This is a genomic window from Intrasporangium sp. Soil_C_50 (genome assembly GCF_057656595.1).
On the sequence record NZ_JBDGKB010000006.1, the window covers coordinates 1 to 57,671 of the forward strand.

Below are 57,671 nucleotides of genomic sequence, written 5' to 3' on the forward strand. Positions count from 1 at the left end.
CACCCCAGCCGAAGCCCTGGCCAAGCTACTCTCGGCCCCGAACGAGCCAAGCGTTGCAACGACCCCTTGAACTCGCCAGGGGACGGACTGCTCTTTCGATCGGGTCTCAGAGGAGGCGGCGGCCCATGGCCCAGGCGGTGAGCTCGTGCCGCGAGGACAGCTGGAGCTTGCGCAGCACCGACGACACGTGGGTCTCGACGGTCTTGACGGAGATGAACAGCTCCTTGGCGACCTCCTTGTACTGGTAGCCACGGGCGATGAGGCGCATGACCTCGCGCTCGCGGGCCGAGAGCCGGTCGAGCTCCTCGTCGATCTCGGCGACCTCGCCCGCGGCGGCGCCGAACGCGTCGAGGACGAAGCCGGCGAGGCGGGGGCTGAACACGGCGTCACCCTCGGCCACGCGGCCGATCGCCGTGAGCAGCTCCTCGGCGCTGATCGTCTTCGTGACGTAGCCGCGGGCGCCGGCGCGGATGACGGCGATGACGTCCTCGGCGGCGTCGGAGACCGACAGGGCCAGGAACCGCACCGGCACGTCGGGGGCGGCCTGGACCGTGGCGCAGGCGCGGATGACGTCGGCGCCGCCGTGGCCGTCGCCCCCGGGCAGGTGCACGTCGAGCAGCACGACGTCGGGCTTCTCGCGGGCGATGACCTCGGTGGCCGACTCGACGGCCCCGGCCTCGCCGACGATCTCGAGCCGGAAGGGCGCCCGCGCGGCGAGCGTCGTCAGCTCGGAGCGCACGCCGGTGCGGAACATGTGGTGGTCATCGACGATGACGATGCGGATGCTCCGCGCGTCGGTGGCGCCGGTCGGGTTGGTCACGGGTGCTGCTCCTGTTTCGTCGGGCCGTTCGTCGGCGCCGCCGGCGGCGCGGCCGTGCGGTCGCCGTCACCGGCGGGCGCCGGCGCGGGGTCTGGGGTGCCGGATGCCGGGTTCGGGGCGGGGGACGCGGGGGCCGTGGTCGTGACCGGCAGGCGCAGCTCGATCTCGGTGCCGTCGGCGCGGCGGCGGATGCGGGCCGACCCGCCGTGGCGCTCCATGCGTCCGATGATCGACTCGCGGACGCCGGCGCGGTCGTCGGGCACGTCGTCGAGCTCGAAGCCGCCGCCGTGGTCGCGGACGAACGCCTCGACGGCGTCGGGCCCGACCTCGACGTAGGCGCTGACCGGGGGCTCGGCGTGCCGCACCGCGTTCCAGGCGGCCTCGCGGACGGCCTTGACGAGGGCATCGAGGTGCTCGTCCATCGGCCGGTCGCCGGTGACGACGAGCTGGACCGGGACGCCGTGGAGGTCCTCGACCTCGCCGAGCGCGGCGGTCAGGGCGGCACCGAGGGAGCCGGCGCGGGCGTCCTCGTCGTAGAGATAGCTGCGCAGCTGCCGCTCCTGGGCCCGGGCCAGGCGCGCCACGGTGGCCGAGTCGCCGGCCTGCCGCTGGATGAGGGCGAGGGTCTGGAGGACGGAGTCGTGCAGGTGGGCCGCGATGTCGGCGCGCTCGGTGGCGCGGATGCGGGCGGCCTGCTCGAGGCGCAGGTTGCTCCAGAGGCGCAGCACCCACGGCGCCGACAGGACGGCGACGCCGACGAGGGCGGCGAGCACCGCGCCGGCCACCTGCCACAGCTCTGACACGTTGGTGCCTCGGGCCAACAGCGCGACGAGCCCGAGGACCGTCAGCGTCAGGCCGACGACGAGCCAGATCCACCGGACCGGGCGCCGCGCGCCGAGGACGTCGGTCTCGTCGAGCTGGGACCAGAAGAAGATCGCGCCGATGCCGATGGCGACGACCGGCAGGATGACCTCGGCGTGCACGTTGAGCCCGGCGCTGCCGAGCCACAACGCGCCCGCGACGGCGAGCACCGCGACGCCGACGATGGCGATGACGACGGCCTGGTTGCCGCTGCGCAGCCACGTCCGCAGCGAGGCGAGGTCGAGCGGGAAGGACGCATGGGAGCGGCCGGCGGTGGTGGGGGTGGTGGCAGATGCGCCGGCGCCCGGGGTGGCCGGGTGTCCCGGCGCAGCTGGTGCACCCGGCGTCGCGGCGCCGGATGCCGCGGGGGACCCAGGCGTGATCGGGGCCGCGCCCGGCGTCGGGGGTGGCAGGACGGCGGTCGTGCCGGCGGCGGGCGCGAGGTCGTCGTGCCCCTCCCGCATCGTGGCCCACAGGAAGACGTAGACGACGAGGCCGGCGCCGAAGGGGATGCTCGTCGCGACGAGCGCGATGCGGACCGGCAGGACCGGGATGCCGAGGTGGGCGGCGAGGCCCGCAGCGACGCCGGCGATGACGCGGCCCTGGCGGCGTCGCTCGAGCGGCGGACGTGGGCGCGACCGCCACGGCTGCGCGGGTGCGGCAGGGGCGGGGGGGATCGTCGTGGTGGGGACCGCGGGTGCGGGCGTGTGCGAGGACGCGGGAGCAGGCGTCGCCGGGGGCGTCGGTTCGGTGGTCGCCACCGGCGTCGCCTGCCCCGAGACCTGTACCGGCACCTGCCCCGACGCGGGATCGGACGCGGGGTCGCCGGCGGTGCTCACCGGGGCCCTGCTCTCGTCTGCCGTCTGCACCGTTCCATCCTGACCCACGGGTGGGGGTGCGGGCGACCACCGAGGCACCCTTTGGGGGTCGCGTCAGGGTCCGGTCAGGGTCGACCCTCATGGCTGCGTCGCGGGCGGGGCGCGAGTCTGGTGACATGACGAAGAGCAAGAACGCCCCGACGCAGGGGCACGGGCTGGACGGGTTCTACGCCGCACTGCGCCGGCCCGGCATCACGCGGGTCGCCGACGGTGGCTGGTTCGCGGGGGTGTCGACGGGCCTGGGCCGCTGGCTCGGCGTCGACGCGCTCGTCGTGCGGGCCGGCTTCATCCTCCTGTCGATCTTCTTCGGGATGGGGGTGGCTGTGTACCTCGCGCTCTGGCTGGTCATGCCGGACGAGCGCGGCGAGATCCACCTCGAGCGCGCGCTGAAGCACGGTGAGGGCCGCTCGATCTTCCTGCTCGTCGTCACCGCCGTGTCGCTCTTCGGCGGCGGTCCCTGGTGGGGCGGTGACACCCACGGCCTGCGGTTCGGGGCGTTCGTCCTCCTCGCCGTCGGCGCGTGGTGGTTCCTCACCCGCACCGACCAGGGACGCCGGCTCAGTGGCTGGCCGTGGACCGACCCCGGCTCCGCATCCTCCGGCTCGTCGACCACGGCGTCGGCCACCGCTGCTCCCTCGGCCCCCCCGGCCCCCTCGACGGGCAACGCCGCCGCCAACGCCGGCGCCGCCATGGCCGGCGGTGCGACCGCCGCGCCGCCGCGACCGGCCCCGGTGCCGCGCGTCCCGCGTCCGCGCACCCGCACCATCGGGTTCGCGCCCGGGCTGCTCGTCCTCGGGCTCGCCGTCCTCGCCGGCGCGGTCGTGGCCGAGATCGCCCACAGCGCGGGCGTGCTGGGCAACCCGATCGCCGTCGGCATCGCGACCGGCGTCGGGGTGCTCGGGCTCGGCATCGTCGTGGCAGGTCTCGCCGGACGCCGTGCCGGCGCGCTGGCCTTCTTCACCGTGCTCGGCATGATCGCCGCGGTCTTCGCCACCGCCGCCCCGCGGGGCCTGACCCAGCCGTGGCAGGTCGGCGAGCAGACGCACGTCGTGTCCTCGGTCTCCGACAACCGTGACTTCCAGCTCGGTATGGGTGAGATGCGCGTCGACCTCACCGGCCTGACACCGACCACCCTCAAGGGCCAGACCAACCTGCCGGTGAACGCCACCGTCGGCATGGGGCAGATCGACCTCGTCGTGCCCCAGGGCGTGGCCGTCCAGGTCAACGCGAAGGCGCGGGCCGGCGCCCTGTCGGCGGTCGGCGCCAACGGCGGCAACCTCGCCGTCAACACGAACGACGGCAACGACACGGGCGCGGGTATGCCGATGCGGATGCGCAGTGGCAACGGCATCAGCATCGACCAGAAGGTCACCTACGGGCCGGCGGGCACCCCCTCGATCGTCGTCAACGCCGAGGTCGGCGTCGGCGAGATCCGCGTCACCACGGGGAGCGCGTCATGACCGGACAGCCCGACCGGCGCGGCGCCGACGCGACCGACACCCCCGATGCACCCGAGATGCCGACGCCCACGCCCGCAGCACCCGCCGACCACGAGACCCGTGACGACCTGGAGACGACGATGACCACCGAGCAGCCCGACGACGCGAACATCGAGACGAGCACCGACGCGACGAGCACCGACGCGACGAGCGACAGCACCGACGCGACGAGCGACAGCACCGAACGGCCCGACCCGACGCTCTCCGCACGTCTCGGCTGGCCGGACATGACGACCCCGGTGCCGAGGGCGTCGACGCCCGACACGACGGCCCTGCCGGTGGAGAGCACCACGACACTGCCGCAGGCGGCCGCGCCGGCCGGTGTGCCCTTCCGCGTCGAGCCGAGCGCGCCGGTGCCCGACGACGTCATCCCGGCCTCCGACCTGACCCAGCTTCCGCCCCCGGCCTGGCCGCCCGTCGGCGAGCCTGTCGCCCAGACCTACGAGGGTCCACAGGGGCCCGGCGTCACGGTGCGCCGCGGGCCACGGCCCGGAACGGTGATGTTCGGGCTGCTCGCGATGATCGTCGCGGCCTACGTGCTCGTCGCCAACCTGACGAACGCCGACCTCAGCATCCGCCTCGTGGGGCCTCCGCTCATCGGTGCCTTCGGCGGGATGCTCCTGCTCGTCGGGATCGCCGGGGTCCTCGCCGGACGCCTGCGCCGCTGACCGACCTCTCTCCGGGACCGGCCGGCCGACGCCGACGCGTCGACCGGTCGGTGCCGCGCCGGGCGGCTCGCGTGGTTACGCTGCGCACGGGACGCGGCCCGCCCGCGTCGACACCCGACCGCACGACACACGGAGGCACGACGTGACGCTGAAGTCCGGCATCGACCTCGGCGCGATGGACCGCGCCACCCGCCCCCAGGACGACCTCTTCCGGTTCGTCAACGGCACGTGGCTCGACACGACGGACATCCCCGGGGACCGAGCTCGCTTCGGCACCTTCGACGTCCTGCGTGAGCAGTCCACCGCGCGGGTGCACGACCTCATCGAGGGCGCTGCCGCCGATCGCGACGCGGCGCCCGGGTCGCCGACCCGCCAGGTGGGTGACCTCTACGCGAGCTTCATGGACACCGAGCGGATCGAGGCACTCGGCCTCGCGCCGCTCGAGCCGTTCCTGTCCGACGTCGCGACCGTGCACGACGTCGAGTCGCTCGGCGCGACGCTGGGGCGCCTCGAGCGCGTCGGCGTCCACGGCGTGCTCCACTCCTGGGTCGGTCCGGACGAGCGCTCGCCCGAGGAGTACGTCGTGTACCTCGAGCAGGGCGGTCTCGGGCTGCCCGACGAGTCGTTCTACCGCGAGGACAAGTACGCCGCGATCCGCGAGGCCTACGTCGCGCACATCGGCCGGCTCCTGACGCTCGCGGGCATCCCGGACCCCGAGGACAAGGCCGTTCGCGTCATGGCCCTCGAGACGCGCCTGGCCGCGGGCCACTGGGACAACGTCGCCACGCGCGACGCCGTCAAGACGTACAACGCCTACAGCCTCGACGAGGCGCGCCAGCTCGCACCGCAGTTCCCCTGGGACGCCTGGCTGCTCGGCATGAGGGCCCCCGAGGGCGCGTTCGCCAAGGTCATCGTCCGCGAGCCGAGCTTCCTCACGGCGCTCGGCGAGGCGCTCGCCGAGGTCGAGGTCGCCGACTGGCAGGCCTGGCTCACCTGGCACGTGCTCAGCGAGTTCGCCTCGCTGCTGCCGCAGGCCCTCGTCGACGAGGACTTCGACTTCTTCGGCCGAACCCTGTCGGGCCAGCCGGAGAACCGCGAGCGGTGGAAGCGCGCCGTGTCGGCGGTGGAGAACGGCGTCGGCGAGTCCGTGGGCCGGCTCTACGCCGAGAAGTGGTTCCCGCCGGAGGCGAAGGAGCGCATGCAGCAGCTCGTCGCCAACCTCGTCGAGGCGTTCCGGCGCTCTTTCGGCTCGCTCGCCTGGATGGGCGCCGAGACCCGTGCCGAGGCGATCGCCAAGCTCGAGGCGTTCACGCCGAAGATCGGCTACCCCGACACGTGGCGCGACTACTCCTCGATCAGCATCGACCCGGGCGACCTGATCGGGAACGTCTCTCGCGCAACGGAGTTCGAGGTCGACCGCAACCTCGCCAAGATCGGTCAGCCCGTCGACCACGGCGAGTGGTTCATGCTGCCGCAGCACGTCAACGCGTACTACATGCCCTCGATGAACGAGATCGTCTTCCCGGCCGCGATCCTCCAGCCGCCGTTCTTCGACCTCGAGGCCGACGACGCCGTCAACTACGGCGGCATCGGTGCCGTCATCGGGCACGAGGTCGGCCACGGCTTCGACGACCAGGGCTCGCGCTACGACGGCACGGGTGCCCTGCGCGACTGGTGGACCGAGGGCGACCGGGAGCGTTTCGACGCCCTGTCGCAGCGGCTCATCGAGCAGTTCAACGCTTACACCCCGGCCGGACTCGACGACTCGCACACGGTCAACGGCGCGCTGACCGTCGGCGAGAACATCGGCGACCTCGGCGGCCTGCAGATCGGCTACGCGGCCTACCGCATCGCGACGGAGGAGTCGGGGATGGCCGAGCTGGACGGCTTCACCGGGCCGCAGCGGTTCTTCATCGGCTGGGCGCGGGTGTGGCAGGGCAAGGCTCGCGAGGCCGAGGCGATCCGCCTGCTCGCCATCGACCCGCACTCGCCGCAGGAGGTGCGCGGCAACGCCGTGCGCAACGTCAGCCAGTTCCACGAGGCGTTCGGGGTCACGCCGGAGGACGCCATGTGGCGCCCGGAGGAGGAGCGGGTCCAGATCTTCTGAGCGGCAGCGGGGTCGCCCGTCGGGTCAGAGGGCCTTCTTGAACCCGACGTGCGACTTCTCGAAGCCGAGCCGCTCGTAGAAGCGGTGCGCGTCGAGGCGCGTCGCGTCGGGTCGTAGGTCAGCTGTACCAGTGCGCAGCCGAGGCGTCGCGGTCACCGGTCGGCGGAGTCGGCGGAGCCTGCCGAGTCAGCGGACTCCGCGGACTCGGCGGCGGCCTTGAGCTGGGCGAGGCCCTTCTCGAAGTCGGGGCCGATGAGCTTCTCCATCGACCAGAACCTGCTCATGAGGCGCATGACGGCGTTCTGCGGGCCGGTCATGGCCCACTCGACGGCCGTCGAGTCCCCGTGCGGCGTCAGGGTGAAGTCGACGCGGTTGGTGGCGCGCACCGGGGCCGAGAAGACGAGGTCGACGCCCACGTGGTGGGGCTGGGACTCCACGATCTCCATGCGCCCCTGGCCGGCCTTGCTGTTGCCACGCCACGCGTACGTCGCCCCGACGCCGGACTGCGGGCCGGCGTAGGTGCGCTCGAGGTGGGGGTCGAGCCCCTCCCACGGGGACCACTTCTGCCACTCGTGCAGGTCGTTGACGAGGGCGTGGACCCGCTCGGTCGAGGCGGCGACGAGGGTCGAGCGACTGATGTGGAAGTCCTTGGCCATGGCGCGATCCTGCCATCGCCGCCCCGCAGGTGCCCGGCATTCCCGGCATGCCCCATCTGCACCATCGGTCACCTTCGCACCACTTCTCAACTATTTCGCAGCATTCGCCGGACAGGTGTGGTCTGCGTCACTACGTTCGGCCGCAGGTAGCGCGCTTGGTCGAGGCTCGCGGACACCGTTCGGGCACAGGCGCGCCCCACATGGGGAGAATCATGGTGCGCAAGTCCGTCAGTCGTGCCCTCGGAGCCGGGCTGGCCTCGCTCCTCGTCGCCGTCGGCGCTCTCGCCGGGCCCTCACCGGCCTTCGCGGCCGACCCGGATCCCGGGGTGGACAAGGTCGTGGCGCTGCTCGGTGGTGCCGGCGGCACGAACAACCTCGCCACGTGGACCGGTGGGCTGGCGACGATCGGCGCGCTCGGCAGGCAGCTGCCCTTCGTCGCTGCGAGCCCCGGCGGCCTCGCCGGCCTCGACGACCTCGTCAAGGAGGGCGTCACCGGCGCGCTCGCCGGCACGACGACGTGGGCCGACCTGGCGACGTCGGGGGAGTCGGTCAGCCTTCCCGGCGGCCGCACCGGCACGCTCGACATCACCGTGGACGACGCCGGCGAGGGCAAGCGCGTCCACGTCAACCTCGTCGTCACGCGCACGGCGACGCAGCAGGCGCTCGCCGTCAGCTCGGCGAGCCCGCGGGTCGAGCTCTCCTCGCCGAAGGGCGTCACGGCCACGATCGAGGCGACGCTGTCGCTCTGGGTCGTCTGGACCGGCCCGACCACGAACAAGGTCTACCTCGCGAGCGATGCCGCGCACGCCGCCCGTCTCGACGTCGACGTGACCGCGCACCTGTCCGCGGCGGCGAGGGCCGCCGTCGGCATCCTCGGCGTGACCCTGAGCAGCACCGACTTCGCCGTGACGACGCACGCCTACGCGACGATCGCCGACCCGAACAACGACGGCGTCCTCGCCTTCGACGCGGCGGGCACCGGTGACGGCGAGCTGGCCGCCGACGGTTCGCTCGCCGGACTCGTGTCGGCCGCGCTCGACCCGACCGGGTCGCCGACCCAGCCGGGCACAGCGGGTTCGGTGTCCGGCACCCTGCACGTCGCCGCCGACACGAGTGGCCTTGCCGGAGTGGCCTTCCCGACGAACGTCGCCGCCGACGTCACGGTCGCCTGGCCGAACATCGCCACCGGTTCGCCCACCGTCACGGCCCCGACGCTCGCCGACCTCGTCGGCAAGTTCCAGAACATGAGCCTGCGCGACCTCGCCGACGGCCTCGCCCAGGTGGCCACCGCGCTGACCGGCATCCAGGCCGCGAAGTTCGACCCCGACGGTGCCGGCCCGCTGCCCTCGACCGGCAACCTCGACCTGCCGTTCCTGCGCGGCACGGTGTCCGACGCCGTCAAGGCCAACCAGGTGCTCGTCGACTTCCTCGAGGCCAACGTCGTGCAGGCGCCCGACCCGAACCAGCCGTCACCGCCGGGCTTCGACGCGTCGACCGTGGGCAACCCGACGTTCGACTCGCTCCAGGACCTCGTCGCCAAGCTCAAGACAGCCGGGATCGGCCTCGACAACCTGTCGTGGGACGCGGCGACGAGCAAGCTCGTGTTCCGGATGCGCATGGTGAAGACGGCGCCGTCCGCCGGCGTCGCCATGGACGCGGGCGCCGCTCGCACGTCCCGCCCGTCGGCGACGTACTCGGCGAACGGCCTCGCGCTCGACGACGGCACCCAGCCGTGGACGGCGAACCAGTGGGTCGGCATGCGCGTCATGGCCGGGACCTCGGCCGGCGAGATCACGGCCAACACGAAGAGCTCGCTGACCGTTGCCGGCACGTGGATCGGCGGGCAGCCCTCCGCGAGCACGCCGTTCGTCATCGTCGGCCCCGAGGCGCAGCTCGGCGCCGTCACCTTCGGCGACCAGCTCACCGACCAGCCCGGTGGCACGGGCCCACGACGCGGCATCCTCCGGGCGAACTCCGCCCAGACCTTCGCGACGGTCAAGCCGTCCTTCGCCGCCGACCTCACCCTCGTGCTCGACCTGCAGGACCCGAGGACCGGCGCCGACTGCATCGGCTTCGAGGGCAACACGCAGGCCTGCCCGTTCGTGCAGAAGACGGGCGCCTTCTCGACGAACGTCACCTCGCTCCCGCTCGGACCCGACCGCATCATGGTGCGCACCGGCAGCCCGCTGCTCACCGCGGACTTCCCGATCGACACCGCCGTCGACTTCACGGCCAACGCCGGCTTCTTCCAGGTGCGGCTCAAGGGCTCGCTGTCGGTGTGCAACAGCTCGGCCCCCGCCGACTGCTCGGCCGCCGGCACCGGCCACATGCTCTCGATCGGCCTCAAGCAGGCCGGCGACGCCCAGCACGACCTCCGGCTCCGCGACCTCTTCGCCACCCTCGTCACCGACACCCCGACGGGAACGAGCCAGGCCGGCGACCTGCTCGACGTCGACGTCAACGTGCGTGCCACCGCCGACCTCAAGGTCTCGGTGCCCGACGCCGCCGGGTTCCTCCCCGCCGGCTCCGACGTCGGCGTCTCGGCGCACTGGAACGACCTGACCCGGGTGAGCGGCGCCGACGGCCCGCAGCTGGACCTCAGCCGCCTGAGCAGGATCTTCGCCCTCGACATCAAGCCCGGCTCGCAGGCCGAGCTGTTCGCCATCGTCCTCAAGACCCTCCAGACGCTCGCCGCGCAGCTCGCCGAGGCGCAGCCCGGTGGCGCGTCCGGCATCTACAGCCGCGAGATCCCCGGCACGGGCACGTCGCTGCGCGACCTCATGCGCCGCGACGCGTCGGGTGTCGGCTCGGATGTCAACTACGGCACGAACACCCTTCAGCACGTGGGCCGCACGTTCGACGCGTCGTTCGTCGGACGCACGGTCGTCGTCGGGACGCAGGTGGCCGTCGTGGCCTCGGCGTCGGGCGACACGGTCACGCTGACCGAGCCGTGGACGACGAAGCCCGCCGACGACACGGCGTACTCGTTCCGCTCGCCGCTCGACGACGCCATCGACGTGATCTCGCTACACCCGCCGCAGAACATGCAGGACCTCGTGAAGGTCCTCGACGACCGCCTCGGCACCGGTGCCCTGCACTTCCGCTACCTCGACACCGGCGGCACCCCGAACGTCGTGCTCGACCTCGACTGGAAGCGCGACTACCGCACGAGCACGCCCGTGCGGCTCGACCTCGGCGGCGACAAGTCCCTCGTCACGGCGGCCGCGACCGGCCAGGGCGCCGCGCACGTCACCGGCGGCGTCAAGGTCGGCCTCGTCGTGCCGCTCGCGCCGGGCACCGGGCCCGACGACGCGGCGTCGCTCAAGGTGCTCGCCGACTCCAAGGTCGGCATCGCCGCCGACGCCGGCTTCGACGGCCGCGCCGCCGGCACCATCGGCCCGCTGACGGTGTCGGCGGGCGACCCCGGCGGCGACCCGGCCAAGCGGGCGAAGCTGCGGGCGAACCTCAGCCTCGAGCTGTCCGACGCCGGCGCCGCTGCGGACACTCCGGTCAGCTTCTCCACCTTCCTGTCCGGGCTCGACGTGAGCTTCAACGCCTCGAACACCCCGGTCGACTGCGGTGAGGGCCTGACCACCTCGCTCATGGTCTGCGGCGTCATCCCGCTCTACGCGACGGTGTCGGGCGGGCCGACCACGTCGCTCGGCTCGGTCGCCCTGCGCCTGCCGGACTCCACCGACCCGGCCACCCTGCTCGACCTCTCCGGGAACCTCCCGGCCCCCGACGACGCGAAGAAGCGGTTCGAGCTGCCCGACCTCTCGGCCGCCTTCGCGAACGCCTTCGCCGACTTCACCCAGATCGGCCCGGGCCTCGACGGCTACCTCGAGAAGATCGAGCAGTCGATGCGGCTCGCGACCTTCGACGGCAAGCTGCCCTTCGTCGGCAAGGACCTCCAGCAGGGCGCCGACTCGATCGGACGCCTGCGCGCCGAGATCAAGGCCAAGCTCGGCAACGTGCCGGCGAGCCCCGAGGAGGCCAAGGACTACGTCAACACCAAGATCGCCGAGGCGATCGCCGCGGCCGGGCTCCAGAAGACGAGCCTGACCGTCGACTACGAGTGCAAGGCGAAGCTCGAGCCGACCGACGCACCCACGCTGGCGGCGACGCCGTCGACGACCGGTGCGACGAAGTGGCGCTACGAGATCGTCGCGAGCCAGGGCTCCGGCTCGGGCACCGACGGCGACACCGTCGCCTCGTCCCCGAGTACGGAGACGACGACCTCGTGGACCGCGCTCGGCGGCGGCAACTCGATCAAGGTGTCGTGGACGAAGTCCGAGGGCGCGACGAAGTACAAGGTGCTGCGCAGCAAGGACGGCGGCGCCTTCCAGCTCGTCAAGGTCGTCGATGCCGTGTCCGGCAGCGCGCAGACCTTCACCGACGACGGCAGTGCGGCCGCCGCTGCGTACACGCCCGTGACGACGAAGCCGATGCTCATCGACTGCCCGACGACGAGCATCAACGGCGTCAACCTCGCGTTCGACGTCAAGGCCGGCACCGTGACGCCCGACGCCGGCTGCGTGCCCGGCTCCGGCTGCCTCGGCGACGGCAAGAAGCTGCCGCTCGACATCGGCATCCCGGGCCTCGCCCTCAAGGCAGGCGACGACGACGCCATCACCTACGGCCTCGGCCTGCAGCTGCACGTCAAGGCCGGCATCAACACCGACGACGGCTTCGTCATCTACACCCACGACAGCTGGCAGGACGGCGCCCCCGCACCGGAGTTCGGCCTCGGGGCGCGCTTCGACATGCCCGCGACGATGAAGGCCAAGCTCGCCTTCCTCGACATCGACGTCAAGAAGAACGGCACCGCGCCGCTGTTCGCCGGCGCGTTCCTCGTCGACCTCAAGTCACGCGACGCGACGGAGACGGCCGACAGCGTCCTGACGATCTCCGACATCGCCCGCGGCGACGCGTCCTCGCTCTTCGGGATCTCCCTCACCGCCAAGATCAGGGCGGACTGGCTCGTCAAGGCGTCCGTCGACTCGGTGCTCCCGGGGGTCCAGGCGAACTTCCTTCTCGGGTGGGAGTTCTCGAACAAGAACCTCAAGAGCCTCGGGGCCCCGACGATCGAGTTCAAGGACGTCGCCATCGATGCGGGCGGGTTCCTGTCGAACCTGCTCGGGCCGGTCCTCAAGAAGGTCAAGTCGGTCACCGGGCCGCTCCAGCCGGTCATCGACACGCTCTACGCGCCGATCCCGGTGCTGTCGGACCTGAGCAAGATGGCCGGTGGGGGCGACGTCAGCCTCATCACCCTGGCCAAGACGTTCAACACGCTGGCCGGCGGCCCGAAGCTCGACTTCGTCGACAAGATCGCGGCCCTCACCACCCTGATCAACAACCTGCCCGACTGCGGTGGCGGCCCGGGCGACCCGACGTGCCTCATCCCGATCGGCAAGTTCGCGGTCGACGGCGACAAGGCGCTGGCCACGAGCGTCTCGCCGACGAGCAGCCTCGCACCGGGCTCGGCCACCTCGCTCATCACCAGCCCCCAGCCCGCGAGCTCGGCCGACGTGAAGAACGCCCTCAACAGCAAGGGCGGCAAGGGCAACGTGTTCGGCTCGGGCGGCACCGCCGGCAGCGCGAACAAGTCGGGCTTCACCTTCCCGATCCTCGACGACCCGGCGTCGGTCTTCAGCCTGCTCATGGGCAGCGACGTCTCGCTCGTCGAGTTCGACAGCGGGCCGCTGACCCTCGGCTTCACGTGGCGCCAGTCGTTCGGTCCGGTCTACGCGCCGCCGCCGGTCATGGTGACGCTGTCCGGCTCGGCGTCGGTGACGCTGCGGTTCATGGCCGGGCTCGACACCGCCGGCATCCGCTACGCGGTCGAGGCGGCGCAGTCCGGCACGAAGGTCGACGCCGTCAAGCTCCTCGACGGCCTCTACTTCAAGACGACCGACGCCAACGGGGTGCCGGTGCCCGTCGTGCGGCTCGACGGCGAGATCGCCGCTGGCGCAGCGGTGTCGGCCGTGATCATCACCGTCGGCATCGAGGGCGGCCTGCACCTGACGATCGGGTTCCACTGGAACGACCCGAACAACGACGGCAAGTTCCGCGTCAGCGAGTTCCTCCAGACCGCGGTCAACAACCCGCTGTGCCTCTTCACGACGACCGGGCGGCTCAGCCTGTTCCTGCGCCTCTACGTGACGCTCGGGTTCTCACCGTTCAGCGTGTCCTTCTCCATCAACATCGCCGACATCACGCTGCTCGACTTCACGGCGAAACCGAACTGCGAGCCGCCGCCACCCAGGCTGGGTGGCACGACCGGCGACACGCTCGTCGTCTTCGCCGGGCGCTTCGGCACCGACGCCGCGCGTGGGGCGCCATGGGGCAACACGGCGGACACCGAGTCCGACACGGTCAAGGTGACGGCGCTCCACTTCGCCCAGAAGCCGGGCGACGACGCCGGCACCGACCCGGACTTCGACGGCTTCAAGGTGCAGATGCTCGGTGAGACACGCGAGTACCTCGACCCGAACCTCAAGCGGGTCGTCGTCGACGGCCGCGGCTCCTCGACACCGCTCGTCGTCGGCTTCGTCGGTGACGGCAAGAAGGACGCCGACCCGTCGTCGGCGACGACGCAGGCCGACCTGTCGGTCTTCGACAAGGACGCGGTCGTCTTCGGCACCCCCGGCAAGGACCAGATCTCGACCGGCACCGGCAACGCGTGGGTCGACGGTGGCGCGGGCGACGACCGCATCGTCACGGCCGACGCCGTCGGCAAGGTCGCCCGCGTCGCGGGCGGTCCGGGAGCCGACGCCATCACGACCGGCCAGGGCAAGGACCTCGTGTCCGGCGACGGCGCCCTGCCGACGTCCGTCACCGACGTCGCCGCCGCGCTCAACCCCGTCGACGTCGACAACTCGTCGCCGAAGATCACGAAGGTCGACCTGACCGGCGTCGTCGACTGGACCAAGCTCGACGTCGACCCGACCCAGGGCGACCAGGGCAGTGGGGGCGCCGACGTCATCAGCGTCGGCCTCGGCACGAACCGCGTCAACGGTGGCCCGGGCGACGACAAGATCGGCGTCGCCTCGGACCGCCCGGGCTCCGCGGCCGGCACGACGACCGCCTCGGAGGGCAACGTCCTCATCGGCGGCCTCGGCAGCGACTCGGTCACCGGCGGCTCCGGCCCCGACACGATCTACGCCTCGACCGAGGGCACCTTCGGCGTCGACGCCACCGGCACCGCCGACACGCTGACGACCCCGTCGGGCAAGCCGTCGATCCCGAACATCATCGAGACCGGCTCGGGCGACGACCAGGTCTGGGGCAGCGCCGTCGAGGACGTCGTGACGAGCCACTCGAAGAGGGGTGAGCACGCGCGGATCGTCGGTGGCGGCGGTCCCGATGCCCTCGTCGGCGGCTACGGCACCGACGCCCTGTACGGCGGTCCCGGCGACGACTACGTCATCGCCGAGCCGAGCCAGGTCGGGGCCCGTGGCCTCGACGCGGCCGGCAACGCCCGCGGGTCCGACGTCATCGAGGGCGTCGACTTCGGGGCCTACCGCGCCGTGACGCACCTGCCGATCCCGGTGGGGGAGACTTCGTCGCGCAAGACGCTCGTCGGCGGCCTCGGCAACGACCACGTCGTCGGCGGCGACGGCCCGTCCACGGTGTTCGGTGACACCCTGCGCGACGCCGCGACCGTCGGTGCGGCGGCCGACGAGACGTGCCGGCCCGGGAGCCCGGTCACGAGCGACCCGGTGCCCGAGGGCACGTCGGCCGCGGGTGGCGACGGCAACGACCTCGTCCTCGGCGGTGCCGGCGTCGACACCATCTCGGCCGGCGGCGCGAGCGACCGCGTGCTCGCCGGCGGCGGCGCCGACCTCGTCTGCGGCCAGGAGGGTGGCGACATCCTCTTCGGTGGCGACGACGCCGACCACGTCTGGGGCGGCAGCGGCGACGACCGCGGCTACGGCGACGCCGGGGCCGACCTCGTCTTCGGCAACGCCGGCCAGGACCAGCTCTACGGACAGGCCGGCTCGGACGTCGTCGAGGGCAACAACGGCTCCGACCGCATCAGCGGCGGCGACGGCGACGACGTGCTCTACGGCGGCACCCGGGCCGCGGGTCGCACCGACGTCGGGCCGGCCGACGCCGGGGACACGATCTCCGGCGACACCGGCAACGACGTCATCGTCGGCGACAACGGCACGGTGGACGACCCGACGAGCACGGCGGACGCCCCGGCGATCCCGTACGACCTCGACGGCCTGACGCCGGCCGCCGGCCGCGGCGACGTCGTGTACGGCGGCGCCGGGGACGACACCGCGTACGGCGGCCTCGGCGACGACGAGGTCAACGGTGGCGACGACGCCGACCACCTCGAGGGCAACAACGGCGCCGACCTCGTCCACGGCGACGCGGGCGAGGACGAGGTCGTCGGCGGGTCCTTCCAGGAGGCGAGCCCCGGCGTCGGACGGCCCGACACCGGCGACCGCCTCTACGGCGACGCCGGAGCCGACCTCATCGCCGGCGACAACGCGGTCCTCGTCTCCGGGGTCGCCCCGGCCGACTCGACGCCGGTCACGCGGATGCGCGGCTTCGCGCGGACGCACCGGGTGACCCTGCTCGACCTCGGCTCGAGCCCGGTCCTCGCCAACTCCGGCGCCGACCAGGTCTTCGGCGGCGACGGTCAGGACGTCATCCTCGGCCAGAGCGGCACCGACCGCCTCAAGGGCGAGGGCGACGACGACTACGTCGAGGGCGGGCCGGACGTCGACTGGGTCGAGGGCGGCCTCGGCGACGACGACCTCGTGGGCGGCAGCTCGACGCCGTCCGCAGGCACGGGCCTCTCCGGCTCGACGACCGTCGGCCAGCCCGACACCGACGACGCCGTCTTCGGCGGGCCGGGCGACGACGTCGTGCTCGGCGACAACGGCCAGGTGCTGCGTCCGGTCTCCGGCCAGGCCCCGAGCTCGGTCACGGTCCGCCTCGGCAGCACCAGCGGCCGGGCGATGGCGCCGCGGGTCATCCAGCCGTGGGACCTCGGCGCGAACCCGCTGACGACGCCCTCGGCGACGCTCTACGGGTTCGACCGGCTCTCCGGCGGCGACGGCGTCGACGTGCTCCTCGGCCAGGACGGCAACGACGCGGTCACCGGCGACGCCGGCGCCGACCACGTCGAGGGCAACGGGGGAGCCGACCAGCTCTTCGGTGACCTGCCGTTCGGCCAGGCCTCGGCCCACGGCACGACGGTCCTGGCGGTCACGGCCGCCTGGCCCGGGTCGGCGAGCCCCGTCGCGCTGCTGCGCGGCACGAGCTCGGCGCCCGGGCAGGACGATGTCATCGGCGGCTCCACGGCCCCCGGCTTCCGCGACGGCTCCGACGTCGTCGAGGGCAACGGCGGCGACGACGTCGTCCTCGGCGACAACGGCTCTCTCCTGCGCACCCTGCAGGGCAGCCCCGGCGCGCAGACCGAGAAGGTCTACGCCGACCGCTACCCCGACGGCGCGGTGCCGGTGGACGCGACGGCCTCGCGCACCCACGACCCGGCGCTGCCCGGTCCGAGCACCCGCTTCTGCACGACCGCGCAGGCCACGTGCGAGCCGGCCGGGGCCTTCGGCGCCGACACGCTCTGGGGCGACGACGGCAACGACGGCATCTGGGGCCAGGACGGCAACGACGTCATCTCCGGCGGTGACGGCGACGACGACCTCTACGGAGAGCTCGGCGACGACCGGATCAACGGCGACGCAGGTCGTGACGCGATCGTCGGCGACCGCGGCGGCGTGGTGAACCAGTACCTGAGCGCCGGTGACAGCCCCGCCCAGGCGTCGGTGACGCTCAACAGCCCGCCGAAGGAGACGTTCACCGCCTTCCCGCGAGGCGCCTACGACCGACGCGTCGACCTGCTCCACGACGTCGACGGCGACCAGTGGATCGGGGCCTCGACCGCCGCCGCCATGCCGCACAACGGCATGGACGAGGGCGGGCGCGACCTCATCCGTGGCGGCTCCGGCGACGACGCCATCCACGCCGGCTACGGCGACGACGTCGCGAACGGCGACAGCGGCGGCGACGACGTCTTCGGCGGCGACGGCGAGGACGTCCTCTGGGGCGGGCAGGGCTGCGACGCCGTGCTCGACGCCACGACGCCGGACTGCCTCGTGAACGGCGTCTTCACGCCGAGCTCGCGTGGCACCGACGACCGGTTCGTCGACCACCTCTTCGGCGGTGCGGGCGAGTCCGACGCGGCCAAGCAGGACGTGCTCGGCTCCGACCTGCTCGACGTGCGGCCGCGGGGCTCCTACGCACCCGGCAGCGGGTGCACGCTCGGCGACTGGCCGCTGACGACCGGGACGAAGAAGGCCGTCGTCACGGTCGACCCGTGCCTGTGGTTCGAGATGACGGGGCTGGCCGACGCCGACCCTGCCGACGACAACCACCACCAGGGCACCGACTGGATCTACGGCGGCTGGGACCGCGACGTGCTCCAGGGCGACGTGACGGCCAACGGGCCCAACCCCGGCGACCGGCTCATCGACTGGAACGGCGCGTACAACCTCTTCACCCACTGCAACGCGGCCTACGGCGGCTTCAACGACGTGCGCGGGCACTCCCCGGCGATGCAGGGCTGGCTCCAGCAGCTGGCGTGGTCCTCGAGCGCCGGTCGCCCCGGCTCCGACGTGACGACGGCGGGCACGTCGGCCTTCCGCGAGCTCGCGATGGTCTACCCGGGCGAGAACGAGCACGGGGCGGGCCAGGCCTACCCCGGCACACCCGGCCACTTCGACGAGACGGCCTGCACGCCCTGACGTCGAGCGTGGACGACCGGACGCCCCCACCCGGTTCGGGTGGGGGCGTCCGTCGTGACGGGTGCCGACGCGTCTGACGCCCGACGCGTCAGGCGGGCGGGGCGATGTCCTGCTGGGAGGGCAGCTGGTCCTGGCGCACGATCCCGACGGGGCAGGTCAGGCCGTTGGGGCCGTGGTTGCAGTAGCCGCCGGGGTTCTTGTGCAGGTAGCCCTGGTGGTAGTCCTCGGCGAGGTAGAACGGACCGGCGTCCTCGGCCGAGCGGATCTCGGTCGTGATCTGCCCGAACCCGTTGTCGTCGAGGACCTTCTGGAAGGCCTCGCGGGTTGCCTCGGCGGCGATGCGCTGGCCCTCGGTCGTCCAGTAGATGGCCGAGCGGTAGGCGGTGCCGATGTCGTTGCCCTGGCGGTTGGCCGTCGTCGGGTCGTGGTTCTCCCAGAAGGCCTTGAGCAGCAGCTCGGGGGAGGTCTTCTCGGGGTCGTAGACGACGCGGACCGTCTCGGCGTGACCGGTGCGACCCGTGCACGTCTCCTCGTAGGTCGGGTTGGGCGTGTAGCCGCCCATGTAGCCGGCGGCCGTGCTGATGACGCCGTCCTGGCGCCAGAAGATCCGCTCGACGCCCCAGAAGCAGCCCATCGCGACGTAGAGCACCTCGGATCCCTCGGGCCACGGTCCCTCGAGCGGCGTGCCGAGGACGACGTGGGTCGGGTTCACCTGGAACGGCCGATCCGCACGGCCGGGGAGGGCCTCCTCGCGCGCGGGCATCTGGGTCTTCCTGCCGAGTCCGAACACCATTCCAGTGTCACATCCTTCGTGTGGGCGGGTCCTTCGCTCCTACAACACCGGCGCACGCCCCCGTATGCCAGACGCCGCGGGAGGCCAGTGGTGCGTGGTTCGCGGGGCCGGGTCCCCACGAACCACGCACCACACCCGTCACGCCCAGTCGACGCGCGGGCAGCGTCCGTCGCGGGCGGCCACGATGCGCGCCACGAGGCGGTCCACCGGCACGACGCCGCGGAACCCGGCTGCGACGTCGGTGACCTGCGCCGACGCGTCCGCGGCCTCGCGCGCGCCGACGACGGCCACCACGGCCACCCGGCGACGCCGGGCCTCGCGGATCCGCGACCCGAGGGAGTCGTCGCAGTCGAGCTCGACGCGGACGCCGTGCGCGCGCAGGGCGTCGACGAGCGCCCGAGCGGGCCCGTCCTGCTCGGCCGACACCGGCAGCACGACGACCTGCACCGGCGCGAGCCAGAGCGGCAGGCGCCCGTCGTGGCGCTCGAGCAGGGCCGCGGTGACCCGCTCCATCGACCCGACGGTGCCGCGGTGGATCATGACGACGCGGTGCCGCTCGCCGTCCTCGCCGTGGTAGGTCAGGTCGAACCGCTCCGGCTGGTTGAAGTCGACCTGCACGGTGGCGATGGTCTCCTCGTGTCCGCGGTCGTCGACCACCTGCAGGTCGAGCTTCGGACCGTAGAAGGCAGCCTCGCCGGCGGCCTCCACGATGGGCAGCCCGTGGTCGACGAGCACCGACCGGGCCGCGTCCCGGAGGGCGTCCTGCGCGCCGTCCCACTGCTCGCGGCTGCCGAGCCACGCGTCCGACTCGTCGCGCAGGGACAGCCGCACGTGGTGCACCGGCAGGCCGAGGATCCGCTGGGCCTCGAGCGCGGCCCGCAGACCACGGGCGGCCTCGTCGCCTGCCTGGTCGGGGCGGCAGAACACGTGGGTGTCGTCGAGGCTGATCTGGCGCACGCGGGTCAGGCCCGAGAGCACGCCGGAGCGCTCGGCCCGGAACATCGGGGCCAGCTCGTTGAGGCGTACCGGCAGCTCGCGGTAGGAGTGGCTGCGCGCCTTGTAGACGAGGGCGTGGTGCGGGCAGTTGGCCGGGCGGAGCACGACCTCCTCGTCGCCGATGCGCATCGGGGGGAACATGTCGTCCTCGAACTTGGCCCAGTGCCCGGACCGCTCGAAGAGGGCCCGCTTGCCGAGCACCGGGGTGTTCACGCCGACGCAGCCGTCGGCGTGGGCGAGGTCACGGGCGAGCCGTTCGAGCTCATGGCGCACCACCGAGCCGGCGGGCAGCCAGAGTGGCAGCCCGGCCCCGGCGAGCGCGTCGGTCGCGAAGATGTCGAGGTCGTGGTTGAGGTCGCGGTGGTCGGGCATCGAGGGTCTCCTTGCAGGCGGTCGGTCACGGTGGGTCGGACCGGGGCCGGCTGGAGACGACGAACGCCCCGGAGACGGCTCCGGGGCGTGGTGTGCGATGGGTGCTAGGGCAGCAGCAGCGCGCCGGAGAGGTCCGGCGTCGTCGTCTGCTGCGAGCGGTGCATGGCTCGAGGGTAGGCCGACGCAGGCTGCGCGGCAACGTGTTTGGCGCGAGGGCGTCGGAGCGGCCCAGCAGCCGGGGCCGCGGACAAATCGGTGGCCCTCGCCGGACGGTCCCGACAGACTCGGGTCCGTGAGCGACGACCTCGACATCAGACCGATCGACCTGCTCGACCCCGACCAGGAGGCCGCGGCCCGCGACTGGATCGGCGTGCACGGGGTGGTGCAGCGCGACCTCTTCGGCGACCACGGCAGCGAGTGGACGCTCGAGGAGATCCGCGGCTTCCACCAGTCGTCGACGAGCCGGCGCGTGGCCCTGGCGGCCTGGTCGGACGGTCGTCTCGTCGGCGCCGTGGAGGTGCGGATGCCGTTGGCGGACAACCTCGACCTCGCCCTCGTGTGGCTCTCGGTCCACCAGGAGCACCGACGCCGGGGCGTCGGCGGTGCGCTCCTGCACGCGGCCGAGGCGGTCGCGTCCGAGCACGGTCGCGGCACCCTCATGGGGGAGACCGAGTGGCCCGAGGGCCGGTCCGACGAGTCGGAGCGCTTTGCCGCGCAGCACGGCTACACCGTCGGTCAGACGGTGCTGCGCAGCTTCATGGCGCTGCCTGCCGACCGTGACGCGCTCGCCGACCTCTCCGCCGCCGAGGACGACTACGGCGTCGAGACGTTCGTCGACCACATCCCCGAGGCGTGGCTCGAGGACCGCGCGTTCCTGCAGCAGCGGATGAGCACCGACGCGCCGCTCGACGACCTCGCCCTCGAGGAGGAGGTCTGGGACGCGGAGCGGCTCCGGGAGACCTTCGCCCGGACCCTCGCGTCCGGGCGTCGGGTCGTCGAGTCAGCCGCCCGTCACGTGCCGACGGGCCGCCTCGTCGCCTTCACGACCATCGGGGTCTCGGCCGGCAGCCCCGACCTCGGCTACCAGCAGGACACCCTCGTGCTCAAGGAGCACCGGGGCCACGGTCTCGGCCTGCGGCTCAAGGCCGCCAACGCCCTTGCCGTCATGGACGAGCTGCCCGCGGTCACCGCGATCCGCACGTGGAACGCCGAGTCGAACCAGCACATGCTCGCCGTCAACCGCCGCCTCGGCTACCGCGTCGACGGCTACAGCCGAGAGTGGCAGAAGCAGGCAGGGGCTACCGAATGACCATGCAGCTCAAGGAGATCGAGCTCACGATCGGCGATGCCACGAGCGAGGTGTGGCTGGAGGTGCACCATGCCGCCAACCGGGCCGTCTGGGGCGCGGACGCCCAACGGGCCACGGTCGAGGAGATCGTCGACCTCACCGGCCGTCGGCACGAGGCCCGGCGCACGTTCGGCATCTGGGTCGACGGCGTCGACGAGCCGGTGGCCGCCGCACAGACCATCCGGCACACCCGCGGGAACACCGACACGGCCGGCATCTGGCTCTCGGTGCACCCCGAGCACCAGCGCGCCGGCCACGGCAGGCGTTTGCTCGCCCACTGCGAGCAGGTGCTGCGCGAGGAAGGGTGCTCCCGCGTCCACGAGCACAGCGGTGCTCCGGTCGAGCACGGTGACGCCGCAACGGAGTTCGCCCTCGCCGCGGGCTACCGGCAGACGCTCGTGGACCTGCGCCAGGACCTCCGGCTGCCCCTCGAGGCAGCGAGGCTCGAGTCCCTCACTCCTGCGCTCGACGCGGGGGAGTATGTCGTAGAGGTGGCGGTCAACGGACTTCCGGAGGAGTGGCTCGAGGACCGTGCCCTGCTGGCGCGACGCATGAGCACCGACGCGCCGACGGGCGACATCGACCTCGACGAGGAGGACTGGGACGCCGAGCGGGTGCGCCAGCAGTGGAACACCCCGAGCCCGATCTGGGCCGTCGAGTCGGTCGCCCGGCACGTGCCCTCCGGACGGCTCGTCGCGTTCACCGACCTCGTCGTGCGCCCCGGGCAGCAGGACCTCGCCCTGCAGGGGGACACCCTCGTGCTGCGCGAGCACCGCGGGCGCGGTCTGGGCCTCGCGACGAAGGTGGCCAACCTCGCGGCCCTCCAGCGCGAGAAGCCCGGTGTGACGGCGGTGCGCACGTGGAACGCCGACACCAACACCCACATGATCGCCATCAACGAGCGGATGGGTTTCGCGGTGACGGGCTGGACGCGGGAGTGGGCCAAGGACCTCTGAACCAGGGCAGACCGGGCCTGCCCGGGCCTGCCCGGGCCTGCCCGGGCTGAGCGTCGCGGTCGGGAATGTCCGGCCAGTGCCGTGGGTTGACGCCTGACGGGGATTCGCACGATCGATTATGCGCATCCCAACACGGCGTTATATCGTGCGCCGTCGACACCCCGCCCACTCCCCAGCCTCCAGATCAGGAAGTCCCACCCATGCGCTCGAGGTCCGCCCTCACCGTCCTGCTCGTCACGCTCCTGACCGCGGTGCTCGCCGCGTGCAGCTCGACCTCGGGCGGCGGCTCGGACCTGCAGGCCGTCAAGGACGCCAAGGTCCTCAAGGTCGGGACCGAGGGGACGTACTCGCCGTTCTCCTTCCACGACCCGAAGACCAACGCCCTCACCGGCTACGACGTCGAGGTCGCCAAGGCCGTCGCCGACAAGCTCGGCGTCAAGGTCGAGTACGTCGAGACGCCGTGGGACGCGATCTTCGCCGGCCTCACCTCCAAGCGCTTCGACGTCGTCGTCAACCAGGTGACGAAGAACCCCGAGCGCGCCGGCCTCTACGGCCTGTCCTCGACGTACACGTGGTCCGAGGGCGTCATCGCGACGCGCGCCGACGACGCCTCGGTCACCTCGCTCGCGGGCCTCAAGGGCAAGAAGTCGGCGCAGAGCCTGACGAGCAACTGGGCCCAGGTCGCCAAGGACGCCGGCGCCCAGGTCGAGTCGGTCGAGGGCTTCACGCAGGCCGTCACCCTGCTCAAGCAGAAGCGCGTCGACGCCACCGTCAACGACAGCCTCGCCGTGCTCGACTACCAGAAGTCGACGGGCGACCAGGGGGTCAGGATCGCCGCGAAGACCGGCGACGTCTCCGAGCAGGTCGTCGCCACCCGCAAGGGTTCCGACCTCGTCGCCGCCATCGACAAGGCCCTGGCCGACCTCGAGGCCGACGGCACGCTGAAGAAGCTGTCGGAGAAGTACTTCGGCTCCGACGTGTCGGTCAAGCCCGCCGCGTCCGTCTCCTGAGCCGGCGCCCGCCGACGATCGCGACGACCCTGATGTCCACCTCGTGAACGACCAGACCGTCCAGCTCATCCTCGACTCGCTCGGGCCGCTGCTGCGCGCGACCGTCACCGCGACGATCCCCCTCACCCTCATCAGCTTCGTGCTCGGGCTCGTCGTGGCGCTCGCCGTCGCGCTGATGCGCCTGTCGAAGGTGCGCGCCGTGTCGGGCATCGCCCGGGCGTACGTCTCGATCATCCGCGGCACACCGCTGCTGCTGCAGCTGTTCATCATCTACTACGGACTGCCCTCGCTCGGCGTCAGCTTCGACCCGTTCCCGGCGGCGATCCTCGCCTTCACCCTCAACGTCGGCGGCTACGCCGCGGAGATCATCCGTTCGGCGATCCTGTCGGTGCCCAAGGGGCAGTGGGAGGCGGCGTCGACGGTCGGCATGGGCTACGCCACGACGCTGCGACGCGTCGTCCTGCCGCAGGCGGCACGCACCGCCATCCCGCCGTTGTCCAACACCCTCATCTCCCTCGTCAAGGACACCTCGCTGGCCTCGACGATCCAGGTGACCGAGCTGCTCCGCGTCGCCCAGGAGGCCGCGGCCCCGACGTACCAGTTCTTCGCGCTGTACAGCGTCGCCGCGGTCTACTACTGGGTCGTCTGCCTCGTGCTGTCCATCGGGCAGGCCCGGCTCGAGGAACGACAGAACAGGTACGTGGCCGCATGACCGACCAGCCCACCACCCCAGCGGCCCCCGACGCGACGCGTCCGCTCGTGTCGGTCACCGGCCTCGCCAAGGCGTTCGGTGAGCACGAGGTGCTCCGGTCCGTCGACTTCGAGGTGCCGGCCGGCAGCGTCACCGTCGTCATCGGGCCGTCCGGCTCGGGCAAGACGACTTTGCTGCGCTCGCTCAACGCCCTCGACGTCGCGGACGCGGGCGTCGTGCGCATCGGCGACGTCGAGGTCGACTTCGGCGCGCGCCCGGTGACCAAGCGGCAGGTCGCCGACCTGCGGGCCCGCAGCGGCATGGTCTTCCAGGCCCACAACCTCTTCCCGCACCTCACCGTCCTGCAGAACGTCACGTCCGGGCCGGTGCTCGTGCAGGGCCGCGACCGGTCCGTGGCCGAGCGCGAGGGCCGCGAGCTGCTCTCGCTCGTGGGGCTCGCCGAGAAGGCCGACGCCTACCCCTACCAGCTCTCGGGTGGCCAGCAGCAGCGCGTCGGCATCGCCCGGGCCCTGGCCATCCGACCCGAGCTGATGCTCTTCGACGAGCCGACCTCGGCCCTCGACCCCGAGCTCGTCGGCGAGGTGCTCACGGTCATGAAGGACCTTGCGACACAAGGCTGGACGATGGTCGTCGTGACGCACGAGATCCGGTTCGCGCAGCAGGTCGCGGACCAGGTGCTCTTCATGGACGGCGGGGTCGTCGTCGAGCGGGGGACCCCCGCCGAGGTGCTGACGCGTCCGGCCACCGAGCGTGCGCGCCAGTTCCTGCACCGCATCCTCGACCCGCTCGACTGAGGTCCCAGGGCTGCACGGCTCAGGACCGGGCGTCGCAGGACGCACGGCTCAGGTCCGGGTCAGCAGCCCGGAGCGTTCCAGCGCGCGCTCGACGATCGTCGCCAGGTCGGCGTAGCCCCGGTCGTTCGGGTGGAACCGGTCGGAGGCCAGGCGCCCCCGCCACGAGCGCGGCCCCTCGCGGCGGAGGTCGACGAGCACGAGGCGTCCGGACTCGGCCCGCTCACGGAGCATGGCGTCGATGGTCCGCGCCTCGTGGCGCGGGTTGGGCAGGTTCGACACGACGGCGTGCTCGGGGAGCAGGTCGAGCATCCGGCCGAAGCGCCCGACGAGCGAGCGGCGGTGGCGGCGCAGCACGATGTCGTTCGAGCCGATGAGGACCGTGACGAGGGCCGCCGGGCTGTCCGCCGTGCTCAGCGCCTCGAGCACCGGCAGCTGCCGGTCGAGCACGTCCTCGACGCGCGCGCCGTTGACGCCGAGGTTGACGACGCGGTGGTCCCAGCCGCGCCGGGTGAGCCGCTCGTCGAGCTGCCCGACCCAGCCGCGGTCGGGAGCGGTCGCGCCGATGCCCTGGGTCATGGAGTCGCCGAGGGCCACCCAGAGCGGCTCGCGACCCGACGCGGCGACCCGGTTGTGCGACTCCCACCAGCTGGCGTACGGGCGCACCTGCTCCTGCACGATGCGGACGGCGGGGACCACGGCCGACAGCGTCGAGAGCACTGGCCCCCGCGGCCGGTGGCTGTGGTTCGAGTAGGCGAAGTCGGACCCCACGTCGGCAGCATCTCAGAGGCGCACGTGAGGTCACGGGCGAATGCGCAGCACCCACAGGTGGGCGGTGGGAGGGGCCGGTGTCAGGGCATAGGCTCGTGCCCATGTCTGACGAGCACGGCTTCTCCACACGCGCCATCCACGCCGGCCAGGAGGCCGACGCGTCGACCGGGGCGGTCGTCACCCCGATCTACCAGGTGTCGACGTACAAGCAGGACGGCATCGGCGGCTTCCGGGGCGGCTACGAGTACAGCCGGTCGGCCAACCCGACCCGCACCGCTCTCGAGGAGTGCATCGCCGCGCTCGAGGGCGGCAGCCGTGGCTTCGCCTTCGCCTCGGGCCTCGCCGGCCAGGACACCGTCGCGCGTGCCCTGCTGTTGCCCGGCGACCACGTCGTCGTGCCCGACGACGCGTACGGCGGCACCTACCGCTACTTCAACAAGGTGGCGCGGCCGCAGGGCATCGAGCACTCGATCGCGCACATGGGCGACCTCGAGGCCGTCCGCGCGGCGATCCGTCCCGGACAGACGAAGATGGTCTGGGTCGAGACGCCCACCAACCCGCTCCTCGGCATCGCCGACATCGAGGCCATCGCCGCCATCGCCCACGAGGCCGGCGCCGTGCTCGTCGTCGACAACACCTTCGCCACGGCGTACCTGCAGAGCCCCATCGCGCTCGGCGCCGACATCGTCACGCACTCGACGACGAAGTACTCCGGCGGCCACAGCGACGTCGTCGGCGGGGCCGTCGTCACCCGCGCCGACATCACGGTGCCCGGCATGACCGACGCCGAGGACCGGATCGCCTTCCACCAGAACAGCATCGGCGGCGTGGCCGGCCCCTTCGACTCGTGGTTGACGCTGCGCGGCCTCAAGACCCTCGCCGTGCGCATGGAGCGCCACTGCGACAACGCCGAGAAGGTCGTGGAGTTCCTCCAGGGCCACGACGGTGTCGCGCAGGTGCTCTACCCGGGCCTGCCCGACCACGCCAACCACGGCGTCGCCGCCCGCCAGATGAAGCGCTTCGGCGGCATGGTCAGCTTCCGGATGCGCCGGGGCGAGGACGCCGCCGTCAAGGCGTGCGCGGCCGTGAGCCTCTGGACCCTCGGGGAGTCCCTCGGCGGCGTCGAGTCGCTCATCGAGCACCCGGGTCGGATGACGCACGCGAGCGTCGCCGGCACCGAGCTCGAGGTGCCGGGCGACCTCATCCGCCTGTCGGTCGGCATCGAGGACGTCGACGACCTCATCGCCGACCTCCGCGAGGCGCTCGACATCCACGGCTGAGACCGGCACCCTCTCCCGCGTGACGCTCCTCGCCGTCGACTTCGGCTCGACCTTCACCAAGGGCGCGCTGCTCGCCGCCGACGGCACCGTCCTCGCGACCGGCGCCACCCCGACGACCGGCACGCTCGGTCGCGGTGACGTCCTCGACGGCTACCGCACCCTCCGCGCGTCCCTCGACGTGCCGGCCGACGCGGCGGTGAGGGCCTGCTCGAGCGCCGGGGGAGGGCTGCGCCTCGCGGTCGTCGGCTACGAGGCCACCGTCACCGCGCAGGCCGGGCACCGCGTCGGGCTGTCGGCGGGTGCCAAGGTCGTGCACGTCGCCGCGGGCGCCCTGTCGACCGACGCCGCTGCCGCGGTCCGCGCGTCGCGACCCGACATCGTGCTGCTCGTCGGCGGCACCGACGGCGGCAACGCCGACGTGCTGCTCCACAACGCCCAGCGGCTCGCGCGGCTCGCGGTCGGCGGCCACGGGGCGCACGCGGTGCCCGTCGTCGTCGCCGGCAACGTCGAGGCGCGCGAGGAGGCGCTCGCCCTGCTCGCCGCCACGGCGCGGCCGACCGTCGCGGCCGACAACGTCCTGCCCCAGATCGGCGTCATCGCCCCGGAGTCGGCGCGGGCGGCGATCCGCCAGGCCTTCCTTCACCACGTCATCGGCGGCAAGGGCCTGTCCCGCGACCCAGCCTTCGCCGCGATGGTGCAGGCTGCGACGCCCGATGCCGTCCTGCGCGGCGTCGAGGTGCTCGCGGGCCTCGGCGGCGGCGACGTCATGGTCGTCGACGTCGGGGGAGCGACGACCGACGTGTACTCGTGCCTGACACCGGAGGGCGAGGACGCGTCGCTGCGCAAGGACGTCGTCGCGCCGCTCTGGCACGCCCGAACCGTCGAGGGCGACCTCGGGCTGCGCTGGAACGCCCTGCACGTCCTCGAGGCGGCTGCCGACGAGCACCTCCTCCACGATGTCCGGCAGCCGAGCGGGCTGCGGGCGTGGGCCGAGCGCGCCCACGAACAGCCGGGCCTGCTGCCGACCGATGCCGCCGAACGCGCCCTCGACCTCGAGCTGGCGCGACTCGCCGCGCTCGTCGCGGTCCGACGGCACGCGCGTCCGGCCCAGCCGACCGAGTCACCGCGTCCGCTCGCCAACGTCACGACGCTCCTCGGCTCGGGCGGCGTCCTGCGCCACGCCGACGCGTCGGGCCGCGACCACGTCCTGGGCGCCGTGCTGGCCGACCACGCCGGCGGCTGGAAGGTGCCGCGGGGGGCCCGGGGCCGTGTCGACGAGCGCTACCTGCTCTTCGCCGCTGGGCTGCTCGCTGCCGACGCCCCCGACGTCGCCCGCGCCGTCGCCGCCCAGATCCTCCCCTGACCCGCCCCTCCCACCCGTCGAGAGGCCACGTTCGGCTGGCTCCCACCCGTCGAGAGGCCACGTTCGGCTGGCTCCCACCCGTCGAGAGGCCACGTTCGACCGGCTCCCACCCGTCGAGAGGTCCCGTCCACACCCCCCGCTCCGGGCAGGCGGTTGTCCACATCTGGTCGCCGCGCCGTGGCTCGTCTGCCGTGGCGGACGCACGGTGCTGGCCATGGACGCTGTGCCCCTGCCGTCGGACCTCCGTTCGAGCCCGTTCCTCGTGGCCGAGGGCCGCTCGCGCGGTCTGACCCGCGCGCGGATGCGCGCGGACGACCTGTGGACGCCCAGCTGGGGAGTTCGCGCGAGTGAACTGCCCGAGTCCCTTGTCGACCAGCTCCGGGCCTTCGCGGTCGCGGCTCCCCGCCCGTTCGCCTTCTCCCACGTCACGGCTGCACGACTGTTCGGTATCCCGGTGCCCCTCGCACTCGAGGACGACGGTCTGGTCCACATCATCACGCCGACCAGTGCCAACCGGGTGCGTCGGGCGGAGGTGTCAGGGCATCGTGGGCTCGAGAGCCGATCCGTCGTTCAGGTGCAAGGCCTGCCGGTCGTCGATGCGGCGGACACCTGGGTCGACCTCGGAGAGTACGTGGGGCCGGGCAAACCTGTCGGCCTCGACGACCTCATAGCCGCGGGCGACGCAGCACTCAACCTCGTCGGCAGCGCGGCGCGACTCCGCGAGGCGCTCGAGCGCAGGGTGCGGCCCCGCGGAAAGGTCACGCTCAGCTATGCGCGGCACCGCGTTCGGCCGCGGGCCTGGTCACCGATGGAGACCCGCAGTCGGCTCATGGCCGTGCGAGCCGGCCTGCCCGAACCGACGCACAATGCCGACGTGGTCGGCCTCGACGGAGACTGGCTCGGCCTCGGCGATCTCGTCTGGGCGGAACAGCGCGTCGTCGGCGAGTACCAGGGAGCGCAGTTCCACAGGCGGACGCGCGACCGAAAGCACGACCGCGGCCGGCGCCGGAGCTTCGAAGGCGGGGACTGGACCGTCGTCGAGATCGAGGCCGAGCACATCTTCCGTGCCGAGGCTCGGGCCGCGAAGCTCAGGGAGCTGGCCGGGCACCTGGGCATCAGCCCGCACCTGGTGGACGTGGCGGGCAGTGCGCCGCAGTTCTTGGCGCCCCAGCAGTTCCAGACGCTGCGCCGCCGCCGCGCCGGCTGACGCACGCATTGGCCCCCACGGGTGAGAGGCAGCCGAGCGTGGCCTTTCGACAGTTGGGAGGCAGCCGAACGTGGCCTCTCAACGGGTGGCGGGCAGCCGAACGTGGCCTCTCGACGGTTGGGGGAGGGGAGGAGGTCAGCGGAACGGAACGGGCCGGCTCCCCAGTGGGGAACCGGCCCGTTCGACGCGTGGGTCAGGCCGAGTAGGGCTTGGCCTTGAGGATCTTCACCTCGACGGTCTTGCCGTTCGGCGCCTCGTAGGAGGTGCTGTCGCCGACGCTCTTGCCGTTGATGGCGGCGCCCATGGCGGACTTCTCGGAGAAGACCTGCAGGTCGGAGCCGTCGGCGATCTCACGGTTGCCGAGCAGGAAGGTCTCCTCGTCGCCGAAGATCTCGACGGTGACGACCATGCCGGGCTCGACGACACCGTCGTCGGCCGGGGTCTCGCCGATCTTCGCGTTGTGGAGCAGCTCGGTGAGCTGGCGGATGCGGGCCTCCATCTTGCCCTGCTCCTCGCGCGCGGCGTGGTAGCCGCCGTTCTCCTTGAGGTCGCCCTCCTCGCGGGCTTCCTCGATCTTCTGCGCGATCTCGATGCGACCCTCGCCGGACAGGTGGTCCAGCTCCGCCTTGAGGCGGTCGTAGGCCTCCTGCGTCAGGAAACCACCAGCAGCAGTCTCGGTCACTTTGTGTCACTCCTCGATGAACCGACGCCCACGCGGGTCCGCGTGGGCGTCTCACATGTACGAAGGGCCCGACCGTGGCTGTCGCCTGCTGGCATCTGCCTGCGCGGGCAACCGGTCCGGACCCTGGGTGAAGGACCAAGCGTAGCAAAGCGAGCGCCGAACACGCAGGTCACGACCCGTTTCGGGGCGCCGTGGGCCGGTCCGGTCCGTGCCGTTTCGTCCCGGTCCGGCAGGCTCGTCAGCCGCAGTCGCGGACCTGCCCCGTGACGGCCCGTGACGTCGTGCGCAACGTGGCCGTCGTCGTCACCGTGTCGGGCCCGGCGGGCACCTCGACGCGCGCCGTGCCGACGGGGGAGAAGTCGCGGGCCAAGGCCTCGACGGTGCAGGTCAGGGCCTTGCCGTCCGGACGCGTCAGGGTGAAGGTGACACGGACCGTGCGGTCGTCGACGACCTTGTAGCCGACGGTCTCGAAAGCAGGACGCCCGAGCGTGGACGCCAGCCCGAACCACACCGCGATCGTCGACATCGCGAGGACACCGAGGGTGCCGATGACCCACCACTTCGTCGTGCCGGGGGCGGGGCGGGGGAGCGTCGGTCGGGACGGCATGCAGTGGTCCTGGCGGTCGAGGCCCGGGCGGCAGGCGCAGCGGGTGGTGAGAGGATGGCGGACGGGTCCAGTGTCCCCCACGGGACGCGGGCCCCCGACGGCGGTCCGGCAGCAGCCCAGCAGCCGCCCGTCGCCACGTCCGCGGCACGCCCACCGGCGTCGCCGTGCGACCCCACCACCCGATCACTCCGACGGACGACAGCAGGGAGCCACGTGGCCGAGGGCATGAGGTTGATGGCGGTGCACGCGCACCCCGACGACGAGTCGAGCAAGGGCGCCGCGACCACCGCGAAGTACGTCGCGGAGGGCGCGTCGGTCATGGTCGTCTCGTGCACCGGCGGTGAGCGTGGCGACATCCTCAACGAGAAGCTGAAGAACGACGCCCACATCCTGCGCGACATCGCGCAGGTGCGGCGCGACGAGATGAAGGCGGCCCAGGAGGTCCTCGGCTGCGAGCACACGTGGCTCGGCTTCGTCGACTCCGGCCTGCCCGAGGGCGACCCGCTGCCGCCGCTGCCCGTCGGCTGCTTCGGCCTCGAGGACATCGAGGTGACGACCGAGGCGCTCGTGCGCGTCATCCGGCAGTGGCGGCCGCACGTCATGACGACCTACGACGAGAAGGGCGGCTACCCGCACCCGGACCACATCATGTGCCACACGGTGTCGATGGCGGCGTTCGAGGCGGCCGGCGACCCGGAGCGCTACCCGCACGCCGGCGAGCCGTGGCAGCCGCTGAAGATCTACTACAACGGCGGCTGGAGCAAGGAGCGCCTCACCCTCATCCATGAGGCGATGGTGCAGGAGGGCCTCGAGAGCCCGTACGCCGAGTGGCTCGCCAACTGGAAGCCGCGCCGCGACGGCCGCACGACGACGACCATCGACTGCGGCCAGTACTTCGAGACGCGCGACCGGGCCCTGCTGGCCCACGCGACGCAGGTCGACCCCGACGGCTTCTGGTTCCAGGTGCCGCTGTCGATCCAGCAGCGGGTCTGGCCCATCGAGCAGTTCGAGGCCGCACTGTCGTACGTGCCGGTCGCCGAGGGCGAGGACGACCTCTTCGCCGGCCTCGGGACGCCGGACGAGGCCGATGCGCTCGCGACGCGCCGCGACCTCGCCGTCGCCTACGACGGACGCCTCCCCGAGACGCCCGAGCCGCAGGAGGGCGCCGCCGAGGCCGCCACCTCGACCGGCGCGGTCCGCGGCGACAGCGCCGAGACGCACACGGACGCCGACGCGACCGACGGTGTCCCGTCCACCGACGAGCAGGCCGGAGCCCACGCGTCCGGCGAGGAGGTGCAGGACTGATGGCCGACGGCGGCAACCTGCCCATCGGCCCCGGGATCTGGGGCTTCATCGCGTTCTTCGTCCTCGCCGTGGCGCTGTGGTTCCTCGTGCGCAACATGAACTCGCGGCTGCGCCGGATGGCCTACCGCGACCGGGAGCGTGCCCAGGAGGACGCCACTCGCGACGGTCTGGGCGCCGACGCCACGCACGCGTCCGGCACCGACGCGTCGAGCACCGACGCGACGGACGGGCCGGACGCATCGGGCGGCGACGGTGCCGACCCGCAGGGTCCGACGCGCTGAGGAGCGACCAGCGCGCGCGACGTCGACCCGACGGACACGCAAGAGGCCCCCGGCATCGCCGGGGGCCTCTTCGCGTCAGTCCTCAGGGCTGAGGGCCTCAGCTGACGGCCTGGTAGCCGACGACCGCGAGCGTGACCGCGGCGAAGTGCGAGGCGAACCCGCCGAGGGTGAAGGCGTGGAAGACCTCGTGGAAGCCGAACCAGCGCGGCGACGGGTTGGGGCGCTTGGTGCCGTAGATGACACCGCCGACGGTGTAGAGGATGCCGCCGAGGCCGATGAGCGATCCGATGAGCGGGCCGCCGGCCTTCCAGAACGGGACGACGTAGAAGACGGCGGTCCAGCCGAGCGCGATGTAGAGACCGGTGTAGAGCCAGCGCGGCGCGCTGACCCACAGGATGCGGAACACGACGCCACCGATCGCCGCCGACCAGATGATCGACAGCAGGATCCGGGCCTGGGTCGTGGGCAGGAGCGTCACCGCGAACGGCGTGTACGTGCCGGCGATGATGAGGTAGATGTTCGAGTGGTCGAGCCGCTTGAGCAGGGCGCCGGCGCGCGGTCCCCAGGTGCCGCGGTGGTAGACCGCGGACACACCGAAGAGCAGGGCTGCGGTGATCGTGAAGACGACCGACGCGGTGCGCACGGCCCCCGGGTCGGAGACGAGCACGAGGACGAGCCCGCCGATCACGGCGACGGGGAACATCCCGAGGTGCAGCCAGCCGCGCAGCCGTGGCTTGACGGCGGCGACGAGGTCGGCGACGGGGCCCGCGGCGTCCTCGACGGCCGGACCGGGGGTGCGGTGCTGCTCGGAGGTCATGGCGCGAGTCTAACCTACGCAACCGTAGGTTACGCGGCCGTAGGTGCTGCGCTCGTCCTGTGAAGGTCGTGTGAAGGCCCGGTGCGGTGGCCTCCGGCTGCGGTGGGAGCCGTCCGGGCGAGGGGTACGGTGGGTGCGTGGCCCACCGGGGCTGCCCGAGCAGTGGACGGCGGTCCGGCAGCGGCCCATCCGCGGTCGGCGACGTCCGACATCGACGAGGAGGCCCCCGTGGGGTGGCGCGATGTGGTCTACGGCGCGTACGAGCGCCGGGTCCTCAAGGATCTCCCCAAGGAGTCCCTTCCTCGTCACGTCGCCGTCATGCTCGACGGCAACCGCCGCTGGGCCAAGGCCCGCGGCGAGGGAACGGCCACCGGCCACCAGGCCGGCGCCGACAAGATCGAGGAGCTGCTCGAGTGGTGCCGTGAGGCCGGCGTCGAGTACGTGACCCTCTGGCTGCTCTCGACCGACAACCTGCACCGCCCGCAGGAGGAGCTCGAGCCGCTGCTCAAGATCATCGAGACCGCGGTCTCCGACCTCGCCGACGCCGGCCACTGGCACGTGCGCATCGTCGGTGCCCTGGACCTGCTCCCGGCCGCCACCGCCGAGAGCCTGCGCGCCTCGGCCGAGCGCACCGCCGCCGTCACCGGCATGACGGTCAACGTCGCCGTGCCCTACGGCGGCCGCCGGGAGATCGCCGACGCCGTCCGTGACCTCCTTCTCGAGCGGGCCGCTCGCGGCGAGTCGATCGAGCAGATCGCCGCCGGCATCACCGTCGAGGACATCGCCGGTCACCTCTACACCAAGGGCCAGCCCGACCCCGACCTCGTCATCCGCACCTCGGGCGAACAGCGCCTCGGCGGCTTCCTGCTCTGGCAGAGCGCAACGTCGGAGTTCTACTTCTGCGAGGCCTACTGGCCCGACTTCCGGCACGTCGACTTCCTGCGCGCGCTGCGCGCCTATGCCGGAAGGCACCGACGCTTCGGGACGTGAGCGGCTCGAACGGGGCTCGACCCGCGCCGCGATGGGGACCGCTCCCCATTGCAGGCTGGGGGACCAATGCATAGGTTTCGGACGTCGTCCACCACAGGGGAGAGCCAATGGCCATCTACAAGAAGGGTGCCGATCCGGTCGCGCTGCGATCGGCGGCCGAGCGGATCACCGGCCACGTGCGCGAGTGCGAGACCGTCCGCGGCGAGGCCACGCGGGCCGTCAACGCCATCAAGGGCAACTGGGGCGGTGGCGACCTCGAGCACCTCATGAGCAAGTGGCCGCCGCTCGACGCGCAGCTGGGCCAGTTCGGCACCGACCTCGGCAGGCTCGCGGAGGCGCTGCGCCGCAACGCCGGCGCGCAGGACTCGACGAGCGGCCAGGGCTCCGGCGGCGCCGGCCCCCTCGGCCCCGGTGCGAGCAACGGCGGCAACGGCGGCATCCCCGGCTACGACCTGACGAAGGCGCTCTTCACGCCCTTCAAGCTCGCCGGGACGCTCGGCACGGTGGCCGGGCTGGCCCTGAAGCTGAAGAACTTCTCGAACAACCTCGGCAGCTTCGACCGCGAGCTCGGGCTGTTCAAGAACCTCGGAAACGCTTGGAAGACAGGGCGGCTCGCCGAGTTCGGTGACGCCCTCGCCCCGAAGAACTGGTCGACGCTCTCACGCTTCGTCCCGGCGCTCGAAGAGGGCTCGAAGCTGGCCAAGGGCCTCGGCACCTTCGGCAAGGTGCTCGGCCCGGCCGGTGTGGCCCTGGGCGGCTTCACGGTGGCCAACGACATCGCCGAGGGCCACTACGGGCGTGCCGGGTACGACGGCGCCATGACCGCACTCGGTGCCGTCGCCCTCGTGCCGATCCCGCCGGTCAACGCGATCGCCGGAGCCGCTGCGGGCGCGATGGCCGTGGGCCAGCTGGTCTACGACCACTGGGACGACATCTCCGACTTCGCCGGCGACGCGGGCCAGGCCATCAGCGACGCCGCCGGCGACGTCGCCGACTTCGCGGGCGACGTGGCCGACAAGGCCGGCGACGTGATCTCCTCGCTGAACCCCTTCGACTGACGACCCGAGACGACCACGAGGACAGGTGGACACGCACATGAGCGACACGAACGAGACCCGCGAGGGCCGGGCCGACGACCCGCTGCGCGGGACGCCCATCGCCGCCATCGAGCTGCCCGACGACATCGTCGGCATCGGGGCCAGCGAGCTGGCCTACCTCCTCTCACGGCACGACTCGGCGGCATCGCGCACGTCGGGCGACTTCCTGCTCAGCGACCCGCGGATCGCCCAGGAGGGGGCCCTGGTCGGGGGTGCGTCCTCCCTCGTGTCGCGCGGCTGGCTCACCCTCGACGAGGACGGCAACCGCCAGACCCGGTCCTACGCGGCGCTCATCGAGTACGTGACCGGCAAGGCGTACCGGTGGTCGCGCATCGGGTTCGTCGGGGCTGACGGCGGCGACGTCGAGTACGTCGCGCTGCTCGAGTCCGACACCGTCACCGCGCTCATGCAGCCGCGCCAGCTCGCTTCGTGGTTCGTCCGCCTGGGTGAGCCCGACGTGGACCGGGCCGCGCTCGTCACCGGGATGATGAAGGAGCGTTTCGCCGTCGACGCGGGGGCCGCGGTCATCCTCCAGGTGCGGACCGCCGACGGCGACCGGACGCTGGCGGTGCGCCCCCAGGGCGACGGGTACGAGGCGCTGCGTGACGTGTCCGGTCCGGGGACCGGAACGGGCGGGATCGTCGACGAGGCAGGCCTGCTCGACGAGGTCGCCCGCCTCTACGGCGAGGTGGCTGCCGCGTGAGCCAGGCCGAGCAGCCCCGGTCCGGCGCCACGCCGCCCAAGGAGCCGTTCCCGGTGCCCGAGGGCGGCCTGTTCATCGGCCAGATCCGTGAACCGTGGGTCATGACGGTCTTCTTCGCCGCCATCGCCGCCGCCGGAGTCGTCTTCTTCGTCGTGTGCAAGAAGGCCGCGGACGGCGGCGCCGAGGGCGCGCTCGGGGCGGGCTGGGGCCTGCTCGGGATGTTCGGGGCGGTCGGCCTGCTCGGCATGTTCGTCGGGATCCGTCGGTGGCGGTGGAAGCGCGAGTACGTCCGTGTCATGGGCCGCTCGCCCTGGTCATGACGCACTGACGGGTCGTCCGGGGCCTCGAGGCCGACGGGGCGTCCGGTGGGCGCGGCGGGCCCCGACGTTTCCAGGAGGTGAACACTCGGGCGACACGACGACGCGCGAGCCCTCAATCCGCGTCGCCGTCGGTCGCTGGTCGTACCGTCGTGCCAACGCCCGACACCCGTCGGACGTTGCCAGGAGGCCCACCGATGGAGCGATCGCTCAGGACGGAGGGCCGGGCCCTGCGCCACCCTCTGGTGGTCACCGCCCGGCACCTCGGGAGCGAGTAGGCGCGCGACGCGCGCCGCGTAGGGAGTGGGACATGGCACGCACGACTCGTCCGGTCACGACGGACTCCGCCAGCACGACCACCAAGCCGGCCGCGGCCTCCACACGCGCCACCACACGCAGCACGACGCGCGAACGTCCGTCGCACAAGACGTACGTCCTCGACACGTCGGTGCTCCTGTCCGACCCCCGGGCCATGCTCCGGTTCGCCGAGCACGAGGTGGTCCTCCCCGTCGTCGTCGTCACCGAGCTGGAGGGCAAGCGCCACCACCCCGAGCTCGGCTACTTCGCCCGGCAGGCGCTGCGCCTGCTCGACGACCTGCGCATCAGCGCCGGACGCCTCGACGAGCCGGTCCGCGTCGGCGACACGGGAGGCACGCTCCGCGTCGAGCTCAACCACACCGACCCGATGTCCCTGCCGGCCGGCTTCCGTCTCGGCGACAACGACACCCGCATCCTGTCGGTCGCCAAGAACCTGTCGAACGAGGGCGCCGACGTCACCATCGTCAGCAAGGACCTGCCGATGCGGGTCAAGGCGTCGGCGTGCGGCCTCGAGGCGGAGGAGTACCGCCACGAGCAGGGCGTCGACTCCGGCTGGACCGGCATGACCGAGCTCGAGGTGACGACCGACGAGCTCGACCAGCTCTACGACCGCGGCCGCATCGAGCACGCCGGCGCGGCCGAGCTGCCTTGCCACACAGGCCTGGTGCTGCTCTCGCCGCGGGGAAGCGGTCTGGGGCGGGTCGGGGCCGACAAGCAGATCCGGCTCGTGCGTGGCGACCGTGACGCGTTCGGTCTGCACGGCCGCAGCGCCGAGCAGCGCATCGCCCTCGACCTGCTCCTCGACCCCGATGTCGGCATCGTCAGCCTCGGCGGCCGCGCCGGCACCGGCAAGTCGGCGCTCGCGCTGTGTGCCGGCCTCGAGTCGGTCATGGAGCGACGCGCGCAGCGCAAGGTCATCGTCTTCCGGCCGCTGTTCGCCGTCGGCGGCCAGGAGCTCGGCTACCTGCCGGGTACCGAGGCCGAGAAGATGAACCCGTGGGGCCAGGCGGTCTTCGACACCCTGAGCGCCCTGGTGTCGACCGAGGTCGTCGAGGAGGTCATGGACCGAGGGCTGCTGGAGGTGCTGCCGCTGACGCACATCCGCGGTCGTTCCCTGCACGACGCGTTCGTCGTCGTCGACGAGGCCCAGTCGCTCGAGCGCAACGTGCTGCTCACGGTCCTGTCGCGCATCGGGCAGAACAGCAAGGTGGTGCTGACCCACGACGTCGCCCAGCGCGACAACCTACGGGTCGGGCGGCACGACGGTGTCGCGGCGGTCATCGAGAAGCTCAAGGGCCACCCACTCTTCGCCCACGTGACGCTGACGCGCAGCGAGCGCAGCCCCATCGCCGCGCTCGTCACGGATCTGCTCGAGGGGATCGAGATGTGACCTGAGTCACACCGCGGTAGAGGGTCCCCGCGTGCTCGACTCGGGGACCCTTACCGCTGGGTCACCTGCGTGGCCCGGGCCCCGCGTGGTGGGGGCCGACTTGCTTCGGGGTGGGGTCGGCTGGCACCGTGGGGGGCTGCAGATCTCGGAACGATAACGACTTGGCTGTGGGGAGCGAGGGCGTGATCGGCCTGGGATCACCCCGAACACCTCCCCTCCACCCGTCGCGCCGCCCGCATCCACCGTCGTGCCCCCAGTCGCACCCTCATGCGCACTGACCCGGGGTCAGACCCGCGCGGACGGCCGACGTGCCCCGAGACCGCAGGAAGGCTGACTCCACCTCTATGGCACGGTACGAAGGCCGCCACCGCAACGCGTCGACCCCCGCATCCGGCCCGAGCGGGTCGACCCGACCCCAGCCGGGACACCACCCCGACCGTCACGCCGATCGTGAGCGCGTCGACGCCCCCCAGACCGCCCGAGGCGAGAGCGCGGACCGCACCGCCCGGATCGACCGCGTCCAGCCCGAGCCCCCGACGCCGCAGCGCACCGAGCGACCCCTGCACGAGTGGGCCCGCGCCGAGCGCCCGGCACCGACGGCTCGGCTGACCCGCCCCGACGGGGCGCGTCCCCGCGCGTCGCGTCCCGAGACCTCCCGTCCCGAGACCTCCCGTCCCGAGGCCTCCCGTCCCGAGGCCTCCCGTCCCGAGACGTCGCGCCCGGAGGCGTCCCGCTCCCAGGATTCGCGTCCCACGGGTCCACGCCCTGACGCGTCCCGCCGCAACGGCGAACCCGCGACGCCGCGCCGTGGGGCACCGGTCGGCCCTCAGGCCCCCGAGCGCTCGGCCGACGACCGCACCCGCCGCCACGCGGCGCTCGGTGCGAACGCCTCGGCCCCGCAGCGCCGCGGCTCCACCCCGGCCGTCCCGACCCCGGCCGCGGCCGTGTCGGAGGACACTCAGGTGCTGTCCCGCCGTCGCGACCACAAGCCCGCCAAGCGCAAGCGCCGGGTCGGCCGCCCGGTCCTCGCCGGGGCCCTGGCCCTCGGTCTCGGCGCGTCCGGCTTCGCCTACGCCCGGTCGGCCAACCTCATCGGCGCCGACCCGGCCGCCTTCGTCGTCGGCTCAGGCGTGGTCGCCCAGACCGACGAGCTGGCCCGTGCCTCGACCGTCGACACGACCTACCGCGCTGCGGCGTCGGTGTCGCGCAACGAGCGCCGCACCGCCATCGCCGCCACCGGCCTGCGCGACGCCGCCGCTCTCGAGGTCAAGAAGAAGAAGGAGAAGGCCCGGGCTGCGGCCGAGGCGAAGGCTGCCCAGGAGCAGGCCCAGGCCGAGCGTGAGCGCCAGCAGGCCGTCGCGAACGCGAAGAACGACCCGAAGGGCGCCGCACGGGTGCTCATGGCCGACCACGGGTGGACGAGCGACGCCCAGTACAACTGCCTCGTCAACCTCTGGACCGGCGAGAGCGGCTGGCGCTACACGGCCGAGAACCCGTCGTCCGGCGCCTACGGCATCCCGCAGTCCCTGCCGGGCAGCAAGATGGCCCAGATGGGCGGCGACTGGCGCACCAACCCGCTGACCCAGATCAAGTGGGGCCTCTGGTACATCGAGATGTCCTACGGCAACCCGTGCAACGCCTGGTCGACCTGGCAGGCCCGCGCCCCGCACTGGTACTGAGCCCGTCTCCGCCATCCACGCCGACGGCGAGAGACGACGAGCGGCCCGTCCCCACACCGGGGCGGGCCGCTCTCGCGTCCGAGGGACGCCCGAGGGACGCCGAGCCTCAGATCTTGCGGAGCCGGACGCGTCGGACGCCGTGGTCGGCGCCCTTCGTCAGCACGAGCGTCGCCCGCGACCGCGTCGGCTGGATGTTCTGCACGAGGTTCGGGCCGTTGATCTCGCGCCAGATGCGGTTGGCCGTCGCGACCGCCTCGTCGTCGGACAGCACGGCGTAGCGGTGGAAGTAGGAGTGCGGGTCCGAGAACGCGGTCTCGCGCAGGCGCAGGAAGCGCTCGACGTACCAGCTGCGGATGTCGTCGACCCACGCGTCGACGAAGACCGAGAAGTCGAAGAAGTCGCTGACCGCCAGGCCCGTGCCACGCACCGGGTGCACCTCCGGGGCCTGCAGCACGTTGAGGCCCTCGACGATGAGCACGTCGGGCTGGCGCACGACGATGCGCTCGCCGGGGACGATGTCGTAGGTCAGGTGCGAGTACACCGGCGCCGACACCTCGGCCCGGCCCGACTTGATGTCGGCGACGAAGCGCAGCAGGGCCCGGCGGTCGTAGGACTCGGGAAAGCCCTTGCGGCCGAGCAGCCCTCGCTCCTCGAGGACCGCGTTCGGGAAGAGGAACCCGTCGGTCGTCACGAGCGCGACCTCGGGGGTGTCCGGCCAGCGCGCCAGCATCTCGCGCAGGATGCGGGCCGTCGTCGACTTGCCGACGGCGACCGAGCCCGCGACGCCGATGACGAACGGCGTCCTGGCCGGCCGCTCCCCGAGGAACTCGCTCGTCACCTGGTGCAGCTGGCGGGTCGCCCCGACGTAGAAGTTGAGCAGTCGCGACAGCGGCAGGTAGACCTCCTCGACCTCGTTGAGGTCGACGCGGTCGCCGAGCCCGCGCAGCCGCGTCAGGTCGGCGTCGTCGAGGTTGAGCGGGTGGTTCTCGCGCAGCCGCGACCACGCAGCACGGTCGAACTCGACGTACGGCGAGGGCACCGGCGAGCCGGGGCCCCCGTTGCCGGGGCCGGGCACGACGGAGGGCCGGCTGGTTCGCTGCGACACGCCGCCATTGTGTCGGACGCGCCCCGCCGGCGGCGCGCGGGCGTGGCGGTCGGTGCCGGGCGGGTCCCCTAGGCTGGGGTCCATGTGCGGAATCGTTGGATACGTCGGGCGCTCGGACGACGGGACGGCGCTCGATGTCGTCATGGAGGGGCTGGCCCGGCTCGAGTACCGGGGCTACGACTCCGCCGGTGTCGCCCTCATCGACGGCGACCACGTCGAGACCCGCAAGAAGTCCGGCAAGCTGGCCAACCTCACGGCTGAGCTCGAGGCGCACCCGCTGCCCAGCTCGACCACCGGCATCGGGCACACCCGCTGGGCCACGCACGGCGGCCCGACCGACGAGAACGCGCACCCGCACCGCGGTGGCAAGGACGGCAAGCTCGCCCTCATCCACAATGGCATCATCGAGAACTTCCACGCCCTGAAGAAGGGCCTGCTCGCCGACGGTGTCGAGTTCACGAGCGAGACCGACACCGAGGTCGTGGCCCACCTCGTGGCTCGCGCCTACGACGCCGATGGCGACCTCACGGCGGCGATGCGCGCCGTCGTCGCCGACCTCGAGGGCGCCTTCACGCTCCTCGCGATCCACGCCGACCAGCCGGGTGTCGTCGTCGGTGCCCGCCGCAACAGCCCGCTCGTCGTCGGCCTCGGCGACGACGCCAACTACCTCGGCTCCGACGTCGCGGCCTTCATCGGCCACACCCGCCACGCCCTCGAGCTGGCCCAGGACCAGATCGTCACGATCACGCCCGACGGCGCCACCGTCGTCAACTTCGACGGCACGCCCGCCGAGGGCAAGGCCTACGAGGTCACGTGGGACGCCGCGGCCGCCGAGAAGGGCGGCTACGCGACCTTCATGGAGAAGGAGATCAACGACCAGCCGCACGCCGTCGCTGACACCCTGCTCGGTCGCACCGACATCGACGGTCGGCTCGTCCTCGACGAGATGAGCATCTCCGAGGAGCAGCTCAAGGCCGTCGACCGCATCACGATCGTCGCGTGCGGCACCGCCGCCTACGCGGGCATGGTCGCCAAGTACGCGATCGAGCACTGGACGCGTATCCCCGTCGAGGTCGCCCTCGCCCACGAGTTCCGCTACTGCGACCCCATCGTCAACGAGCGCACCCTCGTCGTGTCGATCAGCCAGTCGGGCGAGACGATGGACACCCTCATGGCGGTCAAGCACGCCCGCGAGCTCGGCGCCCTGACCGTGTCGGTGTGCAACACGCACGGCTCGACGATCCCGCGCGAGTCCGACGCCGTCCTCTACACGCACGCCGGACCCGAGATCGCCGTCGCCTCGACGAAGGCGTTCCTCGCCCAGATCACTGCCTGCTACGTGCTCGGCCTCTACCTCGCGCAGCTGCGCGGCGGTTCCTTCGCCGACGACGCCGCCGCGGTCATGAAGGAGCTCGCGCAGGTCCCGGCCAAGATCGAGACCCTGCTCGGCCAGATGGGCCGGGTCAAGGAGATCGCCAAGTTCATGGCCGACACCCGTTCGGTCCTCTTCCTCGGGCGCCACGTCGGCTACCCGATCGCCATGGAGGGCGCGCTCAAGCTCAAGGAGCTCGCCTACATCCACGCCGAGGGCTTCGCGGCCGGCGAGCTGAAGCACGGCCCGATCGCGCTCATCGAGCCCGGTCAGCCGGTGTTCGTCGTCGTGCCCTCGCCGACGAGCGAGCACGGGCTGCACGGCAAGGTCGTCTCCAACATCCAGGAGATCCGCGCCCGCGGCGCCCGCACCCTCGTCATCGCCGAGGAGGGTGACGAGGCCGTCGTCCCGTTCGCCGACGAGGTCATCCGGGTGCCGGCCACCTCGCCGCTGCTCGCGCCGCTGCTCACGGTCGTGCCGCTGCAGGTCTTCGCGCTGTGGCTGTCCACGGCCAAGGGCCTCGACGTCGACCAGCCCCGCAACCTCGCCAAGTCCGTCACGGTCGAGTGACGTGATCGTCGGGGTCGGCATCGACGTCGTCGACATCGCGCGCTTCGAGCAGACGCTCGAGCGCACCCCGGCGCTGCGCGAGCGGCTCTTCACCCCGGAGGAGCGCGATCTCGGGATCGCCTCGCTCGCAGCCCGGTTCGCCGCCAAGGAGGCCCTGGCCAAGGCGCTCGGCGCACCGGTCGGGCTGCACTGGACCGACGCGCGTGTCGTGACGAACGAGGACGGCCGGCCCCTGCTCGAGATCGGCGGCACCGTCGCGGCGCGCGCCGGTGACCTCGGCGTCGACAGCTTCCACGTGTCCCTGTCCCACGACGCCGGCATCGCCTCCGCGGTCGTCATCGCCGAGGGCTAGCGGCCGTCCCTGTCGACCCCTTCCCGCTGTCCCGCCACACCACCGAGGAGAGCCGATGATCCGCGCGTACGACGTCGAGACGGTTCGCGCCGCCGAGCAGGCGGCCATGGCCGGGCTGCCCGAGGGCGAGCTGATGGACCGCGCCTCACGCGGCCTGGCCGAGATCGCGGCCGCCCGCCTGGCCGACCACGACGGCGCCACGGTCGTCGGGCTCGTCGGGGCCGGGGCCAACGGGGGAGACACCCTGTACGCCGTGGCCCACCTCGCCGAGGCGGGCTACCCGGCCGCCGTCGTGCTGCTGCCCGCGGGCGGACGCGCCGGGGTCCACGCCGCAGGCCTGGCCGCCGCGGAGGACGCCGGAACCGTCGTGCACGTGGCGGGCGAGGACCCCGCCGCGGCCGTCCGTGCCGTCGCCGAGGCCGACGTCGTGCTCGACGGGATCGTCGGCATCGGGGGTCGCCCGGGCCTGCGACTCGACGCCGCCCGGCTCGTCGACGCCGTCGACGACGACGCGTGGGTGCTGGCCGTCGACGTCGCGAGCGGCCTCGACCCCGACGGTGGGTGGCGCGACGCCGCGGGTGCGGGCGAGCCCAGCGGTGACGAGCCCGGCGAGGAGCCCACCGACGACGACGCCGTGTGGGCCGACGAGACCGTCACCTTCGGCGCGCCGAAGCCGGTCCACCTGCTCCCGCCCGGCGAGGCGGCCTCGGGCCGGCTCACCGTCGTCGACATCGGCCTGCCCCTCGACGACGTCGACGCGGCGGTCGAGCGGCTGACGCACGACGACGTCGCCCGGCTGTGGCCGGTGCCCGGCCAGTCGGACGACAAGTACTCCCGTGGCGTCCTCGGCGTCGTCGCGGGCGGCGAGTCCTACACCGGCGCGGCCGTGCTCTGCACGACGGCCGCGGCCGAGGCCGGCGTCGGGATGCTGCGCTACGTCGGCACCCCGACCCCGACGGCCCTCGTACGGCAGGCGGTGCCCGAGGCGGTCGTCGGCGAGGGCCGCGTGCAGGCGTGGGTCGTCGGGCCCGGGCTCGACGCGTCGAGCGGGGACGCCGACGCCGACGCGGGTGCCCAGCTCGCGGTGGCGCGTGCCGCGCTCGCGAGCGACCTGCCCGTCGTCGTCGACGCCGGTGGCCTCGACCTGGTCACCGGGCGGCGCCACGCCCCGACGCTGCTCACCCCGCACGCCGGCGAGCTCGCCCGGCTGCTGACGCGGCTCGGGACGCCGGACACCGAGGAGTCGGGCACCGAGGTCACGGCCGACGAGGTCAAGGCCCACCCGCTGCGCCACGCGCGCCGGCTCGCCGCGCTGACCGGGGCCACCGTGCTGCTCAAGGGCGCGACGACCCTCGTCGTCACCGAGGGCGAGCCGGTGCGCAGCCAGGCCGATGCCCCGCCGTGGCTCGCGACCGCGGGCGCCGGCGACGTGCTGTCCGGGATCGTCGGGACCCTGCTCGCCTCGGGCCTGTCGCCCCACGACGCCGGGTCCCTCGGCGCGCTCGTGCACGGGGTGACCGCCGACCGGGTGTCCGGGGGAGGGCCGCTGCGCGCGCTCGCCGTGGCCCAGGGCGTGCGCACGACGGTCCGCGACCTCATCCGGCGAGGACGCACCTCGCCCGAGTGACCCGAGTGACCCGAGTGACGCGCACGACCCGAGTGACCTGAGTGACCTGAGTGAGGAAGTGCTCACTCGATGCAGGGGGAAAGGGGGTGGCGCGGGGCGGTCGGGCTGGTCGGCTGGTCGGCTGGCCGGTGGTCGGGGGTCGGGGGTCGGTGGTCGGGGGTCGGTGGTTGGTGGTCGGGGGAGCCGGGCACGCCTCGCCTTCTCCATCGAGTGAGCACGGAGTCCCACGCGCCACACGAGGACCCTGCGAACGCGGACGGCGTCCGGAACTGCGAGACTGCTGCCGATGAGCACGACGCACGCCACCGCACCCGACGAGCCGGGCACCCCCGACGCGTTCCGCCCGCAGGCCGGGCCCGACGGCAGCCCGGGGCTGCCCCTGACGCACGGCACCACGGTCTGGGCCGAGATCGACCTCGAGGCGCTCGCCGCCAACGTCCGGACGCTGCGCGCCCTCGCGCCGTCCTCGGAGTTCATGGCCGTCGTCAAGGCCGACGCGTACGGTCACGGACTGCTGCCGGTGGCCCGCACCGCGGTGGCCGCCGGCGCCACGTGGCTCGGCGCGGCCCAGTTCGCCGAGGCGTTCGCGCTGCGCGACGCGGGCCTGACCGAGCCCCGCCTGCTCACCTGGCTCAGTGTGCCGGGCAGCGACTTCGCCGGCGCCGTGGCCCGCGACATCGACCTGTCCGCCTCGGCGCCGTGGGTCCTCGACGAGGTCGCGGTCGCCGCTCGGGCCCTCGGGCGCACCGCACGCATCCACCTCAAGGTCGACAGCGGCCTCGGGCGGGGCGGCGCGTACGGCGCCGACTGGAGCACCCTCGTCGACCACGCCCGACGGCTCGAGGCCGAGGGCGTCATCCGCGTCGTCGGCATCTGGACCCACTTCGCCCACGCCGACGCCCCGGAGCACCCCACCGTCCTCGCCCAGCAGGAGCGGTTCTTCGAGGCCGTCGCCGAAGGGGAGCGAGTCGGGCTGCGGCCCGAGGTGCGCCACCTGGCCAACTCGGCCGCGACGCTCGTGCACCCGTCCGCGCACGCCGACCTCGTGCGGCCCGGCATCGCGATGTACGGCCTGACGCCGGTGCCGCAGGTCGCCGACGACTTCGGCCTGCGACCGGTCATGACGCTGCGGGCCCGGCTCGCGCTCGTCAAGCGGCTCCCGGCGGGCCAGGGCATCAGCTACGGCCACGTCTACACACCGGAGGTCGACACCGTCGTCGGTCTCGTTCCCGCGGGCTACGGCGACGGCATCCCGCGCGATGCCACGAACGTCGGCCCGGTCCGCGTCGGCGACCTCCGCACGACGATCGCCGGCCGCGTCTGCATGGACCAGTTCGTCGTCGACCTCGGCCCCGGCGCCACGGCGCAGGCCGGCGACGTCGTCACCCTGTTCGGCGGTGCTCCGGGCGAGCCGACCGCGCAGGACTGGGCCGACGCCACCGACACCATCAGCTACGAGATCGTGACCCGGCTCGGTGCCCGCGTGCCGAGACTGCATGTGGGCGAGGCGCTACTCGCGGGTACGTCCACCGCCGACGACGCGCCCGGCGTCGCGGTGACGAAGGACCAGGCATGACCGAACGGCAGAGGCGAAACCCCGTCCTCGGGATCGCCGCCGCGAGCATCGGCGTGGCCGCGGGCGTCGCGGCAGGCGTGGCCGCCGGCGTCGCGGCCGACCGGGCGGGCAAGCACCGCGCGGCGATGGCCGCCCTCGAGACCCCCGAGCTGCTCGACATCACTCCCGACGAGGAGCACGTCGTGCTGACGAGTGACGGTGTCGCGCTGCACGCCGAGGTCGACCTGCCCGACGCCGCCGCGGCCACCGCCGCGGCCCGGGGCACGACGCGGCGCGGTCGTGCGTCCGAGCTGCCGACCGTCGTGCTGACCCACGGCTACTGCCTCAGCCTGCGCTGCTGGGTGTACCAGCGTCGCGCGCTCAAAGCGGCCGGGTTCCGCGTCGTCAGCTGGGACCAGCGCGGCCACGGCCGCTCCGGCCGCGGGGAGCGCGACAGCTACACGATCGAGCGCCTCGGCGAGGACCTCCGCCACGTCATCGAGCAGCTGGTGCCGGTCGGCGACGTCGTCCTCGTCGGCCACTCGATGGGCGGCATGACGATGATGTCGCTCGCCGAGCACGACCCGTCGCTCGTCGCCGACCGCGTCATCGGCGCGGGCTTCGTCGCGACGAGCCCCGGCGGCCTCACCCTGGCCAACGGCGGGCGGATGGCCACGTTCGGCCGCACGTTCCTCGAACGGCTCGGCCCCGGCGTCCTCGGGCCGCTCTCGAGCCGCCCCGAGGTGTTCAGCCGCATCCGGCGGGTCGGCCGCGACGTCGAGCTCTTTCTCGTCGAGCAGAACTCGTTCGCCTCGCCGGTGCCCCGATCGGTGGTGCGCTACACCGCCGACATCCTCCTCGGCACGCCGCTCGACGTCATCAACGACTACCTCAGGACCTTCGACGGCTTCGACAAGCGGCCGACGCTCGCCTCGTTCCGGCACGCCGTCGTGCTCGTCTTCAACGGCCGCGAGGACATCCTCACCCCGCCCTCGCACAGCGAGCTCATCGTCGAGGCGATCCCCGGCGCCGAGCATGTCGTCGTCAACGACGCGGGGCACGTCATCATGCTCGAGCACCCGGACCTGCTGGGCACCCAGCTCGTGACGCTCGTCGAGCAGTCCGCGCGGGCGCGAGCCGAACAGGTCGACGTGGCGCGCCAGCCCCGCGTGCGCCGCATCGTCACCGACGTCGCCAAGGGCCGCCGCCAGCGGCGCCTCGAGCAGCAGGCCGACGAGCTCGTCCGGTCCCAGCGCCGACGCGGCACGCGCGGCCGGACGGTCCGCCCGGCCCGCGAGGCCTGACCCGTGCCGCGCTCCGCGACGTTCACGTGGCGCTCGACCGAGGACACCCAGGCGTTCGGGCGCCGGCTCGGCGAGGTGCTGCAGGGTGGTGACCTCCTCGTGCTCACCGGTGACCTGGGCGCGGGCAAGACGACCCTGACCCAGGGCATCGCCGAGGGGCTCGGTGTCCGCGGACCGATCACGTCGCCGACCTTCGTCATCGCCCGGGTGCACCCCTCGCTCGTCGGCGGCCCGGCGCTCGTGCACGTCGACGCCTACCGCCTCGGCAGTGCCCTCGAGCTCGACGACCTCGACCTCGACGCCGACCTCGATGCCAGCGTCACCGTCGTCGAGTGGGGCGCGGGGCTCGCCGAGCAGCTGAGCGAGGAGCGGCTCGAGCTGACCCTGACCGGCGAGGACGTCCGCACCGTCCACGCCCACGGCGTCGGAGCCCGGTGGGACACGGTGCTCGGCGGGCTCGCCGACCTCGCCGACGACGTCGACGCCGCCGAGGGCGACCCCGCGACCACGTCCTGACGTCCCCCGGGGCTCGGCTAGCCTGACGCACGTGCTCCTGCTCGCGATCGACACCTCGACGACGGCCATCACCGTCGCCCTGCACGACGGGTCGTCGGTCCTGGCCCGGGCCACCACCCTCGACGCGCGGGCGCACGCCGAGTACCTGGCGCCCGGCATCCGCACCGCCCTCACCGACGCCGGCGCCGAGCCGGCCGACGTCACCGACGTCGTCGTCGGCATCGGGCCCGGTCCGTTCACCGGCCTGCGGGTCGGGATCGTCACCGGTCGCACGTTCGCCTTCGCGCTCGGCCTGCCCGTGCGCGGCCTGACGAGCCTCGACGCGGTCGCCCACGAGGCGTGGCTCGGTGGCCGCCGCGGTGACCTCCTCGTGGCGACCGATGCCCGGCGCAAGGAGGTGTACGCCGCCCGGTACACCCTCGCCGACGCCGGTGCCGCCCGGGTTCTCGACCCCGTGGTCTCGCGCGCCGCCGACCTCGACGACGACCTGCGGTCCCTGCCGACCGCTGGGCGCGGGCCGCAGCTCTACCCCGACGCGCTGCCGCACGGCGTATGGCCGCTCGACGTCGACGCCGGGGCGCTCGCGGACCTCGCTGCCCGTCGGCTGGACGGGGCGGGCGGGCACGTGCCCGCGCCGGACGACTCCGACGCGTCGGCGCTGCAGCTGCTCGACCCGGGCCACGGCTTCGACGGGCTCGAGCCGCTCTACCTGCGCCGGCCCGACGCCGCGCCCGCCGCGCCCTCGACCAAGTCGACGCTCGGGTGAGCGTGGTGGTCGACGCCGTCCCTGCTCCTGTGCCCGACGGACCCGACGGGCCCGACGCGCCCGACGGTGCGCTGTCCGGCGTGGCGCTGCACGAGCTCGGGTGGACCGACCTGCCGACGCTGGCCGCCCTCGAACAGCAGCTCTTCGCCGACGACGCGTGGTCCCTGCAGACGTGGTGGTCCGAGCTCGCCGCGCGGCCGCGCCGTGAGTACATCGTGGCCCGCGACGCGTCGGGCGCCGTCGCCGGGTACGCCGGTCTCGACCTCGCCGGCGAGACCGCCGACGTCATGACCGTCGCCACGGCGCCCACCCACCAGGGCCGCGGCGTCGGGCGCCTGCTGCTCGGCGAGCTGCTCCGACGCGCCCGTGCCCATGGCGTCGAGGCCGTGCTGCTCGAGGTGCGCGCCGACAACGACGCCGCCCGCCACCTCTACGACCGCGCCGGCTTCGAGGTCATCTCGGTGCGCCGGCGCTACTACCAGCCGGGAGACGTCGACGCCCTCGTCATGCGCCTCCTCGTGACGAAGGGAGAGGCATGAGCGACGCCCCGCTCGTCCTCGGCATCGAGACCTCCTGCGACGAGACCGGGGTTGGCATCGTCCACGGGCAGACGCTGCTCGTCGACACCGTCGCGAGCAGCGTCGACGAGCACGCCCGCTTCGGCGGCGTCGTGCCCGAGGTCGCGAGCCGGGCCCACCTCGAGGCGATGATCCCCACCATCGAGCGGGCCTGCCGCGAGGCCGGCGTCGCGCTGCGCGACCTCGACGCCATCTCGGTGACGAGCGGCCCCGGGCTCGCGGGTGCGCTGCTCGTCGGCGTCGCGTCGGCCAAGGCACTCGCTGTCGCGCTCGGGAAACCGATCTACGGCGTCAACCACCTCGCCTCGCACGTCGCCGTCGACATCGTGGAGCACGGCCCGCTGCCCGAGCCGACGATGGCGATGCTCGTCTCCGGCGGCCACTCCTCGCTGCTGCTCGTGCCGGACGTGACCAACGACGTGCGCTCGCTCGGCTCGACGATGGACGACGCCGCAGGCGAGGCGTTCGACAAGGTGGCCCGCGTCCTCGGGCTGCCGTTCCCCGGCGGGCCGCACGTCGACCGGGCCGCCCGCGAGGGAAACCGCGTCGCCATCGACTTCCCGCGCGGGCTCACCACCGGGCGCGACATGGAACGGCACCGCTTCGACTTCTCCTTCTCCGGCCTCAAGACCGCCGTCGCGCGATGGGTCGAGACGCGTCAGCGGGCGGGCGAGTCGGTGCCCGTTGCCGACGTCGCGGCGAGCTTCCAGGAGGCCGTCGTGGACGTGCTGACCCGCAAGGCCCTGCTGGCCTGCAAGGAGAACGACGTCGACCACCTGCTCATCGGCGGCGGCGTCGCGGCCAACTCGCGGCTGCGGGCGCTCGCCGAGGAGCGCTGCGCCAAGGCGGGCGTCACGCTGCGCGTGCCGCGGCCGGGCCTCTGCACCGACAACGGCGCGATGGTCGCGGCGCTCGGCGCGCAGATGGTGGCCAAGGGCCGTGAGCCGAGCGATCTCGGCCTGCCCACCGACTCCTCGATGCCGGTCGAGGTCGTCAGCGCCTGACGCGTCGGGCCGGGGCTGGTCAGCGGCAGCGGGCGAGGCCCATCCGGATCTTGAGGTCCACGACTCGGGTGGCGGCGGCCTGCACCTTCGCCGCGAAGCCGGGGTCGGCGGCGATGGCAGCCTTGAGCGCGCGGTGCATCGGCCCGACGGTCGAGGGTGTGGCGGTGAGGACGATGTCGCCGCCCGCAGCGACGAACCGGGTGGCTCGCTCGCCGGCCGGCACGGCCGCGACGGCCTTGGCCTTGCCGACGTCGTCGGTGATGACGACGCCGTCGTAGCCGAGCCGGCCGCGCAGCAGGTCGGTGACGATCGGCTTCGAGAAGACCGCGTTGGTGCCGGGGTCGATGCGGGTGTAGATCGCCGAGCCGACCATGACGAGGTCGGCGCCGGCGCGGATGCCCGACTCGAACGGCCCGAGGTAGGCGTCATCGGTCGTCGTCGTGCGGTCGGTGATGCCGGTGGCCGTGACGTCGGTGTTGCCGGTGATCCGGCCGAGGCCGGGGAAGTGCTTGACCGTCGCCGCGACCTTGCCCGCGCTCATGCCCTTGACGAAGGCCGCGACCATGCGGGAGTTCGTCGACGGGTCGCTCGAGTACTCGCGGCCGTAGCGCCCGATGGGCTGGTTGGCGCGGCCGATCGACCCGGGCACCGTGTCGGCGACGGGCGCGAGGTTGACGTTGATGCCGGCGGCGGCCAGCTGCCGGGCCCACCGGGCGGCGTCGGACTGCAGGGCGCTCGCACCCTCCCGCGTCTGGTCGAGGGCCGAGGGGATGGTGCTGAAGCCGTTGCCCTGCAGCTGCTGCACCTGCCCGCCCTCCTGGTCGACGGCGAGGAGCAGGCCGAGGCCGGCCGTGCTCGGCCCGGCGAGAGCGGCCAGATGGCGCGTCGTGGCCTCGACCCGCGCCGAGCCGGTGTGCCAGCCGCCGAGGAGGATGACGCCGCCGAGGTGGCGGGCCTGGACGAGCGCGTCGAGGCTCGTGCGGCTCGCGTTCGAGTCGAGCCCGACCATGAGCAGCTGGCCGGCGCGCTGGGTGGCGCTCATTCCGGCGACGATGCGCTCGGCGCAGGACTGCGTCGGGGTCGGCGTCGGGGTGGCGGGGCTCGTCGGCGGGGTCGTCGAGGTGGGAGGCGCCGTGGACGTGCCCGGCGCACTCGTCCCCGCGGGTGAGGACCCGGCGGGGGAGGACGAGGCGGTCGGTCCCGGCGCCGACGAGCAGGCCGCGAGGAGCGCGACCGCGCCGACCGCCACGACCGCGCCGAGGCGCGCGCGACCACCTCCGGGCGCCCGCAGGCGTCGGTGGCGGCGGGGGCGTCGGGGCTCTCGCTCGTTCACCACACGACCCTAACGCCGCCGGCCCGGGGACCCCGACAGGCCCGCGACGACCCCCCGCTGCGCCCCCGACCCCCCGCTGCGCCCCCGACGCGCCGGTACGCGCCATCGACGACCCGCTTCGAGCCGGGCCGGACGTGTCGGACCGGGGGTAGGTTGCCGACGTGACGAACGCCCCCGCCGTGCCCACCTCGCCCGTCCCGGTGGTCCTCGACGTCGACACCGGCGTCGACGACGCGTGTGCGCTGCTGCTCGCTGCGCTGCACCCGGCCCTCGACCTGCGTGCGGTCTCGTGCGTCGGCGGCAACGCGCCGGTGGACGACGTCGTGCGCAACACGCTGCTCGTCCTCGAGACCGCCGGCCGCTCCGACGTGCCGGTGGCCCGCGGCGCCGAGCGGCCGCTGCTCGAGCCGGCGCTGCACGCGCGCCACGTGCACGGGCAGGACGGCATGGGCGACCTCGGCTGGGACGCGCCGACCACCGCACCGGACCCGCGCCACGGCGTCGAGCTGCTCCGCGACGTGTGCCGCGACGCCGCCGCGCGGGGGCGGCCGGTGACCGTCGTGCCGCTCGCCCCGCTGACGAACATCGCGCTGCTGCTGCGCACCTACCCCGACGCGGCGGCCGGCATCGCCGAGATCGTCTTCATGGGCGGGGCCGCCGACGTCGGCAATGCGACGGCCTCGGCCGAGTTCAACGTCTTCCACGACCCGGAGGCCGCGGCGGTCGTCCTCGACGCGGCCGCCGACCTCGGCATCCGCGTCACGATGTACGGACTCGACGTCTTCTACGCGCCCGTCGTCGCGCCGGCGGAGTCGGCACGGCTCGTCGCCGCCGGTGGTCGGGGACCGGCCGAGCTCGGCGGACGGCTCATGGACTTCCAGCGGGCCCGGCTCGGCGACGCCTCGACGATCGGCGACGCCGGGGCCGTCTGCGCCGTCATCGACCGCGGCGCCCTGACGACGCAGACGCTCCCGTTGCGCGTCGAGCTGGCCGGCAGCTGGTCGCGCGGCCGCACCATCGTCGACCGCCGCGAGTGGGAGGGGGCCCGCGCGCACGACCCGCACGGGGAGGCGCCGGTGCGCGTCGAGGTCGCGCTCGGCGTGGACGGGCCGCGGTACGCCCGGCTCTGGGTGGACACCCTCCTGGCCGCCGGCGGCGCTGCCGACGGGCCTGCTCTCGGCGCTGCCGACGGGCCTGCTCTCGGCGTTGCCAACGGGGCTGTCGACGGGGCTGTCGACGGGGCGGGGGAGCGCTGATGGGCCGCGTCGTCGTCCTCGGTTCGCTCAACGTCGACGTCGTGACGCGCGTCGAGCGCCACCCGCAACCCGGCGAGACCCTGCTCGGCCGGCCGGGTGGCCGGTTCGCGGGCGGCAAGGGCGGCAACCAGGCCGTTGCCGCCCGGCGTGCCGGCGCGGACGTCGTCATGGTCGGAGCCGTCGGTGCCGACGCGGCCGGGGACGCCTACCTCGCGCGGCTCCGCGCGCTCGGGATCGAGACGGCCGTGGCGCGTGTCACCGACGCGCCGACCGGCACCGCGTACATCGCCGTCGACGATGCGGGCGAGAACACCATCATCGTCGTTCCCGGTGCCAACGAGCGGGTCGACGACGCGTCGATGGCCTCGGTCGGTGTCGGACCGGGCGACGTCCTGCTCTGCTCCCTCGAGGTGCCCCTCGACGACGTGGCGCGGCTCGCGCTCGCAGCCCACCGGGCCGGAGCCCGCGTCGTGCTCAACATGGCGCCGTACGCGCCGGTGCTCGCGGACGCGGTCATGGTGTGCGACCCGGTCGTCGTCAACGAGTCGGAGATGCGCCTGCTCGCCGACTCGGACCTGCTCCCGGGCTCGCTCCTCGTGACGTTCGGGGCTGCCGGGGCGCGCTGGGGACTCGAGCAGGTCGACGGCGTCCCCGTTCCTGCAGGGGAGGTCGCTGACACGGTCGGGGCCGGGGACGCGTTCTGCGGCGCGCTCGCGGCGGCGCTCGCCTCGGGGGCCGACGACCGGTCCGCGCTCGAGGCGGCGAACCGTGCCGGCGCCGAGGCGGTCCGCTGGTCCGGCGCGCAGCCCGACGCCGCCCTCCAGGACCCAAGAGGTCCCTTGTCAGTTACGTAACCAATCGGTTACGTTCGATCCATGAACGGGACGTGGGAGGCGATGGCCGACCCGACGCGTCGGGCCATCGTCGAGAACCTGGCCCGCGCCGAGCTGACGGCCGGCGAGGTCGCCGACCTCTTCGACACCACGCGGCCCGGCGTCTCGCGGCACCTCCGGGTGCTGCGCGAGGCCGGGATCGTCGAGGCGCGGGCCGAGGGACAGCGGCGGGTGTACCGGCTCGTGCCGAGTGCGCTCGAGGAGGTCGAGCAGTGGTGCCACGACGTCCGCGCGTTCTGGGGGCAGCGCCTCGACGCCCTCGAGACGGAGGTGGCCCGCGGCCGGCGGGCCGGCCGCGACGTACAGGGACAGGAGCAGGGATGAGCGAGATCACGCAGACGCTCGGACGCATCGAGACGGACGCCCCCGAGGGTGGTGTCGCCGTCGCCTTCGACCGCCACTACGCGACCGACGTCGCCGACCTCTGGGGGGCGTGCACCGACCCCGACCGGCTCGCCCGGAGGTTCGCCCGGGTCAGCGGGGACCTGCACGAGGGCGGTGACTTCACGATCCACTTCGACGACGCGGACACCCCGCGCTGTCGGGTCGTCTCGTGCGAGGCCCCGACGCGTCTCGTCTGGGAGTGGCCCGTCGGCGAGGTCGCCACCGTCGTCACCGTCGAGGTGGTGCCCGACGCAGACGGTGCCCGTCTGGTGCTGCGCCACGCCCGCCTCGACGCGGCCCGCGTCGCCGGGTACGCAGCGGGGTGGGACACCTACGTGCGGCGACTCGGCGCCGACCTGGCCGGGGAGGAGCTGCCCGACTGGGACGCCACATGGAGTGTCCTGCACGCCCGCTACGCGTCAGGCGCCTGACGCCCCTCGCCCCGCGCGCGGTTCGTCCGCGCTGCGGCTCGTTGCCCGCGTCGGGTCGTCCCCTCGGTGGCAGACCGCTCATGCAGTGACCGGCCCCGCCACGGACGGAATGTACGTGGCCGGAGTCGCACCCGCGGGCCGTCACGCGGGAGTGACGACGAGGGCGACCTGGCTGCCGGCCACCCGGGTGACGACGAGCGTCGCCTCGGAACCGCCCCTGCCGCGTCCGGTCATCTTCAGCTGCCGCCGCAGCCGGTCGGCGTCGAGGGTGACGCCGCGCTTCTTGACGGTGACGCGGTCGAAGCCGTGGTCGCGCAGCCAGCGGGCCAGGTGCTTGGTCGACAGGGGCATCGCCGCGTCGACCCGGAAGCGCCGGGCCCACGGCACGTCGACGGCGCGGTCGGCGCCGACGTAGCCGACGCCGGTGGCGAGCTCGCTCCCGCCGGTCGCGGCCACGAGGGCGCCGGTCAGCCCGGCGCGGATCACCGCGCGGTCGGGCTCGTAGAGCCAGCCGTCCACGTCGGAGACCGACCCGAGCGGCTCGACACCCGCGCCGCCCGACGCGTCGGCCTCGGTCACGACGTGCGTGGCGCTCGCGCTGGCGACCGCCGCGGTGCGCCCGGGCGTCCGGGCCAGCGGGCCCCACCACACGGCGCACTCGAGCACCTCGCCGTGCCACGAGGTCCACTGCGCCTCGGCGCCGGCGGGCAGGGCCCCGTGCGAGAAGCCGGGGGAGAGCTTGGCGCCGGTGGCCGGCACGGTGTCGGCGACGGCGAGCACCTGCTGCCAGGACGGCGAGATGGCATCGAGGGAGAAGACGCGGCGGGTGCGGCCGCGGGCGTCGGCGACGCCGGTGACGCGTCGGGCCGGGTCGAGCCACACCCCGGTGCGCGACGCGTCGGTACCGGCCGCGGCAGCGCCGGGGGAACCGGGCAGCGCGACGTCCTCGGCGCGGCCGTGCTCGACGCGGGCGCCCGGCCAGTGCCGGAGGTTGACCGCGGCGATCCGCGCGGTGGCCTCGTCGGCGTCGACACCGCGGACCCGCAGGTCCAGGCTCGCGAAGGCCATGGCGTCGGCCCCGAGCCCGCAGCCGAGGTCCCACACCTCCTCGACGCCCGCGGCGACGAACCGGTGCGCGTGCCGGGCGGCGACGGCCAGCCGCGTCGACTGCTCGAGGCCGTCGGCGGTGAAGAGCATGCCCGCCGCGAAGTCGCCGAACTTCTCGGTGCCGCGGGTGCGCAGGCGCGACTGGTTGAGCGCCGCGGCCACGAGGTCGGGCTCGTAGCCGGCCTCGCGCAGCTTCGTCTGCAGGTGAAGTGCGGCCGTCTCGTCGTACGGTGGCAGCGACTGGAGCAGGGCCCATCCCTCGCCGGTGGCGAGGCGGTCGACCATCGCGGCGTCCATGGCGTCATCCTGCCAGCAGCTGACCGGCACGACGCGACGGACGATTTCTGGCACTCGACTTGACCGAGTGCTAATGGCAAACCTAGATTTGCCGTGTTGGCACTCTCGGCCTGAAAGTGCCAGCACCCTCCTCGAGGGAGGTCGACCCCCGCGACGGCGACCGGCCTCGAAGAGCCCCACAGTCCGCAAGTCATCTCCGACTGTCCCGAAGGGAAGGTCACCACCGTGTCGGTTTCCATCAAGCCGCTCGAGGACCGCATCGTCGTCAAGTCCCTCGAGGCCGAGCAGACCACTGCGTCCGGCCTCGTCATCCCCGACACCGCCAAGGAGAAGCCCCAGGAGGGCGAGGTCCTCGCCGTCGGCCCGGGCCGCTTCAACGACAACGGCACCGAGCGCGTCCCGCTCGACGTCAAGGTCGGGGACAAGGTCATCTACAGCAAGTACGGCGGCACCGAGGTCAAGTACGGCGGCGAGGAGTACCTCATCCTCTCCGCGCGCGACGTCCTCGCCATCGTCGGCTGACCGACACCCCCCGCACGCAGCTGCGCCGTTGACCGCACCCCGGTGAGCCCCTACCGGGCTCCCGGGGTGCGTCCGGTTCCCGGCCCCCACCACTTCACCGCAACACCCGAGCCAGAAGGATCACCATGGCCAAGATGCTGGAGTTCGACGACTCCGCCCGCAAGTCCCTCGAGCGCGGTGTCGACGCGCTCGCCAACGCCGTCAAGGTGACGCTCGGCCCCAAGGGCCGCAACGTCGTCATCGACAAGAAGTGGGGCGCCCCCACGATCACGAACGACGGTGTGACGATCGCCCGCGAGGTCGAGCTCGAGGACGCGTACGAGAACCTCGGCGCACAGCTCGCCAAGGAGGTCGCGACCAAGACCAACGACGTCGCCGGTGACGGCACGACCACCGCGACCGTGCTGGCCCAGGCCATGGTCAAGGAGGGCCTGCGCAACGTTGCCGCCGGCGCCGCCCCGGCCGCGCTGAAGCGCGGCATGGACAAGGCCGTGACCGCCGTCAACGACGAGCTGCTCAAGCACGCCCGCGACGTCGACGGCAAGGACGAGATCGCCTCCGTCGCCACGCTGTCCGCCCAGGACGCCACCCTCGGTGGCCTCATCGGCGAGGCGTTCGACAAGGTCGGCAAGGACGGCGTCATCACCGTC

Annotated in this window: 48 protein-coding genes (1 of these 48 running past the window's edge); 35 read left to right on the plus strand and 13 right to left on the minus strand. The window is 73.1% G+C overall.

The genetic code is table 11. The annotated features are described in order from the left end of the window. Nucleotides 1-106: 106 nt before the first annotated feature. Both AC3A5R_RS14250 and AC3A5R_RS14255 read right to left on the minus strand, forming a co-directional pair. Nucleotides 107-820, minus strand: coding sequence for a LuxR C-terminal-related transcriptional regulator (locus AC3A5R_RS14250; protein ID WP_487621426.1), 714 nt, complete (start codon nt 818-820; stop codon nt 107-109). Next, nucleotides 817-2,550, minus strand: coding sequence for an ATP-binding protein (locus AC3A5R_RS14255; RefSeq protein WP_487621427.1), 1,734 nt, complete (start codon nt 2,548-2,550; stop codon nt 817-819). The genes AC3A5R_RS14250 and AC3A5R_RS14255 overlap by 4 nt, the downstream gene beginning before the upstream one ends. 125 nt (nt 2,551-2,675) lie before the next feature. On the opposite strand from AC3A5R_RS14255, the gene AC3A5R_RS14260 reads away from it, so the two are divergent. From AC3A5R_RS14260 to AC3A5R_RS14270, 3 genes are all read left to right on the plus strand, one after another. Further along, nucleotides 2,676-4,019, plus strand: coding sequence for a PspC domain-containing protein (locus AC3A5R_RS14260; protein WP_487621428.1), 1,344 nt, complete (start codon nt 2,676-2,678; stop codon nt 4,017-4,019). Further along, a complete protein-coding gene (locus tag AC3A5R_RS14265; RefSeq protein WP_487621429.1) occupies nt 4,016-4,726 on the plus strand; it encodes a hypothetical protein in 711 nt (236 codons plus the stop codon). The genes AC3A5R_RS14260 and AC3A5R_RS14265 overlap by 4 nt, the downstream gene beginning before the upstream one ends. Nucleotides 4,727-4,901: 175 nt before the next feature. Continuing rightward, complete coding sequence (locus AC3A5R_RS14270) at nt 4,902-6,833, plus strand: M13 family metallopeptidase (protein WP_487621612.1); 1,932 nt, start codon at nt 4,902-4,904, stop codon at nt 6,831-6,833. Nucleotides 6,834-6,857: 24 nt separating this feature from the next. Here the strand turns inward: AC3A5R_RS14270 and AC3A5R_RS14275 are convergent, their stop codons facing one another. Next, the gene (locus tag AC3A5R_RS14275) at nt 6,858-6,989 is read right to left on the minus strand and encodes a hypothetical protein (RefSeq protein WP_487621430.1); all 132 of its coding nucleotides are present in this window, start codon (nt 6,987-6,989) and stop codon (nt 6,858-6,860) included. Next, nucleotides 6,986-7,489 carry an SRPBCC family protein gene (locus AC3A5R_RS14280; RefSeq protein WP_487621431.1) on the minus strand — a complete coding sequence of 168 codons (504 nt, stop codon included), beginning with the start codon at nt 7,487-7,489 and terminating at the stop codon, nt 6,986-6,988. The genes AC3A5R_RS14275 and AC3A5R_RS14280 overlap by 4 nt, the downstream gene beginning before the upstream one ends. Before the next feature lie 212 nt (nt 7,490-7,701). Here AC3A5R_RS14280 and AC3A5R_RS14285 point away from each other — a divergent pair, with 212 nt between their 5' ends. Continuing rightward, a complete protein-coding gene (locus AC3A5R_RS14285; RefSeq protein WP_487621432.1) occupies nt 7,702-18,264 on the plus strand; it encodes a calcium-binding protein in 10,563 nt (3,520 codons plus the stop codon). Between the two features lie 88 nt (nt 18,265-18,352). On the opposite strand, the gene msrA is transcribed toward AC3A5R_RS14285, so the two are convergent. Both msrA and thrS read right to left on the minus strand, forming a co-directional pair. Next, nucleotides 18,353-19,057 carry a peptide-methionine (S)-S-oxide reductase MsrA gene (msrA, locus tag AC3A5R_RS14290; RefSeq protein ID WP_487621433.1) on the minus strand — a complete coding sequence of 235 codons (705 nt, stop codon included), beginning with the start codon at nt 19,055-19,057 and terminating at the stop codon, nt 18,353-18,355. A 138-nt stretch (nt 19,058-19,195) separates the two neighbouring features. Continuing rightward, nucleotides 19,196-20,425 (minus strand): threonine--tRNA ligase, encoded by a 1,230-nt coding sequence (thrS, locus tag AC3A5R_RS14295; RefSeq protein ID WP_487621434.1) that lies wholly within the window; start codon nt 20,423-20,425, stop codon nt 19,196-19,198. Between the two features lie 292 nt (nt 20,426-20,717). Here thrS and AC3A5R_RS14300 point away from each other — a divergent pair, with 292 nt between their 5' ends. The 5 genes from AC3A5R_RS14300 to AC3A5R_RS14320 all read left to right on the plus strand — a co-directional run bounded on the left by AC3A5R_RS14300 (nt 20,718) and on the right by AC3A5R_RS14320 (nt 25,245). Then, nucleotides 20,718-21,734, plus strand: a complete 1,017-nt coding sequence (locus AC3A5R_RS14300; protein ID WP_487621435.1) for a GNAT family N-acetyltransferase — start codon at nt 20,718-20,720, stop codon at nt 21,732-21,734. After that, a complete protein-coding gene (locus AC3A5R_RS14305) occupies nt 21,731-22,729 on the plus strand; it encodes a GNAT family N-acetyltransferase (protein ID WP_487621436.1) in 999 nt (332 codons plus the stop codon). The genes AC3A5R_RS14300 and AC3A5R_RS14305 overlap by 4 nt, the downstream gene beginning before the upstream one ends. Before the next feature lie 200 nt (nt 22,730-22,929). Further along, nucleotides 22,930-23,739 carry an amino acid ABC transporter substrate-binding protein gene (locus AC3A5R_RS14310; protein ID WP_487621437.1) on the plus strand — a complete coding sequence of 270 codons (810 nt, stop codon included), beginning with the start codon at nt 22,930-22,932 and terminating at the stop codon, nt 23,737-23,739. A gap of 43 nt (nt 23,740-23,782) precedes the next feature. Beyond that, a complete protein-coding gene (locus tag AC3A5R_RS14315) occupies nt 23,783-24,451 on the plus strand; it encodes an amino acid ABC transporter permease (RefSeq protein ID WP_487621438.1) in 669 nt (222 codons plus the stop codon). Then, nucleotides 24,448-25,245, plus strand: coding sequence for an amino acid ABC transporter ATP-binding protein (locus AC3A5R_RS14320; protein ID WP_487621439.1), 798 nt, complete (start codon nt 24,448-24,450; stop codon nt 25,243-25,245). The genes AC3A5R_RS14315 and AC3A5R_RS14320 overlap by 4 nt, the downstream gene beginning before the upstream one ends. Nucleotides 25,246-25,293: 48 nt before the next feature. On the opposite strand, the gene AC3A5R_RS14325 is transcribed toward AC3A5R_RS14320, so the two are convergent. Beyond that, nucleotides 25,294-26,013, minus strand: coding sequence for an SGNH/GDSL hydrolase family protein (locus tag AC3A5R_RS14325; protein WP_487621440.1), 720 nt, complete (start codon nt 26,011-26,013; stop codon nt 25,294-25,296). A 101-nt stretch (nt 26,014-26,114) separates the two neighbouring features. Here AC3A5R_RS14325 and AC3A5R_RS14330 point away from each other — a divergent pair, with 101 nt between their 5' ends. From AC3A5R_RS14330 to AC3A5R_RS14340, 3 genes are all read left to right on the plus strand, one after another. Continuing rightward, nucleotides 26,115-27,293, plus strand: a complete 1,179-nt coding sequence (locus AC3A5R_RS14330; protein WP_487621441.1) for a cystathionine gamma-synthase — start codon at nt 26,115-26,117, stop codon at nt 27,291-27,293. 19 nt (nt 27,294-27,312) lie between these two features. Next, nucleotides 27,313-28,656 (plus strand): glutamate mutase L, encoded by a 1,344-nt coding sequence (locus AC3A5R_RS14335; protein ID WP_487621442.1) that lies wholly within the window; start codon nt 27,313-27,315, stop codon nt 28,654-28,656. 205 nt (nt 28,657-28,861) lie between these two features. Then, nucleotides 28,862-29,863 (plus strand): hypothetical protein, encoded by a 1,002-nt coding sequence (locus tag AC3A5R_RS14340; protein WP_487621443.1) that lies wholly within the window; start codon nt 28,862-28,864, stop codon nt 29,861-29,863. 193 nt (nt 29,864-30,056) lie between these two features. Here AC3A5R_RS14340 and greA read toward each other — a convergent pair whose 3' ends face one another. Next, nucleotides 30,057-30,545, minus strand: a complete 489-nt coding sequence (gene greA, locus AC3A5R_RS14345) for a transcription elongation factor GreA (RefSeq protein ID WP_487621444.1) — start codon at nt 30,543-30,545, stop codon at nt 30,057-30,059. A gap of 238 nt (nt 30,546-30,783) precedes the next feature. Then, on the minus strand, nt 30,784-31,152 hold the full coding sequence (locus AC3A5R_RS14350; protein ID WP_487621445.1) for a DUF4307 domain-containing protein: 369 nt from the start codon (nt 31,150-31,152) through the stop codon (nt 30,784-30,786). Nucleotides 31,153-31,386: 234 nt separating this feature from the next. Between AC3A5R_RS14350 and mca the strand changes: the two genes are divergently transcribed. Next, nucleotides 31,387-32,457 carry a mycothiol conjugate amidase Mca gene (mca, locus tag AC3A5R_RS14355; RefSeq protein WP_487621446.1) on the plus strand — a complete coding sequence of 357 codons (1,071 nt, stop codon included), beginning with the start codon at nt 31,387-31,389 and terminating at the stop codon, nt 32,455-32,457. Beyond that, nucleotides 32,457-32,738: a hypothetical protein gene (locus AC3A5R_RS14360; protein WP_487621447.1), complete on the plus strand. Its 282-nt coding sequence runs from the start codon at nt 32,457-32,459 to the stop codon at nt 32,736-32,738. The genes mca and AC3A5R_RS14360 overlap by 1 nt, the downstream gene beginning before the upstream one ends. 97 nt (nt 32,739-32,835) lie before the next feature. Here the strand turns inward: AC3A5R_RS14360 and trhA are convergent, their stop codons facing one another. Then, a complete protein-coding gene (trhA, locus tag AC3A5R_RS14365) occupies nt 32,836-33,555 on the minus strand; it encodes a PAQR family membrane homeostasis protein TrhA (protein WP_487621448.1) in 720 nt (239 codons plus the stop codon). A 228-nt stretch (nt 33,556-33,783) separates the two neighbouring features. Between trhA and AC3A5R_RS14370 the strand changes: the two genes are divergently transcribed. The 6 genes from AC3A5R_RS14370 (at nt 33,784) to AC3A5R_RS14395 (ending at nt 40,049) form a co-directional block, all read left to right on the plus strand. Continuing rightward, on the plus strand, nt 33,784-34,545 hold the full coding sequence (locus AC3A5R_RS14370) for an isoprenyl transferase (protein ID WP_487621449.1): 762 nt from the start codon (nt 33,784-33,786) through the stop codon (nt 34,543-34,545). Between the two features lie 107 nt (nt 34,546-34,652). Further along, nucleotides 34,653-35,603 (plus strand): WXG100 family type VII secretion target, encoded by a 951-nt coding sequence (locus tag AC3A5R_RS14375; protein WP_487621450.1) that lies wholly within the window; start codon nt 34,653-34,655, stop codon nt 35,601-35,603. 37 nt (nt 35,604-35,640) lie between these two features. Continuing rightward, on the plus strand, nt 35,641-36,345 hold the full coding sequence (locus tag AC3A5R_RS14380) for a hypothetical protein (RefSeq protein WP_487621451.1): 705 nt from the start codon (nt 35,641-35,643) through the stop codon (nt 36,343-36,345). Beyond that, nucleotides 36,342-36,665, plus strand: coding sequence for a hypothetical protein (locus AC3A5R_RS14385; protein WP_487621452.1), 324 nt, complete (start codon nt 36,342-36,344; stop codon nt 36,663-36,665). The genes AC3A5R_RS14380 and AC3A5R_RS14385 overlap by 4 nt, the downstream gene beginning before the upstream one ends. A gap of 469 nt (nt 36,666-37,134) precedes the next feature. Then, complete coding sequence (phoH2, locus tag AC3A5R_RS14390; RefSeq protein WP_487621613.1) at nt 37,135-38,370, plus strand: RNA 5'-3' helicase PhoH2; 1,236 nt, start codon at nt 37,135-37,137, stop codon at nt 38,368-38,370. A gap of 344 nt (nt 38,371-38,714) precedes the next feature. Beyond that, nucleotides 38,715-40,049, plus strand: coding sequence for an aggregation-promoting factor C-terminal-like domain-containing protein (locus AC3A5R_RS14395; protein WP_487621453.1), 1,335 nt, complete (start codon nt 38,715-38,717; stop codon nt 40,047-40,049). Nucleotides 40,050-40,155: 106 nt separating this feature from the next. Here AC3A5R_RS14395 and coaA read toward each other — a convergent pair whose 3' ends face one another. Then, nucleotides 40,156-41,154, minus strand: a complete 999-nt coding sequence (coaA, locus tag AC3A5R_RS14400; protein ID WP_487621454.1) for a type I pantothenate kinase — start codon at nt 41,152-41,154, stop codon at nt 40,156-40,158. A gap of 82 nt (nt 41,155-41,236) precedes the next feature. Between coaA and glmS the strand changes: the two genes are divergently transcribed. The 9 genes from glmS (at nt 41,237) to tsaD (ending at nt 50,798) form a co-directional block, all read left to right on the plus strand. Beyond that, complete coding sequence (glmS, locus tag AC3A5R_RS14405; protein ID WP_487621455.1) at nt 41,237-43,096, plus strand: glutamine--fructose-6-phosphate transaminase (isomerizing); 1,860 nt, start codon at nt 41,237-41,239, stop codon at nt 43,094-43,096. A gap of 1 nt (nt 43,097) precedes the next feature. Continuing rightward, nucleotides 43,098-43,448: a holo-ACP synthase gene (locus AC3A5R_RS14410; protein WP_487621456.1), complete on the plus strand. Its 351-nt coding sequence runs from the start codon at nt 43,098-43,100 to the stop codon at nt 43,446-43,448. Nucleotides 43,449-43,503: 55 nt separating this feature from the next. After that, nucleotides 43,504-45,075 (plus strand): bifunctional ADP-dependent NAD(P)H-hydrate dehydratase/NAD(P)H-hydrate epimerase, encoded by a 1,572-nt coding sequence (locus AC3A5R_RS14415; protein WP_487621457.1) that lies wholly within the window; start codon nt 43,504-43,506, stop codon nt 45,073-45,075. A gap of 286 nt (nt 45,076-45,361) precedes the next feature. Beyond that, nucleotides 45,362-46,651 (plus strand): alanine racemase, encoded by a 1,290-nt coding sequence (gene alr / locus AC3A5R_RS14420; protein WP_487621458.1) that lies wholly within the window; start codon nt 45,362-45,364, stop codon nt 46,649-46,651. Beyond that, nucleotides 46,648-47,934 (plus strand): alpha/beta fold hydrolase, encoded by a 1,287-nt coding sequence (locus AC3A5R_RS14425; RefSeq protein WP_487621459.1) that lies wholly within the window; start codon nt 46,648-46,650, stop codon nt 47,932-47,934. Before alr ends, AC3A5R_RS14425 begins: the two co-directional genes overlap by 4 nt. Nucleotides 47,935-47,937: 3 nt before the next feature. Continuing rightward, nucleotides 47,938-48,450 carry a tRNA (adenosine(37)-N6)-threonylcarbamoyltransferase complex ATPase subunit type 1 TsaE gene (gene tsaE / locus AC3A5R_RS14430; RefSeq protein WP_487621460.1) on the plus strand — a complete coding sequence of 171 codons (513 nt, stop codon included), beginning with the start codon at nt 47,938-47,940 and terminating at the stop codon, nt 48,448-48,450. Between the two features lie 31 nt (nt 48,451-48,481). Next, a complete protein-coding gene (gene tsaB, locus AC3A5R_RS14435; protein ID WP_487621461.1) occupies nt 48,482-49,216 on the plus strand; it encodes a tRNA (adenosine(37)-N6)-threonylcarbamoyltransferase complex dimerization subunit type 1 TsaB in 735 nt (244 codons plus the stop codon). A 29-nt stretch (nt 49,217-49,245) separates the two neighbouring features. After that, on the plus strand, nt 49,246-49,755 hold the full coding sequence (rimI, locus tag AC3A5R_RS14440) for a ribosomal protein S18-alanine N-acetyltransferase (protein ID WP_487621462.1): 510 nt from the start codon (nt 49,246-49,248) through the stop codon (nt 49,753-49,755). Next, entirely contained in the window at nt 49,752-50,798 is a 1,047-nt protein-coding gene (tsaD, locus tag AC3A5R_RS14445) for a tRNA (adenosine(37)-N6)-threonylcarbamoyltransferase complex transferase subunit TsaD (RefSeq protein WP_323100784.1), read from the plus strand. The genes rimI and tsaD overlap by 4 nt, the downstream gene beginning before the upstream one ends. A gap of 19 nt (nt 50,799-50,817) precedes the next feature. Here tsaD and AC3A5R_RS14450 read toward each other — a convergent pair whose 3' ends face one another. Next, the gene (locus tag AC3A5R_RS14450) at nt 50,818-52,131 is read right to left on the minus strand and encodes a glycoside hydrolase family 3 N-terminal domain-containing protein (protein WP_487621463.1); all 1,314 of its coding nucleotides are present in this window, start codon (nt 52,129-52,131) and stop codon (nt 50,818-50,820) included. A gap of 161 nt (nt 52,132-52,292) precedes the next feature. On the opposite strand from AC3A5R_RS14450, the gene AC3A5R_RS14455 reads away from it, so the two are divergent. From AC3A5R_RS14455 to AC3A5R_RS14470, 4 genes are read left to right on the plus strand one after another with little or no spacing between them, the layout of a single operon-like run. Then, entirely contained in the window at nt 52,293-53,387 is a 1,095-nt protein-coding gene (locus AC3A5R_RS14455) for a nucleoside hydrolase (RefSeq protein WP_487621464.1), read from the plus strand. Further along, on the plus strand, nt 53,387-54,241 hold the full coding sequence (locus AC3A5R_RS14460; protein WP_487621465.1) for a PfkB family carbohydrate kinase: 855 nt from the start codon (nt 53,387-53,389) through the stop codon (nt 54,239-54,241). Before AC3A5R_RS14455 ends, AC3A5R_RS14460 begins: the two co-directional genes overlap by 1 nt. A 21-nt stretch (nt 54,242-54,262) precedes the next feature. Further along, the gene (locus AC3A5R_RS14465; protein ID WP_487621466.1) at nt 54,263-54,604 is read left to right on the plus strand and encodes a metalloregulator ArsR/SmtB family transcription factor; all 342 of its coding nucleotides are present in this window, start codon (nt 54,263-54,265) and stop codon (nt 54,602-54,604) included. Then, complete coding sequence (locus AC3A5R_RS14470; protein WP_487621467.1) at nt 54,601-55,095, plus strand: SRPBCC domain-containing protein; 495 nt, start codon at nt 54,601-54,603, stop codon at nt 55,093-55,095. The genes AC3A5R_RS14465 and AC3A5R_RS14470 overlap by 4 nt, the downstream gene beginning before the upstream one ends. A gap of 141 nt (nt 55,096-55,236) precedes the next feature. Here AC3A5R_RS14470 and AC3A5R_RS14475 read toward each other — a convergent pair whose 3' ends face one another. Continuing rightward, complete coding sequence (locus AC3A5R_RS14475) at nt 55,237-56,499, minus strand: class I SAM-dependent methyltransferase (protein ID WP_487621468.1); 1,263 nt, start codon at nt 56,497-56,499, stop codon at nt 55,237-55,239. Between the two features lie 225 nt (nt 56,500-56,724). Here AC3A5R_RS14475 and groES point away from each other — a divergent pair, with 225 nt between their 5' ends. Then, nucleotides 56,725-57,021 carry a co-chaperone GroES gene (groES, locus tag AC3A5R_RS14480; protein WP_076259712.1) on the plus strand — a complete coding sequence of 99 codons (297 nt, stop codon included), beginning with the start codon at nt 56,725-56,727 and terminating at the stop codon, nt 57,019-57,021. Between the two features lie 125 nt (nt 57,022-57,146). Further along, a protein-coding gene (gene groL / locus AC3A5R_RS14485; protein ID WP_487621469.1) for a chaperonin GroEL crosses the window boundary here: on the plus strand, nt 57,147-57,671 show its start. The gene runs 1,092 nt beyond the window's last position; 525 of the gene's 1,617 nt are visible here — the first part of the coding sequence; its start codon is at nt 57,147-57,149; its stop codon lies off the right edge, out of view.

Bases quoted from the DNA above. Each gene is read 5' to 3' on its own strand.
- phoH2 (WP_487621613.1), top strand. From the start codon at position 37,135: ATGCTCCGGTTCGCCGAGCACGAGGTGGTCCTCCCCGTCGTCGTCGTC.
- glmS (WP_487621455.1), top strand. From the start codon at position 41,237: ATGTGCGGAATCGTTGGATACGTCGGGCGCTCGGACGACGGGACGGCG.
- AC3A5R_RS14475 (WP_487621468.1), bottom strand. From the start codon at position 56,499: ATGGACGCCGCGATGGTCGACCGCCTCGCCACCGGCGAGGGATGGGCC.
- AC3A5R_RS14380 (WP_487621451.1), top strand. From the start codon at position 35,641: ATGAGCGACACGAACGAGACCCGCGAGGGCCGGGCCGACGACCCGCTG.
- AC3A5R_RS14350 (WP_487621445.1), bottom strand. From the start codon at position 31,152: ATGCCGTCCCGACCGACGCTCCCCCGCCCCGCCCCCGGCACGACGAAG.
- alr (WP_487621458.1), top strand. From the start codon at position 45,362: ATGAGCACGACGCACGCCACCGCACCCGACGAGCCGGGCACCCCCGAC.
- AC3A5R_RS14470 (WP_487621467.1), top strand. From the start codon at position 54,601: ATGAGCGAGATCACGCAGACGCTCGGACGCATCGAGACGGACGCCCCC.
- AC3A5R_RS14265 (WP_487621429.1), top strand. From the start codon at position 4,016: ATGACCGGACAGCCCGACCGGCGCGGCGCCGACGCGACCGACACCCCC.
- AC3A5R_RS14425 (WP_487621459.1), top strand. From the start codon at position 46,648: ATGACCGAACGGCAGAGGCGAAACCCCGTCCTCGGGATCGCCGCCGCG.
- trhA (WP_487621448.1), bottom strand. From the start codon at position 33,555: ATGACCTCCGAGCAGCACCGCACCCCCGGTCCGGCCGTCGAGGACGCC.
- AC3A5R_RS14305 (WP_487621436.1), top strand. From the start codon at position 21,731: ATGACCATGCAGCTCAAGGAGATCGAGCTCACGATCGGCGATGCCACG.
- AC3A5R_RS14285 (WP_487621432.1), top strand. From the start codon at position 7,702: ATGGTGCGCAAGTCCGTCAGTCGTGCCCTCGGAGCCGGGCTGGCCTCG.
- AC3A5R_RS14320 (WP_487621439.1), top strand. From the start codon at position 24,448: ATGACCGACCAGCCCACCACCCCAGCGGCCCCCGACGCGACGCGTCCG.
- AC3A5R_RS14360 (WP_487621447.1), top strand. From the start codon at position 32,457: ATGGCCGACGGCGGCAACCTGCCCATCGGCCCCGGGATCTGGGGCTTC.
- mca (WP_487621446.1), top strand. From the start codon at position 31,387: ATGGCGGTGCACGCGCACCCCGACGACGAGTCGAGCAAGGGCGCCGCG.
- AC3A5R_RS14415 (WP_487621457.1), top strand. From the start codon at position 43,504: ATGATCCGCGCGTACGACGTCGAGACGGTTCGCGCCGCCGAGCAGGCG.
- AC3A5R_RS14330 (WP_487621441.1), top strand. From the start codon at position 26,115: ATGTCTGACGAGCACGGCTTCTCCACACGCGCCATCCACGCCGGCCAG.
- thrS (WP_487621434.1), bottom strand. From the start codon at position 20,425: ATGCCCGACCACCGCGACCTCAACCACGACCTCGACATCTTCGCGACC.
- AC3A5R_RS14310 (WP_487621437.1), top strand. From the start codon at position 22,930: ATGCGCTCGAGGTCCGCCCTCACCGTCCTGCTCGTCACGCTCCTGACC.
- AC3A5R_RS14395 (WP_487621453.1), top strand. From the start codon at position 38,715: ATGGCACGGTACGAAGGCCGCCACCGCAACGCGTCGACCCCCGCATCC.
- msrA (WP_487621433.1), bottom strand. From the start codon at position 19,057: ATGGTGTTCGGACTCGGCAGGAAGACCCAGATGCCCGCGCGCGAGGAG.
- AC3A5R_RS14460 (WP_487621465.1), top strand. From the start codon at position 53,387: ATGGGCCGCGTCGTCGTCCTCGGTTCGCTCAACGTCGACGTCGTGACG.
- AC3A5R_RS14375 (WP_487621450.1), top strand. From the start codon at position 34,653: ATGGCCATCTACAAGAAGGGTGCCGATCCGGTCGCGCTGCGATCGGCG.
- tsaD (WP_323100784.1), top strand. From the start codon at position 49,752: ATGAGCGACGCCCCGCTCGTCCTCGGCATCGAGACCTCCTGCGACGAG.
- AC3A5R_RS14465 (WP_487621466.1), top strand. From the start codon at position 54,263: ATGAACGGGACGTGGGAGGCGATGGCCGACCCGACGCGTCGGGCCATC.
- AC3A5R_RS14270 (WP_487621612.1), top strand. From the start codon at position 4,902: ATGGACCGCGCCACCCGCCCCCAGGACGACCTCTTCCGGTTCGTCAAC.
- AC3A5R_RS14280 (WP_487621431.1), bottom strand. From the start codon at position 7,489: ATGGCCAAGGACTTCCACATCAGTCGCTCGACCCTCGTCGCCGCCTCG.
- AC3A5R_RS14260 (WP_487621428.1), top strand. From the start codon at position 2,676: ATGACGAAGAGCAAGAACGCCCCGACGCAGGGGCACGGGCTGGACGGG.